The sequence below is a fragment of the Actinomadura sp. K4S16 genome, from assembly GCF_008327685.1.
Taxonomy (GTDB): domain Bacteria; phylum Actinomycetota; class Actinomycetes; order Streptosporangiales; family Streptosporangiaceae; genus Spirillospora.
This window is the reverse complement of record NZ_BDDE01000010.1, coordinates 1-57,671: the sequence shown is the minus strand read 5'-3', so window position 1 is coordinate 57,671 and position 57,671 is coordinate 1. Positions and strand designations below refer to the sequence as shown.

The 57,671-nt window shown below is 69.5% G+C and carries 39 protein-coding genes (1 of these 39 running past the window's edge); 22 read left to right on the top strand and 17 right to left on the bottom strand.

The features are described from left to right. Positions 1–504, top strand: the end of a protein-coding gene (locus tag K4S16_RS01050; RefSeq protein WP_149256914.1) for a GH1 family beta-glucosidase. Its footprint begins 879 nt before the window's first position; only the last 504 of its 1,383 coding nucleotides appear in the window; the start codon falls outside the window, past its left edge; the stop codon is at positions 502–504. After that, positions 501–1,508, top strand: a complete 1,008-nt coding sequence (locus K4S16_RS01045; protein WP_149256913.1) for a LacI family DNA-binding transcriptional regulator — start codon at positions 501–503, stop codon at positions 1,506–1,508. Before K4S16_RS01050 ends, K4S16_RS01045 begins: the two co-directional genes overlap by 4 nt. 66 nt (positions 1,509–1,574) lie before the next feature. On the opposite strand, the gene K4S16_RS01040 is transcribed toward K4S16_RS01045, so the two are convergent. Continuing rightward, complete coding sequence (locus K4S16_RS01040) at positions 1,575–3,581, bottom strand: ABC transporter ATP-binding protein (protein ID WP_200841624.1); 2,007 nt, start codon at positions 3,579–3,581, stop codon at positions 1,575–1,577. A gap of 285 nt (positions 3,582–3,866) precedes the next feature. Here K4S16_RS01040 and K4S16_RS46345 point away from each other — a divergent pair, with 285 nt between their 5' ends. Further along, positions 3,867–4,697 (top strand): MerR family transcriptional regulator, encoded by an 831-nt coding sequence (locus tag K4S16_RS46345; protein WP_268843206.1) that lies wholly within the window; start codon positions 3,867–3,869, stop codon positions 4,695–4,697. Next, entirely contained in the window at positions 4,616–4,822 is a 207-nt protein-coding gene (locus tag K4S16_RS46875; RefSeq protein ID WP_375708319.1) for a redoxin family protein, read from the top strand. Before K4S16_RS46345 ends, K4S16_RS46875 begins: the two co-directional genes overlap by 82 nt. Positions 4,823–5,002: 180 nt before the next feature. Here K4S16_RS46875 and K4S16_RS01030 read toward each other — a convergent pair whose 3' ends face one another. After that, on the bottom strand, positions 5,003–5,614 hold the full coding sequence (locus K4S16_RS01030) for a TetR/AcrR family transcriptional regulator (protein WP_149256912.1): 612 nt from the start codon (positions 5,612–5,614) through the stop codon (positions 5,003–5,005). A 128-nt stretch (positions 5,615–5,742) separates the two neighbouring features. Here K4S16_RS01030 and K4S16_RS01025 point away from each other — a divergent pair, with 128 nt between their 5' ends. Next, positions 5,743–7,182, top strand: a complete 1,440-nt coding sequence (locus K4S16_RS01025; RefSeq protein WP_149256911.1) for an MFS transporter — start codon at positions 5,743–5,745, stop codon at positions 7,180–7,182. Positions 7,183–7,318: 136 nt separating this feature from the next. On the opposite strand, the gene K4S16_RS01020 is transcribed toward K4S16_RS01025, so the two are convergent. From K4S16_RS01020 to K4S16_RS01010, 3 genes are all read right to left on the bottom strand, one after another. After that, the gene (locus K4S16_RS01020; RefSeq protein WP_149256910.1) at positions 7,319–7,744 is read right to left on the bottom strand and encodes a hypothetical protein; all 426 of its coding nucleotides are present in this window, start codon (positions 7,742–7,744) and stop codon (positions 7,319–7,321) included. A gap of 252 nt (positions 7,745–7,996) precedes the next feature. After that, complete coding sequence (locus tag K4S16_RS01015) at positions 7,997–9,025, bottom strand: hypothetical protein (protein WP_149256909.1); 1,029 nt, start codon at positions 9,023–9,025, stop codon at positions 7,997–7,999. An 85-nt stretch (positions 9,026–9,110) separates the two neighbouring features. Beyond that, complete coding sequence (locus K4S16_RS01010) at positions 9,111–9,389, bottom strand: hypothetical protein (protein ID WP_149256908.1); 279 nt, start codon at positions 9,387–9,389, stop codon at positions 9,111–9,113. 68 nt (positions 9,390–9,457) lie between these two features. Between K4S16_RS01010 and K4S16_RS01005 the strand changes: the two genes are divergently transcribed. The 8 genes from K4S16_RS01005 to K4S16_RS00970 all read left to right on the top strand — a co-directional run bounded on the left by K4S16_RS01005 (position 9,458) and on the right by K4S16_RS00970 (position 17,993). Continuing rightward, on the top strand, positions 9,458–10,723 hold the full coding sequence (locus tag K4S16_RS01005; protein ID WP_160160831.1) for an MFS transporter: 1,266 nt from the start codon (positions 9,458–9,460) through the stop codon (positions 10,721–10,723). A 59-nt stretch (positions 10,724–10,782) separates the two neighbouring features. Further along, entirely contained in the window at positions 10,783–11,484 is a 702-nt protein-coding gene (locus K4S16_RS01000) for a TetR/AcrR family transcriptional regulator (RefSeq protein WP_160160830.1), read from the top strand. Between the two features lie 121 nt (positions 11,485–11,605). Beyond that, complete coding sequence (locus K4S16_RS00995) at positions 11,606–13,291, top strand: (2,3-dihydroxybenzoyl)adenylate synthase (RefSeq protein WP_200841622.1); 1,686 nt, start codon at positions 11,606–11,608, stop codon at positions 13,289–13,291. Next, positions 13,288–14,883 carry an FAD-dependent monooxygenase gene (locus tag K4S16_RS00990; RefSeq protein ID WP_149256905.1) on the top strand — a complete coding sequence of 532 codons (1,596 nt, stop codon included), beginning with the start codon at positions 13,288–13,290 and terminating at the stop codon, positions 14,881–14,883. The genes K4S16_RS00995 and K4S16_RS00990 overlap by 4 nt, the downstream gene beginning before the upstream one ends. A 69-nt stretch (positions 14,884–14,952) precedes the next feature. Then, positions 14,953–15,609: a VOC family protein gene (locus tag K4S16_RS00985; RefSeq protein WP_149256904.1), complete on the top strand. Its 657-nt coding sequence runs from the start codon at positions 14,953–14,955 to the stop codon at positions 15,607–15,609. Continuing rightward, positions 15,606–15,911, top strand: coding sequence for a hypothetical protein (locus K4S16_RS00980; protein ID WP_149256903.1), 306 nt, complete (start codon positions 15,606–15,608; stop codon positions 15,909–15,911). Before K4S16_RS00985 ends, K4S16_RS00980 begins: the two co-directional genes overlap by 4 nt. A 46-nt stretch (positions 15,912–15,957) precedes the next feature. Beyond that, the gene (locus K4S16_RS00975; protein ID WP_149256902.1) at positions 15,958–16,752 is read left to right on the top strand and encodes a maleate cis-trans isomerase; all 795 of its coding nucleotides are present in this window, start codon (positions 15,958–15,960) and stop codon (positions 16,750–16,752) included. Beyond that, positions 16,752–17,993 carry an alpha/beta hydrolase gene (locus tag K4S16_RS00970; protein ID WP_149256901.1) on the top strand — a complete coding sequence of 414 codons (1,242 nt, stop codon included), beginning with the start codon at positions 16,752–16,754 and terminating at the stop codon, positions 17,991–17,993. The genes K4S16_RS00975 and K4S16_RS00970 overlap by 1 nt, the downstream gene beginning before the upstream one ends. Before the next feature lie 164 nt (positions 17,994–18,157). On the opposite strand, the gene K4S16_RS00965 is transcribed toward K4S16_RS00970, so the two are convergent. Next, the gene (locus K4S16_RS00965; RefSeq protein WP_149256900.1) at positions 18,158–18,757 is read right to left on the bottom strand and encodes a TetR/AcrR family transcriptional regulator; all 600 of its coding nucleotides are present in this window, start codon (positions 18,755–18,757) and stop codon (positions 18,158–18,160) included. Between the two features lie 112 nt (positions 18,758–18,869). Between K4S16_RS00965 and K4S16_RS00960 the strand changes: the two genes are divergently transcribed. Continuing rightward, complete coding sequence (locus K4S16_RS00960) at positions 18,870–19,511, top strand: DsbA family protein (protein ID WP_160160829.1); 642 nt, start codon at positions 18,870–18,872, stop codon at positions 19,509–19,511. Positions 19,512–19,811: 300 nt separating this feature from the next. After that, positions 19,812–20,711, top strand: a complete 900-nt coding sequence (locus K4S16_RS00955) for a hypothetical protein (protein WP_149256898.1) — start codon at positions 19,812–19,814, stop codon at positions 20,709–20,711. A 57-nt stretch (positions 20,712–20,768) separates the two neighbouring features. Here the strand turns inward: K4S16_RS00955 and K4S16_RS00950 are convergent, their stop codons facing one another. The 3 genes from K4S16_RS00950 to K4S16_RS00940 all read right to left on the bottom strand — a co-directional run bounded on the left by K4S16_RS00950 (position 20,769) and on the right by K4S16_RS00940 (position 26,608). Continuing rightward, a complete protein-coding gene (locus K4S16_RS00950; RefSeq protein ID WP_160160828.1) occupies positions 20,769–21,677 on the bottom strand; it encodes a DUF4231 domain-containing protein in 909 nt (302 codons plus the stop codon). Then, positions 21,674–23,566: a TRAFs-binding domain-containing protein gene (locus K4S16_RS00945; protein ID WP_149256897.1), complete on the bottom strand. Its 1,893-nt coding sequence runs from the start codon at positions 23,564–23,566 to the stop codon at positions 21,674–21,676. The genes K4S16_RS00950 and K4S16_RS00945 overlap by 4 nt, the downstream gene beginning before the upstream one ends. Before the next feature lie 243 nt (positions 23,567–23,809). Further along, a complete protein-coding gene (locus K4S16_RS00940) occupies positions 23,810–26,608 on the bottom strand; it encodes a TIR domain-containing protein (RefSeq protein WP_149256896.1) in 2,799 nt (932 codons plus the stop codon). Positions 26,609–26,812: 204 nt separating this feature from the next. Here K4S16_RS00940 and K4S16_RS00935 point away from each other — a divergent pair, with 204 nt between their 5' ends. Next, the gene (locus K4S16_RS00935; RefSeq protein WP_149256895.1) at positions 26,813–29,848 is read left to right on the top strand and encodes a WD40 repeat domain-containing protein; all 3,036 of its coding nucleotides are present in this window, start codon (positions 26,813–26,815) and stop codon (positions 29,846–29,848) included. A gap of 485 nt (positions 29,849–30,333) precedes the next feature. Here the strand turns inward: K4S16_RS00935 and K4S16_RS00930 are convergent, their stop codons facing one another. The 7 genes from K4S16_RS00930 to K4S16_RS00900 form a co-directional block, all read right to left on the bottom strand. Next, positions 30,334–30,756 carry a hypothetical protein gene (locus K4S16_RS00930; protein ID WP_149256894.1) on the bottom strand — a complete coding sequence of 141 codons (423 nt, stop codon included), beginning with the start codon at positions 30,754–30,756 and terminating at the stop codon, positions 30,334–30,336. 811 nt (positions 30,757–31,567) lie between these two features. Further along, complete coding sequence (locus K4S16_RS00925) at positions 31,568–31,801, bottom strand: hypothetical protein (protein ID WP_200841621.1); 234 nt, start codon at positions 31,799–31,801, stop codon at positions 31,568–31,570. A gap of 354 nt (positions 31,802–32,155) precedes the next feature. Continuing rightward, a complete protein-coding gene (locus tag K4S16_RS00920; RefSeq protein WP_200841620.1) occupies positions 32,156–33,340 on the bottom strand; it encodes a TIGR04053 family radical SAM/SPASM domain-containing protein in 1,185 nt (394 codons plus the stop codon). Then, the gene (locus K4S16_RS00915) at positions 33,337–34,749 is read right to left on the bottom strand and encodes a nitronate monooxygenase (protein ID WP_149256893.1); all 1,413 of its coding nucleotides are present in this window, start codon (positions 34,747–34,749) and stop codon (positions 33,337–33,339) included. The genes K4S16_RS00920 and K4S16_RS00915 overlap by 4 nt, the downstream gene beginning before the upstream one ends. A 122-nt stretch (positions 34,750–34,871) precedes the next feature. Then, positions 34,872–35,843: an Acg family FMN-binding oxidoreductase gene (locus K4S16_RS00910; RefSeq protein ID WP_149256892.1), complete on the bottom strand. Its 972-nt coding sequence runs from the start codon at positions 35,841–35,843 to the stop codon at positions 34,872–34,874. 485 nt (positions 35,844–36,328) lie between these two features. Next, positions 36,329–36,616: a hypothetical protein gene (locus tag K4S16_RS44840; RefSeq protein WP_200841619.1), complete on the bottom strand. Its 288-nt coding sequence runs from the start codon at positions 36,614–36,616 to the stop codon at positions 36,329–36,331. Further along, positions 36,544–37,146: a dihydrofolate reductase family protein gene (locus K4S16_RS00900; RefSeq protein ID WP_149256891.1), complete on the bottom strand. Its 603-nt coding sequence runs from the start codon at positions 37,144–37,146 to the stop codon at positions 36,544–36,546. Before K4S16_RS00900 ends, K4S16_RS44840 begins: the two co-directional genes overlap by 73 nt. A gap of 107 nt (positions 37,147–37,253) precedes the next feature. Between K4S16_RS00900 and K4S16_RS00895 the strand changes: the two genes are divergently transcribed. Next, complete coding sequence (locus K4S16_RS00895) at positions 37,254–40,142, top strand: AAA family ATPase (protein WP_149256890.1); 2,889 nt, start codon at positions 37,254–37,256, stop codon at positions 40,140–40,142. A 289-nt stretch (positions 40,143–40,431) separates the two neighbouring features. Here the strand turns inward: K4S16_RS00895 and K4S16_RS00890 are convergent, their stop codons facing one another. Beyond that, positions 40,432–41,460 (bottom strand): hypothetical protein, encoded by a 1,029-nt coding sequence (locus K4S16_RS00890; protein WP_149256889.1) that lies wholly within the window; start codon positions 41,458–41,460, stop codon positions 40,432–40,434. A 215-nt stretch (positions 41,461–41,675) separates the two neighbouring features. On the opposite strand from K4S16_RS00890, the gene K4S16_RS00885 reads away from it, so the two are divergent. From K4S16_RS00885 to K4S16_RS00865, 5 genes are all read left to right on the top strand, one after another. Beyond that, positions 41,676–42,149 (top strand): tyrosine-type recombinase/integrase, encoded by a 474-nt coding sequence (locus K4S16_RS00885; RefSeq protein WP_149256888.1) that lies wholly within the window; start codon positions 41,676–41,678, stop codon positions 42,147–42,149. Positions 42,150–42,843: 694 nt separating this feature from the next. Then, complete coding sequence (locus K4S16_RS00880; RefSeq protein ID WP_149256887.1) at positions 42,844–45,273, top strand: hypothetical protein; 2,430 nt, start codon at positions 42,844–42,846, stop codon at positions 45,271–45,273. A 99-nt stretch (positions 45,274–45,372) separates the two neighbouring features. Further along, complete coding sequence (locus K4S16_RS00875) at positions 45,373–55,182, top strand: RHS repeat-associated core domain-containing protein (RefSeq protein WP_149256886.1); 9,810 nt, start codon at positions 45,373–45,375, stop codon at positions 55,180–55,182. A 93-nt stretch (positions 55,183–55,275) separates the two neighbouring features. Next, positions 55,276–56,052, top strand: coding sequence for a tetratricopeptide repeat protein (locus tag K4S16_RS00870; protein ID WP_149256885.1), 777 nt, complete (start codon positions 55,276–55,278; stop codon positions 56,050–56,052). A gap of 456 nt (positions 56,053–56,508) precedes the next feature. Continuing rightward, entirely contained in the window at positions 56,509–56,796 is a 288-nt protein-coding gene (locus tag K4S16_RS00865) for a transposase family protein (RefSeq protein WP_149256884.1), read from the top strand. Positions 56,797–57,671: the final 875 nt, after the last annotated feature.

The following is a 57,671-nucleotide window of genomic DNA, read 5'->3' as shown; positions in this document are numbered from 1 at the left end:
ATCGACCTGCTCGGCGTCAACTACTACAACCCCACGTACGTGGCGGCCGCGCCGGGCGCTCCGGCCGACCCGGCCTACCCCGGCAGCGAGGGCGTCGCGTTCCTGCCGGCCCGGGGAGTGACCACCGAGATGGGCTGGCCGATCGAGCCGACCGGGCTGACCGCGCTGCTCACCCGGCTGTCCCGCGACCACCCGCACGTCCCGCTGGTCGTCACCGAGAACGGGGCGGCGTTCCCCGACGAGCCGGACGGCGACCGCGTCGCCGACGCCGACCGGCTGGCCTACCTCAGCGGCCACCTGGCCGCCGCCCACGCGGCCATCGAGGCCGGGGCGGACCTGCGCGGGTACTTCGTCTGGTCGCTGCTGGACAACTTCGAGTGGGCCGAGGGATACCGGCGCCGATTCGGAATCGTCTACGTCGACTACGCTTCTCAGCGCCGCATCGTGAAGGACAGCGCGTTGTGGTTCCGCGACGTGATCCGCAGGAACGGGGTGCGAGATTGAGCCGGCCCACACTGGAGGCGGTGGCCGCGCGCGCCGGCGTGTCCCGGGCCACCGTCTCCCGGGTGGTGAACGGGTCGGCGACCGTCAACCCGCGCATCCGGGAGGTCGTCGAGCAGGCGATCAGCGAGCTGGGCTACGTGCCCAACCCGGCGGCGCGCAGCCTGGTCACCCGGCAGACCAACTCCTACGCCCTGGTGGTGTCCGAGCCGCCCACCCGGGTGTTCTCCGACGACCCGATGTTCTCCACCGTGATCCGCTCGGCGAGCGTCGAGCTGGAGGCCGCCGACAAGCAGGTGGTGCTCATGCTGGCCGGGTCGCCGGGCGGGCACGCGCGGGTCGAGCGGTACGTGGCGGGCGGTCACGTGGACGGCGTCATGCTGATGTCGATGCACGGCGCCGACCCGCTGCCCGCCGCCCTCTCGCGGCTGCGCGTCCCGGTCGTGTCCTACGGCCGGCCCACGGTCCCGGTCGACCTGCCGTACGTCGACAACGACAACGGCGGCGGCGCGGCCGCCGCCGTGCGCCATCTCCTCGACACCGGCCGCCGGCGGATCGCCGCCATCACCGGCCCGCTCGACATGATCGCCGGGCAGGACCGGCTCGCCGGGTACCGCGAGGCCCTGCGCGGCGCCGGGCTCCGGCCGATCATCGCGCTGGGCGACTTCACGCGCGAGTCCGGGGCGGAGGCGATGCGGCAGCTGCTGGACGACGACCCGGAGCTCGACGCGGTGTTCGCCGCCAACGACATGATGGCGATCGGGGCGCTCCGCACGCTGCGCTCCGCCGGCCGGCGGGTTCCGGACGACGTCGCCGTCGTCGGGTTCGACGACATCGAGGCGGCCCGCTACTGCGAACCGCCGCTCACCACCGTCCGCCAGCCGGTGAGCGAGCAGACCGCGGCGATGGTCCACCTCCTGCTGGCCCTGGCCGACGGCCGCCGGCCACCGGACCGGGAACGCTACAAGATCCTCCCCACCGAACTGATCGTCCGCGAGTCCGCCTGACCGCCGACCCGGCACGCCCCACCCGGTACCGGGTGCTCCCCGAGCACCCGGTACAGGACCGGGCCCTCACGGTTGGGCTTCCGGCTGAAGGTGCCGGTTTCCGGTGCTTGTGGCGTGGATGTCGTCCGCGTCCTGCCGGTAGGCCGAGGCTTGCAGCTCGTACAGCTCGTTGTACAGGCCGCCGAGGGCCATCAGCTCGTGGTGGGTGCCCTGTTCGCGGACGCGGCCGCCTTCGAGGACGTAGATCCGGTCGGCGTGCCGGACGCTGGAGAGCCGGTGGGTGATCAGCAGGACGGTCCGGCCGTGCCGGCCGGCGTGCTCGCGGATCTGCTCGAAGAGGTGGTGCTCGGCGCGGGCGTCGAGTGCGGCGGTGGGCTCGTCGCAGATCAGCAGGGGCGCGTCGCGGTAGAAGCCGCGCGCGGACGCCAGCCGCTGCCACTGCCCGCCCGACAGTTCGCACCCGTTGGCGAAGCGCTTGTCCAGCAGGGTGTCCAGACCGAGCGGCAGAGTGCTGATCACCTGGTCGGCGCCGGATGCGGTCGCGGCCTCCTGGACCCTCGGCAGGACGCCCGGGGCGGTGAGGTCGTCGCCCATGGTGATGTTGTCGGCGGCGGTCATCGGCCAGTGCGTGTGGTCCTGGGCGACGACGGCGATGGCGCCGCGCAGGACGTCGGGATCGAGATCGTCGGCGCGGACGTCGTCCCAGCGGACGTGCCCGTGCTGCGGGCTGTAGAGCCCGGCGAGGATCTTGGCCAAGGTCGTCTTGCCCGACCCGTTCTCGCCGACGAGCGCGACGATCTCCCCCCGCCCCAGCCGCACCGAGACCTCGTGCAGGGACGGGACATCGCTGTCGGGGTAGGTGAAGGTGACCTCATCGGCGGCGATCTCCCTGAAGCCCGGCAGCGCCTCCGCATGTCCTGCGGCGTCCGCGCGGGAGGCGCGGCGGGGGCGCCGGACATGCTCCTCCGCGGTCTGGCAGAAGGCCGTGTAGTCGCCGAAGTACAACCCGTCCTCGTAGCAGCGGTTGAGCGCGTACACCAGGTTGATCAAGGATGTCTGGCCGGCGCGGATCGCCAGCACCGCCGTCCCGGCGACCGCCAGCGGCATCATGCCGCGCCACAGCAGCAGCCCCAGCGCCGTGTACATCAGCGCCGTGGCGACGCCCTTCAGGACGTCGCCCCACACCTGCGACATCGTCTGCCGGCGCGCGAGATCCAGCATCACCCGGCGGATGTGGGCGGCCAGGCCGGCGTAGTGGCGCAGCAGGAAGGCCCGGACGGTGAACGAGCGGACCTCGGCGGCGTGGCGCCGCTCGGTCATGAGCTCGGACATGATCCAGCCCCGCCGCCGGGTCTCCACCAGGTCGAGCTGGGTCAGGTAGCCCAGCCTGGCCGCGCGGACCGCCGCCCAGCCCTCGGGCAGCGCGGTCAGCAGCAGCAGCGGCAGCAGCACCGGATGCAGCAGCCCCAGGGCGCCGGCCGCGGCCGCGACGCCGACGGCGGCGGTGAACAGGTTCACGGCGTTGTCCACCATGGAGGGAGCCGAGTCCACGCCCCGCATCCGCGCCCGGTGCAGGTCGTCCTGGAACTCGGCGTCGTCGAACGCCGCCAGCTCGATCGCGGTGGTGAGCTCGTACAGGCGCTCCTCGACGATCTGCTCGACCTGCGGCCGCAGCCGGGCCTGCGCCCACTGCGCCGCCGCCGCGAACCCGGCGCGGACCGTGATCGCCGCCCCCACCAGCAGGAGCTGCGGCGCCGCGGCCCGCACCCGGTCGGGGGTGGGGCCGGCCGCCAGCAGTGCGGTCAGCACACCGGTGGTGGCGAGCAGCCCGAACGCCGTGAACACACCGGCGACCACGTTGAACGCGATCGTCGCGGCGAGGTCCCGCCGGCTCGCCCGCCACCCGAGCCGCAGCACCTGGCCGATCAGCGCCGGCAACCGCCTGGCCATGGTGAGCATCCCGGTATCGGACAGCTCGGCGGCCTTGCGGTACCACTTGTGCTCCGTGAGCGCGGGCCCCATCGGCGCAGGGGCGGCGCGTCCGCGGCGCGGCGCCCGGCTCGGTCGCTTCATCGACTCACCCCCGCCGAGCCGCGGATCGATGATGTCTCGCGATCGTCAGGGCGGGCCACACTGGTCACGGAACCGGCCTCCGGGGAGTGGTGGTGGACGGGCACCACCCTCCGCGCCGTACTCGGCCGCGGGAAGGGCTTCGGCGGTCTCTGGCCCCGCGCCCGGGCGGCACAGTTCTCCGCCCGGCGGGTAAGGGCCGCCGGAAGGCGGGGCGTAGCCGCCGTCCCAGATTCGGCTTGACCTTACCCTCAAGGGCAAGGTTTAGCGTTCTCCGAGGTGAGATGCATGCGGATCAGTGAGCTGGCCCGTCGGGCGGGCGTGACGACCAAGGCGGTGCGCTATTACGAATCGCTGGGACTGCTCACGCCCGAGCGTCTGGCCAACGGCTACCGGGACTACGACGAGCACGACGTCCGGCTCACCCAGGAGATCCGGGCGCTCGGCAGCCTCGGCATCCCCGTCGAGCGGACCAGGCCGTTCCTCGACTGCCTCGCGACCGGCCATCGGCACGCCGACGACTGCCCGGCATCACTGGCCGGGTACCGGGACGCGATCAACGAGCTCACGCGGCGGATCGAGGGGCTCACCGCCCGCCGGGCGGCGCTGGTCGCGCACCTGCAAGAGGCCGCCCACCGCAACAGCCGCGTCTCACCTTCCGACGAAGGAGAGGACCTGATGGCCGACTACACGAGCCTGCCCGCCGACCTGCCCGTCCCCGAGGACGATGGCGCGGCCGCCCATCTGCCCGGCCTCAAGGTGCCGCACCTGGAACTCCAGGACACCGGCGGCGCGGCGATCAGCCTTGACGCGCTCGGAGCGGGCCGGACGGTGGTCTACGTCTACCCGCTCACCGGCCGCCCCGGCACCGACCTGCCCGACGGCTGGGACTCGATCCCCGGGGCGCGCGGCTGCACACCCGAGGCGTGCTCCTTCCGCGACCACTACCAGGACCTCCTCGCCGCCGGCGCGGCCGATGTGTTCGCCTGTCGAGCCAGGACAGCGACTATCAGCGCGAGGTCGTCGAACGGCTCCACCTGCCGTTCCCCATGCTTTCCGACCCCACCCGCAGCCTTGCCCGGGCGCTGGACCTGCCCACCTTCGAGACCAGCGGGCTGACGCTGTACAAACGGCTGACTCTGATCATCCGCGATGGTGTGATCGAGCACGTCTTCTATCCGGTCTTCCCGCCGGGCGAACACGCCGGTCAGGTCCTGACCTGGCTGCGGGCCAACCCTCAGTAGAAACCACCGCTGGCCGGTGAACCCCATCGGGACACCGTCGAGGTCGTGCAGGCCCATCGGATCCGCAGCGGCCCCGCCGCTGCGCCAGCCCCGCACCTCCACCAGCGCGTTCCTCCCGATCCGCCGGCCCGGCGACGGGCAGTTCCTCGCCCGCGAGGGCGCCGCGGCGGCCGGCAACGCCTACTCGGCGCGCAGGGCGCCAAGCAGGGTTCGCACGAGGGCCTCGCCGGCCTCGACCTGGTCGAAGCGTCGCGCGGAGACCTCTTCCATCGCGGCGTGCAGCAGTGCGTAGACGGTGCTGACGAGCCATTCCACGGGCAGGTCGGTGCGGAAACCTCCGGCCTCCCGCCCCTGGACGATCAGCTCCCGGACGTGCGCCATCGGCGGGTCGTGCAGTTGCCGGACCTCCTCGGCCGGAAGCGTCCGCCGTGCGGCGTTGTACAAGCTGCCGAACCGGCCGATGAGCGGCCATGCCAAGCGGATGAGGTGGGCGAAGGCGTCCGCCGGCGGCGACTCGGCGCTTCGCGCGCCTTCGATGACCTCCGTGCTCTGGTCGATCGCCTGCCGAAGGACGGCCCGGAGGACGTCCTCCCTGGACGGGAAGTGCGCGTAAAGGGTGACCCTGCCGACGCCCGCAGCGCGAGCGATGTCGGTCATGCTCGCGTCCGGGTCGCGGACGAACAGGTCCGTCGCCGCCGTGATGATGGCGGCGCTGTTGCGTTCGGCGTCCGCCCGGCGACGGCCGCCGGCCTCCGGCTTCGCCCCCGCGCGACCGCCCGTCCTGGCTCCCATGGCCACCACTCTAACAACAAGTCGAACACCGCCGTTCGCTTTATGCCCCCGGCGGGTATACGTTAACCCGAACACTGCTGTTCGGATTAACGGCGGCGCTCTGGCGCCGCCGGGCTAGGAGGCCCTTCATGGCCCACGGTTCGTCCACCCACCACCACGTCGCGGCTTCCGCTGCACCACCGGATCCACGACGCTGGACGGCGCTCGCGCTGATCAGCGTGGCCCAGTTCATGCTGGTCCTGGACGTCACGGTGGTGAACGTGGCGCTCCCCGACATCGGCGTCGACCTGGCGCTCGGCCGGTCCGGCCTGACGTGGGCGGTCACGGCCTACACGCTGTTCTTCGGAGGCCTGATGCTGCTCGGCGGACGGCTCGCCGACACCTTCGGCGCCCGGCGCATGATGCTGATCGGCCTGTCCGTCTTCACCGCCGCCTCCCTCGCCACCGGCCTCGCCCAGAACGAGGCGCTGCTGCTCGGTGGCCGGATCGCGCAGGGTGTCGGCGCGGCGCTGCTGTCACCGGCGGCGCTGTCCACCGTTGCCACCACCTTCCACGGCGCTGAACGCAACAAGGCCCTCGGCATCTGGGGCGCGCTCGGGGGAGTGGGCTTCGCCGCAGGCGTGCTGCTGGGCGGCGCCCTCACAGCCGGACCGGGCTGGCGATGGGTGTTCTTCGTCAACGTCCCCGTCGGGCTCGTCCTGCTGGGAACACTGCCGATGGTGGTGCGCGGCCACGCCGCCCGTCCCGTCGGGCAGCGGCTCGACCTGCTCGGCGCCGGCACGGTCACCGCCGCCACGGCCGCGTTCATCTACGGAATGATCAACGCTGGTGACGACGGCTGGTCCGCCGCCGGCACCCTCGTCCCGCTGGCCGCCGCCGTCCTGCTGTACGGCGCCTTCGGCTGGATCGAGCGCACGGTGAAGACCCCGCTGATGCACGTGACCATGCTGGCTCGCCGTCCCGTGGCCGCCGGAGCCTTCCTCATGCTCGTCGCCTCCGGACTGCTCATCTCCCTGTTCTTCCTCGGATCGCAGTACCTCCAGCACGCGCGCGACATCAGCGCTCTGGAGACGGGCCTGCTCTTCCTGCCCGCCGCACTCGGGACCGGCGTCGGGGCGCACATCGCCGGACGGCTCGTGGGTTCCATCGGCACTCGCCCCGTTGCCGCGGCGGGCCTGGCCCTGGTCGCCGTCGGCTCCGGCCTCCTGACCGGCCTGTCGGCGGACGGCGGGGTCGGGCTGGAACTGCTTCCGGGGATCGTGATCGCAGCCGCGGGCGTCGGTCCCGTCTTCGTCGCGGCGAGCACCTCCGCCCTGGCTCACGTCGAGCACGCGGAGGCGGGCCTCGCCTCCGGCCTGATCAACACCTTCCACGAGTTGGGCGCGGCGATCGGCGTGGCGGTGGCCTCCACCATCGCCGCGACGGGCCTCGCGAACGTCCCGTCCATCGACGGCTTCACCACCGCGTTCACCGTGTTCGCCATCACCGCGGCGGCCGCCGCCATGATGTCCCTCTGGCTGGTCCCCCCAGGCAAGCCCCAGATGACAGGCACCCCGCACGCCCACTAGGAATTGACCCCGGAAGCTCGCCCGAGTGCTCCGAGCTTCGACACGCCCATGGGGACGCACGACGAAACGGGGATCGGCCTCGCCGATCCCCGTTGCCGTGGGCAGGGGGATCCGGTCGGCCGCACCCCGCGCCGGCTCAGAGCAGTTGCGCACGCACAAAGCCGAGGAGCAGGACGGCGAAACCGCCGATCTCGGCAACGATCAGGGCGATCATGAAAGCGGTGGTGCCGCGGACCCGGTCACGAAACTGGTTGTCGGTGTCACGGCGCCAGCCGTGATAGACGTACGTGCCGATGGCGGCCGTGAAGAACAGCACGATCACTCCGGCGGCCAGCAGGTTCACAGTCGAGGTCCAGCCGCTGAACTGGACGAACGCGGCGACCAGCAGCGTGGCGAACGAGTAGAGCAGAGCGGCACGATGCGCCGTGTCCACGTATGGATGGGCCACGTGCTCCTCGGACCGGGCCATCTGCATGTACTTCCATACGCCCAGCACCAGCGCCCACAGGAATATCAGCCCAGCCGCCAGCATGACGACTTTGGTGTCGGTGCCCAGTTCCATCGTTGTTTCTCCATCATCGGCGGCATTGCGGTGAAGGTCAGAGCCGACGTCGTGTCCGGTGTGCAGTGCAGGGGAGGGCTAGGGCACCGGGCACTCCGTCGTGGCGAAGAGAGGGAAGCCCGCCGCCGACAGAAACTGTACATGTGTGTTCGGTTTCGGAGACGCGCGGGGGCTGGACTGCTTCCGCCGACCGCCTTGAGGAGTCAGGGGGGCGGGAACCTGGGGAGTGCAGCTGACAAGGGCTGCGGATCGTCAGGGCGTTTGCCGCAGACGCGGCGGATGAACGCCATCTGTGGGCGTGTGATCGGCGCCTTCCGCCGTGAGTTCCTCCGGCCTGCCGGCCTCCGCCGGGGGCGGCGGCAGCGGTGGGCGGGATCCGAGTGTCTTTTTCAGGAGGTCGGCGGCTGGAGTCCTATAGGGGGCGAGGGTTTGCAGGATGTCCCGGGTGTTCTCGATCCTGTCCTCGTTGATGGTGAAATGGCCCGCGTCGACCATGGCGTCGTCCCCGTCGTTTCCGGGGATGACCACACCGACGATGCCGCCCTTGTCGGTGACCAGGGCACGGTCGCCGGTCAGGCATCTCTGGTCCAGCGGCGACACCTCCTCCCGGATTACCACGTCCAGTACGATTCCGGCGTCCAGTTGCTCCCGTAGGACCTCGAGCATGGCGTCGTCGATCTCGGAATTCGACAGGACCAGGATCCGGTGCAGCATCAGGCCGCCATCGGTGACCGCGGACCGTTCCGCCGCGAGATAGGTGGTATCGCGTCCGGTCCACCAGTAATCGTTGCCGGTCGCGCTGAGGGCGGTCATCTTCGTCAGTTCGGGCAGGAGTCCGGGACGGAACTCCTGGCGGCGCCCGAGCGAGGACTGGCCGTTGGCCAGGTCGCGCATGTCCTCGGCGAACGCTCGCTGCCGTGCCTCGCGCAGTTTCAGCAGGATCGCGCTGTTGCGGTCGTCGATCCGAGTCCACTGCTCCGCGATCTCCCGGACGAATGCCTGGCACTCGGCGGGTGCGTCGGTCAGCGATTTGGTGATGGCCAGCGCTGCGGAGATCTCGGCGAGCCTGCTCTGGTCGTGGTGGATGCTCTCCTCGCGGCGGAAGAAAGCGTCGATGACCAGGGTGAGAATGACTCCGACGAGAGTGACGAGCAGGGCGAGCCGTCCGGGGACGCCTCCCAATCCGGCCACTACGGTCATTGTTCCGAGCCCGACCGAAAGCAGCCCGCCGAAGACGAGTCGCCCGCGCTGCCACGGAACCGCCGACTTGCGTTCCGCCACGACAATGACTCCTCGCTGCTCAGGTGCTCGTTGAAGGGCTCCGAGTGATCATTTGGGGTGCATCCATTGCCGAGAATGAACCGCGTCAACAGGTCGCATGGCAGCATTTCAGGAACTCTGCTTCTGAGTCTGTGTCGTCTGCCACATTGGCCCCGTTGACCATTAACGCGATCACGGACTGCCGCTGCGCAGCGCCGCACCGGTGGCCGCCGAGGGGCGCCCAGGACCCGCCCGGCCGGATGTGACGCCCGCCCTCGCCGACTTGCCGTGACGGGCTCCTGATCGGCCCGGCGAAGTCGAGTGCCTGGTGCATCGCCGCACGCCAGGGCTGATTTTTCATCAATGTCGAAAGCTTGACAGTCATGTCAGCGCCTTCGTATGTTCTTCGCCACACCCGCTGGAGCGGGTGACCGAAAGAGTGAGGAGGCTCGGATGACGACGCCCGCCCACCCCCGTCCCGTGAGCTCACTGGCCGCCGTCGCGGCCGTGGCGATCGGCTTCGGGGCGATCGTGTTCGACGGCTACGACCTGATCGTCTACGGCTCCGCCGTGCCCGCGCTGCTGGCCCACAAGGAGTGGGCGCTGTCCCCGGCGGAGGTCGGGGCGATCGGGAGCTACGCCCTCGTCGGGGCATTCCTGGGCGCCATAGCGTCCGGGTCCCTGACCGACCTTCTCGGCCGGCGACGGCTCTTCATCGTCTCGCTCGCCTGGTTCTCCCTGATGATGCTGTTCGTCGCCCTCGCCCCCAACCCGTGGTCGCTGGGGCTGTTCCGGTTCCTGGCGGGCCTCGGGTTCGGCGGAATCCCGCCGACGGCCATCGCCCTGGTCATGGAAGTGGCGCCGGAGCGCCGCCGGCACGTGGTCAACGGCCTGATGCTGTGCGGCTTCCCCGCTGGAGGCATCCTCGCCTCGGTCCTCGCGCTCGTGCTCCTGGAGCCCGCCGGGTTCCGCGTGCTGTTCGCCTTCGGTGCGCTGCCCCTTGTCACGCTCGTCCCGCTGGCGATCTGGCTGCTTCCGGAGTCGCCGGACTTCGCGCGCTCGACCCGAGCCGCCGTCCGCCGGGAGCTGCGCGGGCTGCTGACCGGCCGCGCCGCGGTGGCGACCGTCCTGTTCGTCGTGGCGAACTTCTGCGGGATGCTGCTGGTCTTCGGGCTCAACACCTGGCTGCCGCAACTGATGCGCAAGGCCGGCTACGAGTTGTCGTCCGCGCTCCTGTTCCTGCTTCTGCTCAACGTGGGGGCGGTCGTCGGCGGCCTCGTCGGCTCTTCTCTCGCCGACCGCTACGGCAGCCGCTGGGTCGCGGCCACGCTGTTCGTCGTCGCCGTCGTCTCGCTCGGCCTGATCGCCGTGCCGCTGCCGACCGCGGTGCTGTACGCCCTGGCCTTCGTCGCCGGTGCGGCGACGACCGGGAACCAGATCGTCATCTACGGCTACGTGGCCGCGCACTACCCCGCCGGGAACCGGGCGACCGCCCTCGGCGTGAGCAGCGGCGTCGGCCGGCTCGGCTCCGTCACGGGCCCCACGCTCGGGGGCGCCCTGCTCTCGGCCGGCGTGGGCCTCGGCGGAAACGTCGCGGTGTTCGCCGCGGTCGCGGTCGTCGGTGCGGTCGCGTGCGCATTCGTCCCACGCCCCCTCAGTGGGACGGTTCCCGCGAAGGTGCTCGCCTCGCCGACGGCCGGGGACGGGGTGCCCGCGTGACGGCGGCCATGCGGCAGAATGAGTCGCGTCCGCGGACCCTAGACCGAGGCGAGGTGGCGATGGCCCGGCAGCCGACCCGCCGGCGCCTGGTGTCCAACGAATTGCTCGAGCACTCCGCTCGGCTGTTCGCGGAGCAGGGCTTCGCCAACACCAGCCTGCAGGACATCGCCGACGCGATGGGGATCAGCCGCCCGGCGCTCTACCACTACGTCAGCAACAAGGAAGAGCTCCTCGCCGCGCTGGTGCGCGATGTCCTGGAACGCGTCGTGGAGATCCTGGAGCGGATCGGCGGTCGCGAGGACCTCGCTCCGGACGCGCGGGTCGAGGCCGCGCTGCGCGAGATCGCGGTCAACAACGCCCGGAACACCACGCGCTTCCGGCTGCTCGACCGCAGCGAACCGGATCTTCCGGCGGAGATCGCGGAGATGCACCGCCGGACCCGGCACCGGGTGCTGGAGCTGCTGACCGGCCTGATCGAGGACGCCGAGTCGGCCGGAGCCTTCCGCCCGCTTCCGGCCCGGACGGTCGCGCTCGGGATGCTCGGCATGGTCAACTGGATCGCCTGGTGGTACCGGCCCGAGACGGGCGGCGATGCCGAGGCCGTGGCGGACGTCCTCGTCGACGTCGCGATGACCGGCGTCCGCCGGGCGGACGACCGCACCCTCGCCCCGGGCCCGTGGGCGGCGCTCGATCTTCTCAAGGAAGACATCGCCCACCTGGAGAGCGCGATGCGGCGGGCCCTGCCGGCCGAATCCGACTGACCTCCGGCCACGCCACCGCCGTTCGACGAATCCCACCGACGTGGTTTCCGACGTCGGTCGCGCACGCTTGGCGCTGACAGAACTGTCGATTATCCTACGTTTATGTTCAGAGGAGGCAGCCGTGGCCGATGAGGCCGCCCTTCCATCGCCGCACTTCCCGCCCGACCGGACCGATGCCTACGTCCGCGAGGGCCTGTGGCGGCGCGAGCCGCTCGGGGACGTGCTGCGGCGCGCCATGGCCCGCCGTCCCGAGCACCTCGCCCTGGTCACCACCGAGATCAGGTGGACCCACCGCGAGCTCGACGAGCGCAGCGACGCTTTCGCGGCGGGGCTCCTCGCCGCGACCACACTGCGTCCCGGTGACCGGATGATGTTCCAGCTCGGCAACGTCGCCGAGACCGTCGTCGCGTACTACGGCGCCATCAAGGCCGGGATCATCCCCGTCTGCACCCTTCCCCAGCACGGCGAGCGTGAGATCGGTCAGCTCGCGGAGCACACTGGGGCCCGTGGCCACATCGTCCAGGCGGACTTCCGCAACCGGGACCTGGTGGGGCTGGGCGGCCGCCTCGGAAGGGCCGTCCCCGTCCTCGACACACTGATCGTCGCCCGCGGTGAGGCGCCTCCCGGCGCGCTCTCGTTCGACGACGTCCTCGACGCCGGGTCGGCGGCGGACGCCGGTGCGCGGCTGCGCTCGCTGGAGATCGACCCGGACGGGATCGTCGCCTTCCAGCTCTCCGGCGGGACGACGGGCCTGCCGAAGGTGGCTCCCCGGCGGCACGCCGAATACGCCTGCAACTCCAGGTTGTGGGCCGAGGCGCTGGGGCTCGACGAGAACGCCGTGGTCCTGCATCCGCTACCGATCATGCACAACGCCGGCACCGCCGCCGCCCTGCAACCGGCCCACCTCGTGGGCGGCGTCTTCGTGCTCGCGCCGGCCGCTGACGCCGGTCCGGTGCTGGAGCTGATCGCGCGCGAGCGGGTCACCACGATGCCGGTCGTCCCGCCGGCGGTGGCGATCCGGGTGCTGGAGCATCCCGCCGCCCGCGAGCTGGACCTGAGCAGCCTCACCCGGTTCGTCCTCGGCGGGCAGCGTCCCTCCGCGGACCTGGTCGAGCGCCTGGAGACCGAACTCGGCGTTCCGACGCAGCAGATGTTCGGCATGGCCGAGGGGATGTTCCTGTACACGCCGCCGGACTCGCCGGAGTGGGTGCGGCGCGGCACGGTGGGAACGCGCATCTGCTCCGCCGACGAGGTGCGCGTGCTCGACATCGCCTCCGAGGAGGAGGTGCCGGACGGGGAGCTCGGCGAACTCGCCTGCCGCGGGCCGTACACGATCCCCGGCTACCACCGCGCGGCCGCGCACAACTCCTCCGCCTTCACCTCGGACGGCTTCTACCGGACCGGCGACCTGGTCACCCGGCACGTGGTCGGCGGCAGGGACTTCTACTCGATCGACGGCCGCATCAAGGACGTCATCAACCGCGGCGCGGAGAAGATCCACGCCGAGGAGGTCGAGGAACTGCTCGGCCGCCATCCGGCGGTGGACGGCGCGGCCCTGGTGGCGATGCCGGACCGGGTCCTGGGCGAGCGGATCTGCGCGTACGTGGTCCCGAAGGCCGGTACCGAGGCGCCCACCCTCCGCACCGTCAACTCCTTCCTGCTCGACCAGGGCCTCGCGAGGTTCAAGCTGCCGGAGCGCCTCGAGATCGTCGACGCGTTCCCGCTGACCCACGTCGGCAAGGTGTCCAAGAAGGACCTCCGGGCCGACATAGAACGCAAGATCGAGAAGGAGAACGCTCCCACATGAGGCTCGACAGCATCGCGGTCCTCGGCGGCGGCCCCGGCGGCCTCTACGCGGCCCGGTTGTTCAAGCTCGCGAATCCCGGGGCGACCGTCACCGTCCACGAGCAGAGCAGGCCGGAGCGGACCTTCGGGTTCGGCGTCGCCGTCGCCGCGCGGACGCAGCGCAACCTGGAGGCCGCCGATCCGGTGACGCAGGCCGACATCATCGCCGCGGGGCGGCCGCACGACATGCGCATGCTGGTCGGCGGCAGGGCCGCGCGGGTGCACAACGGGGCGCTCATCGGCATCGCCCGGCCGGAACTGCTGGCGATCCTCAGCCGGCACGCCGAAGCCGCGGGTGTCGACATCCGGTACGGGTCCCGGGCGTCCCTCGCGGATCTCGACGCGGAACTGGTGATCGTGGCGGACGGGGTGAGCAGCCAGACCCGCACCGGACTCGCCGCCGAGTTCGGCGCGCACGTCGACGTCGCCGGCGGGCTGTACCTGTGGGCCGGCGCGGACTTCGCGCTCGACACGGCGATCTTCGCTCCGGCGACGACGGCCCACGGGACCTTCGTCACCCACGCCTACCCGTACTCGCCCGACCGCAGCACCTTCCTCATCGAGACCGACGAGGAGACCTGGCGCGCGGCCGGCTTCGACGCCACGTCCGAGGCGACCCCTCCCGAGGAGTCGGACACCGCGGCCCTGGACTACCTCGCCGACACGTTCGCCGAGCACCTCGGCGGGCATCGGCTGATCGGCAACCGGACCCGCTGGCTGCGCTTCCGCACGGTCCACTGCGAGCGGTGGACGCACGGCAACGCCGTGCTCCTCGGCGACGCCGCGCACACCGCGCACTACTCCGTCGGCTCCGGCACCAAGCTCGCGATGGAGGACGCCATCGCCCTGCGGGACGCCGTCACCGGGGCACCGGACCTGCCGACCGCGCTGGCCGCCTACGAGCGGGCCCGCCGCCCGCAGGTGGAGCGGCTGCAGGAACTCGCCCGGCGCAGCAGGCTGTGGTGGGACTCGTTCCCTCACCGCATGCATCTTCCGGTCGACCAGTTGATGGTCGCCTACATGACCCGCACCGGCAACGTCGCGCTCCAGCGCTTCGCCGGGACGAACCCCGAGGTCGTCCGCCGCGGGCTCGCCCAGTTCGCGGGCGTCGACCCGAGCGGTGTCCCCCTCGACGGAGTCGTCGACTGGGTGCTCGCGCGACCGTTCGCGCACGGCGCTCGCCGCTGGGACTCCCGGCTGCTCGACGCCGGCTCCCGCGAGACCCTCTCCGCCGTGCCGGGTGACGGCGGGCCGACCAGCGGCGCCGACCTCGCCCGTATGGAGATCGCCCTCACCGATCCGTGGGACGAGCACGGCGACGCGCTCGTCAAACGGGCGCACGATCTCGTGCAGAAGGGCTGGCAGGGCTGCTGGCTGACCGGACCGCAGGACTGCGGCCACCTTCTGACCAGGCTCGAGATCGGCGAACGACTGCGCAACGAGACCGGTGCGCTCGTGGTGGTCGACGGCCCGCCGTCCTGCACGGACGACCTGGCCGCAGGCATCGCCTCCGGCCGCACGGACCTCGCGTGCGTCACCACGGCACGAACGTGAGACCCGGCGACGACAAGGACGGCGCGACCTGGGACCCGCGCCGCGAACCCGAACAGATGCGGAGTTGAGATGATCAAGGATGAGCACCGGGCGCGGGGCGTCGACCACGCCGCGTTCCCGACCTTCGACCCGGCCGCGACCGTGCGGTTCTACCGGGATGTGCTGAAGTTCCCGGTAGTGCACTCGATCTGCGCGGCGGGCTGGGGACCCGACCGGCACCCCGACTTCATCCACTTCTTCTTCGACATCGGCAACGACGACCGGATCGCCTTCTTCTACTACTTCGGTCACGAACCGGCCGGCGACCCGGATGCCCGCGGCGACGCCTGGGCCCGGCTCCCCGAGGGAACGCCGGAGTTCTTCGCCAACTCCCGGCACCTCGCGATCCACGTCGACTCCGAAGAGGACCTGCTCGAATACCGGCGCCGCCTGGACGAGAGCGAGTGGCCCTGCGAGATGCAGGTCATGCACGAGACGATCGAATCGATCTACACCCACGATCCGAACGGCTACATGATCGAGCTGACCCGGGCGCTGCGTCCGGTCACGCCGCAGGAGGACCTGGACGCCGCGCTCACGGTCGACGCGCTCTGCGAGGTGGCGTCAGGTCCCGAGCCCACGCTGGAGAAGCTGCTCACCCGCAAGGCGGAGCTGATCGTGGAGCGTGCCGAGGCATGGGAGCGCGCCCGGACGCCTGCGCCCGAAACCGAGACGGTATCGCCGTGACCGCCATGTTCGTCCTCGACGTCCCGGAGAACCGCGGCGTGATCGAGGTGGCCGGGCAGGACCCGCTGCTGGCCGTGGACGAGGTCGGCCCCTACTTCCGCATCTCCGCCACGGGGGAGCGCCCCGGCGATTCGGGCGACGAGCCTCTCGGGGCCGGACACAGCAGCACGACCGGCGAGATCGTCATCGACCGGCGCGCGACCGGCTGCCGGCACGCGGTGTGGTACTCGGCCATCGCCGGCCTGCAGGGCGCCCGGATCGTCCAGCACGACAAGAACGCCCTGCGCGTCGTCCCTGGCTGAAGCCGCGGCCGAATCAGTTCGAACGTCTGAGGGGTGAGGAGCAACGATGAGCAGACCGACGGCCGCGGGCCAGAGGGCCCACTACCGGATCGGGCTGGTGGTGCCCAGTTCGAACATCACCGTGGAGACCGAGATGCCGGCGCTGCTCCAGCGGCACCGCGACGCGACGTTCTCCTTCCACTCGACCCGGATGCGGATGCACACGGTGTCGCCGGAGGAGCTCCGCGCGATGAACGCCCAGCGCGGCCGCTGCGTCGATGAGATCGGCGACGCTGGTGTCGACGCGATTCTGTACGCCTGCCTCGTCGCACTGATGGCGCAGGGACACACGGACGGCATCGCCGAGCACATCACGGCCGAACAAGCGGTGCGGGATCAGCTCGCCGAACGCGGCCTCGCCCCGCGGGTCACGTCCAGTGCCGGTGCCCTCGTCCACGCGCTGCGGGCCACCGGCGCGACCCGGGTCGCCGTGGTGATGCCGTACCTCCGGCCGGTCGCGGAACAGGTCGTCGCCTACCTTGAGGCGGAAGGCGTCACGGTCGCCGACTGGCGGGCACTGGAGGTCGGAGACAACACCGAGGTCGGCTGCATCCCGGGCGACAGGGTGCTCGGCGCGGCGCGCTCGCTGGATCTGAGCCGAGCGGACGCACTGATCATCTCGGCGTGCGTGCAGATGCCATCGCTGCCGCTCGTCCAGGCCGCCGAGGACGAGTTCGGGCTTCCCGTGCTCTCCGCCGCGACCGCGGGCGCGTTCACCCTGCTCGAGGAACTGGGTCTCCCGGTCGACCTGCCGGGCGCGGGGCGGCTGCTCAATCGCGACGCGACGCTGGGTGCCGTCTGATGGCCGCCGCGACCAGGAAGAATCCGGGTCTCAACGTCGACTGGCATCCGGCCTCCCTGCCCACGGGCACCGGCATCCTCCAACGGACCGCCGTGACGGCCGACGGCAACGCGGCGAAGGGCACGCTGTACACGCCGACGGGTCGCGAGCCGCGTGAAACGACCGTCGTCGTACTGATGCACCCGCGGGTGGACTTCTCCCGCCATTACCTGATCCCGGCGCTGATCGAGGCCGGTCACGCGGTGTTCGCCCAGCAGGCCCGGGACGCGGGCAACGACCTGCGCCTGATCCATGAGCAGACGTTGCTGGATCTGGCCGCCGGCCTGGCATGGCTCCACGGCGTGGGCTTCCGGCGAACGGTCGGGCTCGGCAACTCCGGGGGCGGCGGACTCCTGACCTACTACGTTCAGCAGTCGCTGCGTGCGCCGGAGAACCGGGTCGCCAGGACCCCGGCCGGACGGCCCAGCGCGCTCGACAAGGCGGTCCTGCCCGAACTAGACGCGTTGGCCTACCTCGCCCCGCATCCAGGACAGGGCCCTCTCCTCGCGCGGTGCATCGACCCGTCGGTCACCGACGAGGAGGACGCGTTCTCCGTCGACCCCGCGCTCGATCCCTTCGCCGAGGAGAACGGGTACCGGCCGGCCCCGGAGAGCTCGGCCTACACCCCGGAGTTCGTGACCCGCTACCGCGCGGCCCAGTTGGCGCGGATCGCCCGGATCGACGAGAAGGCACGGGCATGCGTCGCGGACGCCGCGGCCGCCCGCGCGGCGGTCAAGCGCGGGGACGGAACCGCCGAGGACCGCAGACGCGCGGGCACCGCACGGCTGATCACGGTGTGGCGCACGGACGCCGACCTGCGCGCGATGGATCAGAGCCTGGACAAGTCCGACCGCGCCTACGGTTCGGTCTACGGCGCCGACCCGGAAAAGACGAACTACGGCATCACCGGGTTCGGTCGGCTCGCCACCCCTGACGCATGGCTGTCGACCTGGTCCGCGCTGTCGTCCAACGCGACGATCGAGAAGGCCGGTCTGGAGATGGTCCTGCCGACCCTGCTCGTCACCTACACCGCCGACAACTGCGTCTTCCCGAGCGACTTCGAAGGCATCGTCGCGGCCATCGGCAGCTCGGACAAGCATGTCGCCGGCATCGCCGCGGACCACTACGGCAACCCCGTCGGCGGCGGTGCGCGGGACGGCGCGGTCGCGCTCCTGGACCCGTGGATCCGTGAGCTGAGCTGATGGTCACCGGTGGTTCGCGCTGTGCGTGATGAGGAACGAGTCCGGCGCGCCGACCGACCGTTCCTGCCGCATCAGCGACTCGCCATGGAGACCGCGCTGTGCACCGCCGTCCTCAGATGGAGGTGGTTTCGGCAGCGCAGGGGCGGCGGGAACCGGTGGGCCTGCTACCGGGTGGCTTTGTCGGCCGATGGGGCGAGCCCGGTGAACGCGAGGTCGACTATGGCGTTGATGTGGTCGGTGTCGGCTATGCGCGGGGTGAGCAGCCGGCGGTAGTAGGCGGCGCCGTAGAGCAGCTCGGTGACGAGGACCGGGTCGGCGTCGGAGCGGATCTGGCCTTCGCGCTGCGCCGTCCTTATGCGTTCGGCGGCGGCGCCCGCCAGGTGACCGATGAAGTTGTCCCAAAGGGCCCGATGGAGGTCGGGGTCGTGTTGGGCTTCGCCGATCAGTGCGCGGTAATGCGGAAAGACGTCCGGGTCTCCGAGGATGCGAGAGGCCGCCGCCATCTGTGCCTTGATGTCGGCGATGAAGTCACCGGTATCGGGGAAGGTCGCGTCCATCTTCCATGTGGACAGCAGGCCGTCCAGCAGCACGGCGGCCTTGGACGGCCACCAGCGGTAGATGGTGTTCTTGCCGACGCCGGCGCGGGCGGCGATGCCCTCGATGCTGAGTTTCCGGTACCCGACCTCCTGGCACAGGTCCATCGCGGCCTTGATGACGGCGTTGGCGGCCTCTTCACTTCGGCGCTCGGGACGTCTGGGTGACATGCGGACAGCATAGCCCTCAGGCGGCACGGAACGTTCCGTATTGACGAGAGTCCCGCCGCCGGGCATGCTGAGGCGACACGGAACGATCCGTGCCGTCTCAGAAGGACGACCCATGAAAGTTGAGTTCACCCACGACATCGCCTGCGTGTGGTCGGCGCTCGGCTACGCCCGCTTCCAGCGGGCCGCCGAGGAGCACCGGGCGGGTGGCGGCGAACTGGAAGTCGTCTTCAGGCCGTACCAGACGTCGGGCTCGTCAGCGGGAACGTCGCCGGGCTCCGGCCCTATCCAACTCGTCCCCGCCGTACGGGTCGAGCAGATCGCACGGGCAGCGGCGGTCGACGGCCTGGTGGTGGACCTCGACCGGATCGTGCCCGCCCACACCGCCCACGCGCACCGGCTCATCGCGCTGGCGGCCGCGCAGGGCGTCGCCGAGGACATGGCCGCGCGCCTTTACCGCGCCTACTTCAGTGACGGTATGGACATCGGTGACGCGAACGTGCTGCGAGGCTTGGCGTCCGCGATCGGCGTCAGATGGAACGGTGAGAGCGAGGGCGAGCGGCCCCGCGCGGAACCTGTGCGGTCCGCTCGCGCGACTGGCCCGCGAGTGCCGGTCTTCCGGTTTCCGGACGGGACCGTCCTCGTCGGAGCCGTGTCACTCGCCGCGCTGCGGAGCGAGCTGAGGCAGGCCGACCAAACGCATCGACGCGGTCGGCCATCTCCCGACCGCACGCCGACCGCAGAACCAGCGCTCTGACCGACGCCGCACACAGAGGCGCGAAGGCCAACCATGCTCTTGATATGAGCCTGTCCGATGGATCATCCGAGCTCTGGGCCACCTGCCGCGCCGTGGGCGGCCTTCAGGCCGGAGATCGCATCACTGGGAGAAGAACCAGGCGTGGGGCTACCTCGGCGGCAGGCCGGGGGGTGACGGCGTATCCGTACTGTCGGGCGAGCATATTGATCATTATTCGAACGCGACGCGTGGCGGGAAGGGGAGCGGGTTCCAGAACCTGGCCGTATTTCCCAACGAATACGGTCCGCCTCAGGCAGGACTGTGCGGGCGGACAAGCAGGCAGCGCCTGGAAAACGGCTGGCAGCCCCGATAGAAGAGGTCTCACCACAAGCACTCGGGGTCAATATCCGCCAGGCCGTCCGCCGCGGCGCCCTCACCCTCGTCCCCGACCTGATTGCCGCCATCGGCAGTTACATCGATGTCGCCGACCAGCGCGTCCGCTCGTATCGGGACCAAGCCGCTGGCGAAGTCCTACACGCCGCAACCCACCGTCAGCAGAGTTCATACACGCGACACCAGGTGATGGATTACGCCTCACGGCGCCCAAACCGTATCCCCACCGGGCAAGCGTGGTCGTGCCGTTGGCCGTACAGTTTGAAGCCGGGCAAAAAGCCCGGCGGCACCGGAAGTGGGTACGCCGTGATCGTCGTGTACGGAGGGCGCCGTCCGTCGGAGTCCCAGGGGCAACTGCCGGCCGACTGCCTGCCCGCTGTCGAGGAACGCCTCGACGGCCTACTCGCCGACCTGCAGCCTCGGCTCGCCGTCGGCTCGGCCGCCGCCGGCACCGACCTCCTCGCCGCCGCGTCCGCCCTGAGGGCCGGGGCCGCTGTCGAACTTCTCGTCACCTCCGACACCGACGAATTCGTCGCCGCGTCCGTGGCGGACAAGGGAGCCGAATGGACGGATCGTTACCACGTCCTCACCGCCGCGCCGCGAAGCGAAGTGATCGAGCAACCCGGCCTCGGCACCGACGACGACGGGTTCGGAGAAATGGTGCGCCGCATCCTCGCCCATGCCGAGGAGGCTCGGCGCGATGGAGAGGGACTCACCGTCGTGATCGTCAGTGCGGGCCGCCGGCCGGGGCGTGACCACAGCGAGGACATGGCGGACATCGCCGCCCGCCGCGGCCACCGCGTCGTCCGCGTCGACCCTCGGGGCTAGAGCCACCCCAGATCGCGTCCCCGCATCAGGGCCTGCGTCCGATTCATCGGCCTCGGATCAGCCGGGGTCGGTGGAGCGGCTGGCGCGCCACATCGTGTGCTCGCGGCTGATGGCCTCCTCGGCGTCGGAGACCTCGGCGGCCCACACCGCTTCCTCCTGGACGTCGCTCAGCCGGGAGTGTGTGATGGCCAGCTCGTTCGCCGCGAAGGCGTAGGCGCGTTCGAGGGAGGCGTGCTGCTTGACCGCCAGCCACGCGGCGGCGGAGCCGACGAGAGCGGCGCAGATGCCGGCGAGGTCTACGGAGAACACGTCGAACGCGCGCAGGACGGCGGTGAGGATCCCCGAACCCTCGGCGGTGACCAGAACGATGCGCCAGAGGCCGGCTCGCCGCCTGTTGTACTCGGACTTGCTCGCGTACCAATTGCGCTGATCTTCGATGCGCCCGGCCAGGTAGGCCTCCCTGCGCTCGTGGAAGGGCCGGGACCGCATGGCCTGGAGCTGCTCGCTCACGGCGGCTTCGGTGGTGGCGGCGATGCTCGTGCTCGGCGCGTCGTGGAGGAGTTCGGCGAGCTGGTCGCGGTAGTAGGCGCGGACGTCCTCCTCGGCGCTCGCGGCGCCGATTCTGAAGGGGGAGGCCCCGACCGCGTAGCGCCATGCCAGGGTCTTCGCCGACTCGGCGACCGCCCGGCCGTCGTACCACTGCGCTTCAGGCCGCCGGAACGCCAGGTAGAGCTCCAAGCAGGCGACCGCGGCGAAGGCCACCGCTCCGGCGATCGCCATCACGTCCACGGGGCCGCCCCCGATCCGGAGGCTGAACGCAGCGGAGACCGCGGCGACGACCGCGAGGACGAGGCGGGTCTTGGTGGCGCGGAGGAAGGCCCTCTGGCCCTGGAGCGACAGGCGGTCGGCGGACCGGTAGAGGGCGGGGAACGCGCTGTCGGGCAGCGCGGGCGGGTGAGCGGTCAAGCGTCGGCCTCCGGGACGAGTGCGAGCAGTCGGTCGATCACCTCGGGCGGGTCGCCCGCCCTGCGGAAGAACTCGAGTTGGCGGCGCATGGACTTGCGCTGCTCGCCGTTGGCGCCGCGGGCGGCCGCCGCGTAGTGCCCGATCGCTTCGGTGAGGAGGTCCTGTTCTGGTTCCTCTGCGAGGAGGTGGCGGTGCAGCGCGAGTTCGCCGAGCGTCGCCCGGAGCCAGCCGCTGTCCGGCGCCTCCGAGCTGTTCTTCACGGCGAACCGGACGACGGGAACGATCTCCTTGACCTCCTCGAGATCCTCCGCGCTGCCGAAGTGCTGCCCGCGCAGGCGTAACAGGGCGATCAGGTTGATGCCGGGGTAGTAGTTCGCCGGATCGGCCATCAGGCCTTTCCGGTAGGCGCTGATCGCCTTCTCCATGTGGGATTCCATGGACCCGCCCGCCTGCAGGGTCTGCTTGGCGGCGCTGCCCAGGAGGCTGAGCGTTTCCGCGGACTGCGGGTACCGCTCGTCGAGCGTGGTGAGCAGCTTCACGGCCCGCAGCAGGTTCTGCAGACGTTCGGCCTCGTCGGCGGCAACGCGATGGATCAGCGTGAGCGCGAATCGCTGCTGCAGGATGATGTCCGTGAGATCCGTGTCCGCGCTCGCCAGCGGCTCGAGCGAAGCGGCTGCCTTCTCGTAGTTGCCGAGAGTGAGGTAGGCGAGGCCTACCTGCCGGTGCAAGGTGCGTCGACTCGCGTCCGGAAGGTCTGTCTCCTCGATGCGGTCGGACACCGCGGCCAGCCGGTCCTCGGCACGTAGGTCGGACGCGATCGAGATCTCCTCGACGAGATCCGCCATGGCCTCCGCGGACGCCACTTCGCGCTCCTCTGCCCTCTTGGGCAGGACGACCTCGCGCAGTCCTGGTAAGGCCACGAAGACCGGGCTGGTCAGGTCGCCCGGGCGTGACCTGGCCAGAGCTTCGCGCACGGTGCGGATGCCCATGATCGCGTCCCGCTCCGGAACCTCGCGAAGCCTGCGGCGGTACCGGTGCACCGGCATGTGATCGACGTCGAACGGGGGGAGAGTGCCCTCCGGGGCGACGAGCAGGCTGCCATGGGGACGCCAGGCGTGCCGGACGCCCAGCTCCCACAGCACGTTGGCATTGAGCGTCGCGAGATCCGCCACGAACAGGTCGGAGGTCGCGATCTCTCTCAGCATCGTGAGGTCGATGGACTCCCGGCCGAGTTCGTATCCAGCGCGGAAAGGTCGGTATCCGCGGTCGACGAGGGCCGGCACGATAATGCGAAACCATGTCTCATCGGACTCGTAGCCCTTCATGGGCGGCGCGGCCTCTGTCCTGCTCCCGTAAGGCATGGCAACGAAGGCGACCGGGAGCCTGTGCTTCGCCACGGTCGGATCCAGGCGCAGCACGAGATGGCCGTTCAGCTCGGCGAGCTTGGCCAGAAGCGCGGCGGGATCATTTTCGTCATCATTCGCGGATCCCACGTCGAGGACCACTAATTCTTCCTCTTCGTCGAGGGAGTCGTGGGCCTTCTTCAGTATCGGACGTGCGAGGAGGGTGGGCTCCGCGTCGTCCGAGAAGGCGGCCGATATCCGGACGACCTCGGTTCGCCTGGCGGTAGCGAGGTCGTAAAAGGGCTTCGGCACGTCCTTCGGGCCGGCCGGTCCGCTCCCGGCGGCCGGCGTGAGCAACTGGACGGGGACGTCGGCACGGACGGCCGCTTCTGCCGGCAGCGGATCGGCACCCGCGAGGGCCGGGCCGATGGCAAGGCGGGGATGCAGCCCACGGAAGATGAGTTGCAGGGAGTCCAGCGCATGCTGCCTGGCCCCGGGGGGAAACGCGGCTTGAGCGATGTGACGGGCAGTGAATGCGATGATCATTATAACGAGTTCCGTCGTCGCCCTTCTCGTTCCACAATGTAACCACCGGTCTCCCTTAACCGACACCAGGTGGCCGCCATCGGTCGAGAGCGGGTATGGGCGGTTTCTCGTGTTCCGGGAGGCGGGTGGTGCACGGATCCACGAGCAAACGAGATCAGTCTCGGAGCGCGCCTGGGCGGCCGGCGGCCGTGTCGGGAGAGCCGCCGTCCGGTCTGAGGGCCGATCACACCGCCCTGCGAAGCTTCATGGGCACAGCTCCCTGAAGGGCAACCCGGATGCATATTGCCGCCATTCCTTCTTAGTGAGGGAACGACCGGCGCGGGCGCACAGTTGGGCCTCTTGGTCGACTGTGTCGCGCACGTCCCAGATCGTCGGAACGCCCTTTCGGTCGATCGTCGTGAGCCGGCGGCCGTCGGAACTGAACTGCAGGTCGCCGGCGGGGGCGGACGCCGTGGGCAGCGGCGCACCGATGAGGCTCTGGCTGGCGGCGTCCCACAGCCAGGCGGCGCCGTCGATGCCGGCGGCCACCAAGGTTCGGCCGTCCGGGCTGAACCTGACCGTATAGACGTGCGCGACCGGCCCCGTCAGTTCCGCGTTCACCGAACGATGCTGATCGGTGCTCCACAGACGCACCTTCCCGTCCTGCCCGCCGGCGGCAAGCATCCTGCCGGTCGCGTCGAAGGCAACGGAGTAGGCGCGCTGCACATGACCGGCGAAGGGCTTGCCCACGATTTCTCGCGTGCGCGGATCCCACAGCCGGACGGTGGAATCGTCGCTGCTGAGAGCAAGGACGCGGCCGTCCGGGCTGTACGCGACGCCGGTGATGACACCGAAGTCCCCGTTGATCGACGCTGGGCCGGTGGGTCTTCGCGCACCGACGTCCCAGATGAGAAGCGAACCGTCTCGAACGGCGACGGCGAGGTACCTCCCACCGGGGCTGAACGCGGCGTCCACGATGACGGGGACGTCCCGGTCGAACACCGTTCCGCGCAGGGCGAAGGTCCGGGCGTCCCACAACTGGAGCGCGCCCCCGCTCGCGATGGCCAGAACGCCGCCGTCCGGACTGGTCAGCGCGAAACCGGGAGCCTTGCGAGTGGCGGTGCGCACCGAGCCCAGTAGCCGGCCCGACGCCACGTCCCGCGTTTGCACGGTCCCCCTGCTGTCGCTCGTGACCAGCACCCGCGCATGGTCGACAAACGAGATCGCGCGGTGGCCGTGCGCCATGTACGGCTGCGCCAATGGACGGTGGAGCGAAGCGTCCCAGAGGCGGACGGTGCCATCGCCGCAGACGGTAGCCAGAAGCCGCCCGTCCGGAGAGACGGCCACCGCGCGGATGTCCCGGCTGTGTCCGGCAAGCGGTGACTCGACCGGACGTCGCGTCGCCACGTCCCACAGTTGCGCGGTGCCGTCGGCGCTCGCGCTCGCCATCGTTCGGCCGTTGGGGCTGAACACCACACCGGTGACCCCCTTCTTGTGAGCGGCCACACCCCCCAGCAGGCGCTGGGTCGAGGCATCCCACAACTGGACGGTGCCGTCGGCGCTCCCCGTGGCGACGATCGTGCCATTGGGCGAAACAGCGGCGGAGGAGTACCCACTCCCTGGGAGCCCGCGCGGCCCGCCGCCGGCTGAGGTGTCCGAAATACGGGCCCTGGTGTCCTGGTCCACGGTGACCAGGACACGCCCGTTGGCGCTGACAGCCATGGTGTGGGGACCCGACGGGTGAAAGCTTCCGGTAGCCGCCCTGTGCGCCGGGTACTCGGCGATCTGCTCGCGGTCGTTCACGGACCACTTCCGGACAGTGCCGCCGCTGGTGCTGAACAAGGTTTCGCCGTCGGCGTCGAACGCGAGACCGCTCACCATCGTGCCGTCAAGCCGAGGGAAGGTGCTCACCAGCCGCCGCTCATGCCAGGACCACAGCCGGATGCGTCCGTCGGCGTCACCTGTGGCCAGAGTCCGGCCGTCCGGGCTGAACGCCACGGAATCGATCTGGGTGTCCTCGCGCAGCGGCCTCTCGAGCTGGCGGTGGCTGCGCACGTCCCACAAACGGACCGTCATGTCGATGCCGCTGGAGGCGAAGACCCGCCCGTCCGTGCTGAAAGCACCCGACCACAGTGAGTTGGGAAGGCCCTTCAGAGCGCCTTTCAGCATGTCGGCCGGCAACACGCCCACGCCGCGCCGGTCCATCGCGCGGATCATTCCCGCGCGGGAGCCGTCGGATGGAGCCGTCCGCCAGGCGGCCACACTGAGCAGTTGTGACAGTTCGGGGTTGTGATCGGCGATCTGGTCGGCACGCTCGGTCAGTTCCTGGGCCGTCTTGAGGCGCGCCTGCGCGTCGGCCCGCCGCCTTTCCTCGTCGACGTTCGCGAGCGCGACGACGGTGACGGCGAGCAGGCACACGATGACGGCGACGGCTGCCAGGACGAGCCTGAAAGCCCGGCGTCGGGCGCGCAGGTCCGCGCTGTGGAGTTCCTCTTTGGGCCTGCCGTGCAGAGGGGCAGCGAGGTCGGCGACGCACTCGAGCAGCTGCGGCGCCCGCCATGTCGTCGGCGTGCCGGCCGCACGGATGCCTCGAAGGTCCAGGTACCGGGGCTCGCCGGTGTACTTCTCCTGCAGGAAAGGGCTCAGGCAGTTCGTTCGGTCAGCGGCGAAGCGTGACGAATCCGCGTCCCACGCAATCCCGCCCGCGGTGACGACGATCAGCACGCGCTCGATTCCATGGGTTTCCAGGAAGTTCTTCAGCTCCCAGTCCACCCATGGCGATGCGGCGGATTCCGGGCCGGCCAGCAGAATGAAGAAGCGGGATCTGTCGAGAGCAGGACGGATCTCGGCCCTCATGTTCGCGGTCGCCGACATCGACGTGTCGTCGAGGAATACGTGCAGGGCGCGCCGTCCGTACCACGGTGCGGTGAAGCGGTGCAGGCCTTGCTTGAGCAGCAGAGCGAGCCATTGATCGGCTTCTTGGTTGTAGGAGAGGAAGGCGTCGTAGTCGTAACGGCGCGGCGCGCCGGATGTCCCGGTAATGTTCTCGCGATAGAACGTCATCTGGTCCTGCAGTCGGCGTCGTCGTTCTTCCGGCCAGCATCGTCAACCGACGGTATGCCCACTGACAGGTGTCCGTGCGACCTCTCGGCGTCACGCGACCGGTAGTGGCCTGACGTTCGGCGGCTCGGCATTCTGTCGCGGAAACTTCCGCGTGGCTGGGCGCGGTGCGAATGCGGCCATGTGTGGCCAAGATCCAGGTCCGTTATGTCCAAGTCCGGCTGGCTAGCCTATTCACAGTCAGAGCTTGCGGTGATGCGCTTGTCTTCTGCGGTGAACGTCATGCGCGGGCGGCATCGGTATGGAGGCCTGTGCATGACGCTTCATGAGAGACCGGCACGTCACTCCGAGAAAGTCGGATTCGACGCCTTTATCTCGTACGCACGGGGGGACGAGGCGATCGCCGCCGAGTTCCAGCGTGCTCTCGCGCGTTTCGCGAAATCCTGGTACCGGCTGCGGGCATTGCGGATCTTTCGTGATCGTGCCGTGCTCACGACCGGGCCGCGGCTGCGCGAGACCCTGCACGATGGTCTGCGCCTGAGCCGTTCGCTCATCCTGCTCGCGTCGCCCGCGGCGGCGGCGTCCGAGTGGGTCGACGAGGAGGTCAGGTTCTGGCGGACGGCGAAGCCGTCGGGGACGGTCTTCCTCCTCGTCGTCGAGGGCCGGATCGGGTGGGATCCGGTGCGCGGCGACTTCGCCCCCGGCCGGACCGATTGCCTTCCTCCCGCCGCCTACGGTCTGTTCCGTGAGGAGCCCTCGTGGGGCGACCTGCGCGGTATCGGTATCGAGGAACTTCGCGCCTCGCCCCGTTTCGTCGATGCGGTCGTCGACGTAGCCGCGCCGCTGCACGGCCGTAGCAAGGACGAGATGTTCGGCGAGGACGTGCGGCAGCATCGCCGGGTCCGCCAGATCGTCACCGGAACGGTGGCCGTCCTCGCCGTCATCACCGCCTTCGCGGTCACGGCCGCCATAGTCGCCGTGCATCAGCGGAACACGGCGGAGCGCCGTGCGGCCATCGCCGAATCGCGGGAACTGGCCATGCGCGCGACCAACACCTACTCTTCGGACCCCCATGCGGGATCGGAACTAGCTGTGCGAGCGGTGCGGCGCTACAAGACCGCCGAGGCCGTGGAGGCATTGCGGACCGGGCTGGGCCTGAACCATCAGCGCGCCGCCCTGCGCAGTGCCAGGGGGGCGATGTCGGCCGTCGCGATCTCGTCGGACGGATCCGAGGTCGCGGCCGGCTCAGAAGGCGGCGAGGTGCGCCTCTGGCGGCCGGGAGAGCGCGGTCAGGGCAGGCGGTTGCTCACCAGGCCTTCGGCCGTCACGGCACTGGGCTTCGCACCGGTCGGCCGGCGACTCGTGATCGGCGACGGCGGCGGAGTGGTCCTGGTCGACGTCCGGACCGGCGCCGCGATCGAGCTCCGCGGACACACTGCCGGGCCGGTGCGGACCGCGGAGTTCAACCCGGACGGATCCCGGGTCCTGACGACCTCCGATGACGAGACCGCCCGGCTCTGGGACGGCCGTACGGGGCGTCTTCTCGGGAGCTTCCGGGACAGTGCCGCCTATCTGGACGCGCCCCACTTCAGCCGCCGACGCGGCCTGTTCGTCACCCGCACCGATGACCAGGCGGTCGTTCGCACGGTGCGGTCTGGAACGCAGGTGGCCGCCCTCGACCACGGTGCGGCGGTGGCGGCGGCCACCTTCAGCCCTGACGGAACACGCCTGGTGACCGGCGGTTTCGACGACACGGCCAAGCTCTGGGACGTGCGGAGCGGACGGCGGATCGCCTCGCTCGCCGGTCACCGTGAGGCGGTGCGGAGCGTGGCCTTCAGCCCCGACGGCTCCCTGGTCGCCACGGCCGCGCACGCCACGCGGGTGGATTCCGATTTCACCGCTCGCGTGTGGGCGGCCGATGACGGACGTCCGGTGGCGACACTGCGGGGGCACACCGCTGCGATCCGGCGAGTGACCTTCCTTGACGGCGTCCGGGTGCTCACCGCCTCCTACGACGGCACGGCCCGGATCTGGGAGGCGCGCACCGGTGAGCAGAGGGAGAGTCTCATCGGCCACGGCCAGACCCTCTGGGACGCTGTGTCGGATTCGGCGGGCCGCACCGTGGCGACGGCGGGCCAGGACGGGACCGTCCGCGTCTGGGACGCCGGGGCGGGCGAGCCGCAACTGACGGTGCCGCTCCTCAACGCCTCCGACGCCGGTGTGCTCGGCGGTGGCCTGCTCGCAGTCGTCGCGGACCGAGAGGCGCGCATCGTCCGGCTGAGCGATGGGCGCACGGTGTCGTCATTGAGGCTGCCCGGAACGCATGGGCCGCTGCTGCGCGTCGCTCCTGACGGGAGACGCGTCGGCATCGACGCCAACGGCTTCGTCACGTCCTACGACCGGGGCACGGGCCGCTGGGGACCGAGCATCACCGCCGAGGAGAACTTCTACAGCCTCGATGCGTGCAACCGCGATGTCAGCAGAACTCTGGTGTTGCGTCCCCGGCCTGCGGCACCGCAGATACGCGGACTGACGGGCCGACGCACGGCGGTGACCCTGCGGATGCCACTCACCACGTGGGTGACGTCCGTGGCCTTCAGTCCCGACGACCGCTACCTGGCACTGGCGACCACCGACGGGGTCTTGAGGGTCTTCGACACCGGCACCGGCGCCGAACTGCGGCGGCTGACCCTGGCGGACAAGGCCTTCACCATGGTGTTCAGCCCCGACTCCGCAGCGCTCGCCGTCGGCGGCGGCTCCGACCTCGAGAACAACTCGCGGAACACCGACGGCCGCCTCTACGACGTCCCCAGCGGGCGGCTCCGGGCGACGTTCAAAGGCCATACTCAGGCCATCCGCGCCATGTCGTTCAGCCCGGACGGCAGGGCCCTCGTGACCGCCGCCCAGGACGACACCGCCCGAATCTGGGACGCGCGCACCGGCCGGGAGTTGCATGAGCTGCGCGGCCACACCGGCGAGGTCTGGGCGGCGGAGTTCAGCCCGAATGGTGAGTTCGTCGTCACCGCGGGAGGGGATCGCACCGCGCGGGTCTGGCGTGTCTCGACCGGGCAGCCTGTCGCTGTTCTCCGAGGCCCCGGCGACAGCGTCGGGTCTGTGCATTTCGACGGCGGCGGCACGCGGGTCGTCGCTACGAGCAGCGACGGCGTACGGGTCTTTGCCAGCGATCTGTTCGGTGACGCCGATGCCCTGCTCGCCGCAGCGCGGAGACAGGGGATCGAATGAGCGACCGGGCCTTGCGAGGGCGGGCCCCGGTCACCTGATCATTCCCGGCGGCCGCATGCCGGGTAGCCGGCCTCTGCCCCCGTTGCGCCCACGGGCGCATCGTCGCCAGCGGCACACGACTGCGCCGCTGGGCTGGATGGCGCCCTACTGACGACGAACTGACACCCATGGCTCAACTGTGCAGCCTTCAGAAGCGTCAGGCCTACCGACCTGGCCGACGCTGCCACGACATACCGGCTGGGCGGGCGGCAGACTCTGACCGGGCGGGAGGCGGTCAAATGGCGGGCAGATCCACGTCCACTTTCCGGACTGGGACTCCAGCGAACAGAACGCGCCGACCCATCTGGCTCCGCTCCTGCACTAGGCCGAGGCCGAAGGACTGATCACGGGACGGCGCTGGACGACCTGGCTGAGAGCGAGGCAATCCACAGTTGGTGGCCCGGTGAGTACGAGGCCGAGACCGCCGCATTCGGCGGCCAGGACCGCTAAGCCACGCCGCTGCCCCAGCGGCAGTTGGCGCGGTTGTCGCCCCAGTACTCGCAGACCTTGACGAAGACGGATTTCCCGTCGGCGAAGTAGTTGGTCGCCCAAGAACGGCATTGGCCGTCGTGGGATGGATCCTGGAAGTAGTACCAGACGACGGCGTCGGGATCGAGCGGGTCGTTGCCCTCGACGTACGCCTCGATTCCCCGGCCGTCGGTCAGGTTGTCGCACACGGTGATCTTCTCGTACGAGGGGTATCCCGAAAGATCCGCATCGAAGAACACCGCGCCGCTGTGGGTTTCCGTGTACAGCCAGCCGACGTTCTCCGGGTCCGCGGCGGCCGCCGGCGATGCGGCTCCGAAAACCAGTCCCGCCACGGCCGCCGCCAGGCACAATGGACGCGCGAATCGCGATACAGAGCGCATGCGGAAATCTCCGATCCGGTCACTTCGGCCACGACCGACGTGACCGGATCGCATGCTATTGAACAAGATCGACTTCTGTCCACGGCCGCCAGGCGAGGGCGCTGGGCCGGAGCTGAAAGACCACGGTCACCAGGTGGTGTTTGCCTGGTGTGTGGAGCCAGACCTTGAAGAAGCGCCGAGGTCCTGCCCGGAAATCTTTCGGCGAGCACTTCGTAGTCCTCGGTGGTGCCGTTGCCGTACTTCCTGTTCGTCGGCCAAATGCGGGTCAGGCGTCATGACCCGCTAGTCACCGACCTTGTGCTGGAGCATCTGCAGCGCCGCGCTCCCGCGGAGGCAGATCGAGCGGTGGAACATCTGATCGCGGCCCGGGTCGGCGGTCATGACGTATCAGAACGCGGTCCGTCCCGGCGGCATGGGCGGCGGGTCGGCGTAGATCTGCTCGAACGCGGACTGCGCGGATTGGCCGCCGTGCTTCTCCGTCCGGTACTTCTCCGTCCAGAGCGTGTAGCCCTCGTTCAGCCAGACGTCCTTCTCGCGGGCGGGGGTGACGCTGCGTCTCGGCCCAGCGCGTCGGCGAGCCGCGCATCCACACCGCGTTGTGCATCGGACGCACCAGACCGATCGCCGCGATGCTTGCCGACACCGCCGAAAGCGACGTGCGCTCCAACATCATGGGCCGGTCACCTGCGCAGACCTCGTCTTCGGCAAGCGCAGGGAACCGCTCGTCGAGGCGGACGCGGGCGGCGAGCTGCGGATGGCCTCCTTCGGGATCGTCGGATCCCGGGGCACCCGCACCGCAGGCTCGCAGAGGTCATGAAGCCTGCTCCAGGACGTATTCGGCGACCTGGGCGTGGGTGGCGTACCAGACGCCCTGCTGCGCGTCGATGTGCTCCAGCAGTTCGCGTAGTACGGCCATGCGGGAGCGGTGGCCGATGACGTGCGGGTGCATGGTGAGCTGGAACAGCCCGCCCTCCTCGAGCGCGGCGTCGAACTCGTCGCGCCAGATCCCCGCCACGTCCCGCGGCGGCGGGCACGCCCGGAGCATGCTCGCAGCCCCGGCTGCTGTCGTCCCGCGCTCAGGCCGGTCGGGGTCGGACGTGACGATCTTTTTGTGTACGTCCGGGCGAGTAGACCTACCGGCGATGTGGCTGGTGCGGCGGATTCCGTCCTGGCGCGACCGGCTGCGTCTGATGGACGGCATCCTGCTGCGGTGCTTCGCGCAACACCATGCACCGCTCGGCCCTGGGGGAGATCGCCCGCTACGGCGTGGTGCGTCCCCATGGGCAGTGCGCGTCGGCCGTCCGCGGGAGGACCTCCTCGCCCCAATGCGGGAAATCGGCCCCCGCGCACAGCCGGTCGGCAGACCCTCGTCCCCGGTGGTCAGCGCTGTCCGCTCCTATCAAGCGATCGTCTTCAGTCCGTAGGAGGCGAGGTCGTCCTGGTAGGGGAATGAGCCGGGCCTATAGGCGCACCAGGGCTCCTCCGCGTACGGGTCGCCCGAGGTGGCCAGAGCGCGTGAGCGCGAGCCGCCGCAGATCGTCCTGAACTCGCAGGCGCCGCAGCGTCCGGTCAGGTTGCCGGGGTCGCGCAGGCCGGTGAACAGGGGAGAGGTCCGGTAGATCTCGGTCAGCCGGTCGTGGCGGACGTTGCCCGCCGGGGTGGGCAGGAAGCCGCTGGGGTGCACGGTGCCCCGGTGGGAGACGAAGACGAACCCGCGCGCGGAGTTGACGTCCATGGGTGGGCGGCGTGCCCGCCGCAGGGGGAGATCGAGTTCGGTCAGCCGCTCCAGAAGGGTCTGGTAGAGCGTCCCCAGGCCGAGAACGGCCACGTGGTCGGCACCGTGCCGCCCAAGGACCTCCCGCTGGACGGCGACGCGGCGGAAGTGGTGCGCCTCGGTGGTGCGGGCGGGGACGAAGGCGCCGGCGTCGTAGACGAAGTTGAGGACGTCTTCGACCTGGTGCGGGTCGAGCCCGGGCAGCAGCTTTCCCCGTCCGGTCGGGACGAGCAGGAACGCGCTCCAGGTAAGCGCTCCCATCTGCTGGACGATGCGGACGATCTCCGGCAGGTCGGTCAGGTTGTGCCCGGTGACGGTGGTGTTGATCTGCACTTTGAGGCCGAGGTCGAGGGCGGCCTGCCAGGCGTCCAGTGTCCAGCGGTAGACGCCGGGTGTGGCGCGGAAGGCATCGTGGATGCGCGCGTCCGAGCCGTCCAGGCTGAGAGAGATGGCTCGCGCGCCGGCCTCCCTCAGCCCGGTGAGATCGTCCTTGGTGAGCGTGGGTGTGCCGGACGGCGAGACCGCGACCGGCAGGCCGAGGCGGGTGCCGTGCCGGACGAGTTCGTACAGGTCCGGTCGCTGGAACGGGTCGCCGCCGGTGATGACGAACAGCGGCGGCGGGGACCCGAACTCGGCCACCTGGGCCATCAGGCCGCAGGCCTCGACGGTGGTGAGTTCGCCCGGATCGCGGTCGGGGCGGGCCTCGGCGCGGCAGTGCCGGCAGGCCAGCGGGCACGCCTGGGTGGCCTCCCAGATCACGATGAACGGCCGGTCGGCGGGATCTCGACGAGGGGTGCGGATCTGTTTCATGAGCTCAGCAGGTAGTCGACGGCGTCGGCGGCGGCGTAGTCGGCGCCGACCTTGTGAACGAGTCCGGGCAGGAATCCGAGATCCTGGCCGAGCGTCAGGAGGGGCGGTTCGACGTAGCCGTCCGGCCGGTGCTGTGCGAGGCCGACGTCGGCGACGAGCGCGTTGCACAGGCAGCGACGGCCGACGGTGTCTTCGAGTGTCCCGCCCTTGCGGACGTGAGTGTCAACGGGTTCGGCGGGGCATCGGTAGCCGACCGCGCCGTTCTGTTTCAGATAAGGGGTCCGCAGGTAGCTCAGGTCGCACAACCTGGGCCGCTTCTCGTAGACGTCGTCGTCGGTGAGGGTTCCCGGCAGCGTGGCGACCTTGAACGGGAACCCGGTCGGGGAGGCGTAGGGATCGTTGCGGATCCGGAGCGTGCCGTTCAGAGCCTCCTGGACCAGTCGTCGCCGCAGTGCGGGGTCGAGGCCGGAATCTCGGCTCAGCGCGAAGATGCTGCCGGCCTGGATGCCCGCGGCCCCGGCCGAGCGGGCCTCCGCCAGCGTGCCGGGCCGTGCGTATCCTCCGGCCACCCAGAACGGCAGGCCGAGCGCGCCGACCTTTTCGAGATCGATCCGGTCACGCCGCCCGTAGATCGGCTCGCCGTCGTCGTCCTGGCGCATCCGTCCGCGAGGCGGCGCGCTGTGTCCGCCCGCGATCGCCGTCTCCAGGACGAACCCGTCCGGCCGGGTGGCCGGCGTCCGGTGCAGGTACATCGCGAGGACGGACGAAGAGACGATGGCGAGCAGGCGTGGCCGAGCCCGCGCGGGGCCGGCCAGTGACCCCGGATCGAAGGTGAGGGTGCGGCCGTCGTCGGCGCTGGCGACGCTGATCGTCAGGTGGCCGGGGAAGCCGGCGGCCAGGGCGTCCAGGAGCGCGGGGATCTCGCTGGGGATGCCCGCCCCCATCAGGACGTAGTCCACTCCGGCCAGCATCGCCCCGTAAGCGGCGGCGGGGGTGGCGAGCTGGATCTTCTCCAGGTAGTTGACTCCGATCGGGCCGTCATGTCCCTGCTTGGCCAGCCAGACCTCGGCGAAGTTCCCGGCGACGGTCAGTTCGTCGCGGATCCTGTTCGGGTTCAGGCCGAGTTTCGGTACGGGCCGGAAACGCTGACCCGGCTCGATCCCACCCGGAACGTAGTAGCGCCGCAGGATCCGCTCGGTCACGTCCGGCAGCGGGAAGGAGGCGAGCGCCCGGCGCAGGTGGCCGCCCTCGTCTCCGGCCTGGAGCCCGCGTGCCAGCAGGGCGTCCAGTGCCACTCCGGAGACCACGCCGAGCTGACCCGTCCGGGCCACGGCGCGTGCCAGCCGCCATCCCGACACGCCCGCGCCCATGCCGCCCTGGATGATGAGAGGGGAAGGACGCTCAGACATCACGGTCCCGAGCCGTCCGGTGCTCGGTGCGGAACACCTCGGTGAATTCGTCCACGACGGTCATGGTCCGCCTTTCTGGATCGTGAGTTTCGGGTCGTGCGGGTCTTCGGGTGCCGTGGCGGTCAGATGCGGGTCAGGACTTCGGGGAACGGCCGGCGCGGCGTGCCGGGGACCGGCGGCCCGTACCCGAACCGGATGATCGCCTGGATGTGGCCATGCGATGCCGGGGCCGTGGCGGTGGACGCCCCAACGCGCATGTCCAGGGGCTGGGACAGCAACGAGGCCGACACCCCGTGCCGCTCGGCGGTCAGCAGAACCCGCTGCAACGCCTGCCCGGCCCGCAGCCAGTCCGCCGGGCCATCGCCCTTCGTGAGCAGCACGCCGAGCTGCGGCCGGGCGGTGAAGTGCTCGGCCTTCCGCCCGGGCACCGGCCCGGCCAGGCCGAAGTCCCGCATGGGGACACCGCGCCCGCTCGGGCGCGGCCCGAAGGCGTACCGGGGGACGCCGTCCCCGCAGGCGCGGTCCGGCGTCCACCGGGCCAGCTCGGCGACATACTCGTCAGCGGAGGCAAGCCGCTCGTCCGCGGCGGCGACGAGGCTGAGCAGGTATGCCGTGGTCTGCGGGCCCGGCAGGGCCAGCGCCGCTCCCTCGGTCCGCACGGCGGACATCAGTTCCCGGCGGACCGGCTGCGGCACCAGGCGCTTGCTGAACGGGTGCCGGTTGGTGCGCCGATGCGGAATCGCCGCGTACAGTTCCGCCTGCTCCAGCGAGGGCATGGGCGCGTCCACGGCCCGGACGGACGCCAGCAGCGTCGCCCGGCCTAGAGCCTCCGGGAAGAACTCGATCTGCGGCCGGTGGCCGGTCATGCGGATCGCCAGCCGCAGATTCAGCAGGGCGGCCCCGCAACTGATGTGCAGGGCCTGGCCGCGCGGGTCGATCACGGTCAACCTGCGGTCGAGGTCGGCGTGCAGTTCCATGGCCGCCGCGCCGTTGAGCCGGAAGCGCCACGGTTGGGTGTTGTGCACCGACGGAGCCGCGATCGCCGCCGTCACCAGGCGCCGGACCCCCGCGTGCGTCGCAAAGGGGTGAGGCATGGGCCCTCCTCCACATGCTGCCGCTGTCAGCGCCACACTTCCGGTCATTCGACAGGGCGTCCCAGGGACGAAGGTCCCACCGTGCGGGGACCAAAGCCCGCACGCCGAGGTCATCACCGCCGCGGGCCCGCGGAGCCTCTGGCGGACGGCAGCGCCGCACCGTGTCCGGTGAACAGGACGCCCAGACCACCGGCAGCAGGGTGACCTGCCACGCCTGATAGGCCGACATCAACGACGCCCGCAGCATCTCGCCGGTGAAGGTGGTCCGCTGGAGGTCGGCCGGCTTCTCGTCGTCGCTGCCATCCGCCCTCACCGCCTCCGGCACGGCGCCGATCTGCGCACAGGTGCGGCCCGCGGTCGTTCCGACGAGATTCTTCTCGCAGGGCCGCCCTCTGGAGCAGAGGCCCTGACGCGCCGGTGAGCCCACCCGGCGGCACCTGACCCGTCCTACGCGAGGTGCGGGCCGGGTGCCGCCGGGTCCGTCGTCAGCGGGGGTTGGCGGAGCGCCAGGCGACGTAGTCGGCGACCGCCCTGGCGACGTCGAACCCCGGCGTGGAACCGGTGTCGCCTGTGAGCCGGGCGATGGCGAGGTAGGGGTCCTCGCGGGGGCCGTTCCGCCGTCCGGGCCGCAGGTCGAGCCGCGGACCGGGCGGGAACGCCTCCAGGGCGCCCGCGAACTCGCCGCTGCGTTCGAGGCGGTTCAGCGCTCGGCCCGGTCGTAGCGGAGGCAGATCGCGCCGCTCTCGGTGACCTGGCTGGAGGCCAGCGTCCACGACGCGGACAGGCCGTCGGGGAACAGCCGCGCGCCGCCGCCGACGAGTTCGGGGCACAGCGTGATGCTCAGCCGATCCACCTCCCCTGCCTGAAGGAGGCTGCGGATGACGCTGGAGCTGGCCAGGACGATGATGTCGCCGCCCTCCTGCTCGCGCAGTTGCTTGACCGCCGTGACGGGGTCGGTGCCGGCGATCCGCGCGTTGTCCCAGGCGGCCTCCGTGAGCGTGGTGGAGAAGACGACCTTCTCGACCTGGTTGAGCCAGCGGGAGAACTCCCGGTCCCGCGGGTCGGCGCTCTCGTCGTCGGCGACGGCGGGCCAGAACCCGGCGAAGCCCTCGAAGTTCTTGCGGCCGAGCAGGGCGGTGGTGGCCGTGCCGGTGACCGTCACCATGTGGTCGCGGGACGCGGACGACATGGCGTGGGGGACGATCCAGCTCATGTCGTACTCGCCGCCGGGGCCGTTCACGCGGCCGTCCAGGGACAGCGTGATGTTGGCGGTGACGGTGCGGCGGGCGTTCTGTCCGGTCATCGAACGGTTCCTTTCGGTCGGGGGCGATACCCCTTCACAGTGGCGGCATCGATGGCAGGCTGTCGTCGTCAGAGTTGGTGACATCCGGTCCGGGCTTGGAGGGGGCGATGACCGGTTCTGTCGTCAGCCCCGTGCTGGTCGGACGGGACGACGAGATCGCCGTGCTGCGGGCGGCCTACGAGCGGTCCCGGGCGGGCCGCCCCTCGACGGTCCTGGTCGGCGGGGAAGCGGGCATCGGCAAGTCGCGGCTGGTCGCCACGGCGATGGGGGAGTTGCCCGGTGTTCCGCTGGTGTTGTCCGGCGGATGCCTGGAACTCGGCTCGGAGGGCGCCCCGTACGTACCGTTCGTCGCCGTACTGCGCGATCTGGTGCGCCGCCTCGGCCGCGACCGGGTGGCGGCGCTGCTTCCGCCGGGCGGGACCGCGCTCGGCGACCTGCTGCCCGACCTGGGCCCGGCGCCCGCGCGGTACGGACCGGCCAGGCTGCTGGAGGAGATGCTGACGCTGCTGGCCCGGGCGGCGGAGGCACGGCCCGTCGTCGTGCTGGTCGAGGACCTCCACTGGGCGGACGCGTCGAGCCGGGAGCTCTTCGCCTACCTGGCCCGCAACCTGACGGGCGCCGCGGTGCTGCTGCTCGGCACCGTCCGAACCGGCGAACTGGCCGCCCGGCACCCGAACTCGCGGATGCTGGCCGAGCTGGGCCGCGGCGGCGCGGTGTCGCGCATCGACCTCGGCCCGCTGGAGCACCGGCACGTCACCGCGCTCCTGGCGGCCGTGGACGGGCGGCCGCCCGACCCGGCGCGCAGCGTCCGGGTCTACCGGCGCAGCGGCGGGAACCCGCTGTTCGTCGAGGCGCTGAGCGCCGCGGGCGAGACGCCGCCGGGCGACCTGCGTACGCTCCTGCTCACCCGGGTCACCGACCTGCCGGACCTGGCCCGCGAGGCGCTGGAGGCCCTGGCGGTGGCGGGGGCCGAACTGGACGACGAACTCGTCCGCGCGGTCGCCGGCGGTCCCGCCCGCGAGCTCGGGGACGCCCTCGGCGACCTGACCGCGCGGGAGTTGGTGGTGGCGCGGGAGAACGGGTACGCGATCCGCCACGACCTCCTCCGCGAGGCGGTGTACGACGCGTTACCGCCGCCCCGGCGGCGGCGCATGCACGCCCGTTACGCCGCCGCTCTCGCCGACCGCGCCGCGTCCGCCGATCCTGCCGCGAGCGCCACCGCCCTGGCCCAGCACTGGACGGCGGCGGGCGAGTTCGAGAGGGCGCTGCCCGCCGCATGGCGCGCGGCCGGCCGCGCCGGCGGCCAGAACGCCTACGACGAGCAGCTCCACCAGCTGGAACTCGTCCTGGACCACTGGCCGAAGGTGCCAGAGCCGGTCGAGACCATCGGCGTCGACCGGACGGTCGTGCTGGAAAGCGCGGCCACGGCGGCGTTCAACGCGGGCAGGTCGGCCGCCGGCGTGGCGTACGGCACCGCGGCGCTGGACGAGGTGGACCCGGCGGTGGAACCGGAGCGGGCGGCCCGGCTGCTCGGCCTGCGCGGCCGGTTGCAGAGCCGCATCGACGGCGGGGGACGCGACGACCTTCGCCGGGCGGTCGCGCTGGCGCCGCCCGAGGCGTCGCAGGACTTGCGCGCACGGCTGCTGTCGGCCCTGGCGTTCGTGGAGTTCATGGCGCTCGACCTCGACGACTGCCAGGGGCACGCCGCGCAGGCCCTGGACATCGCCGACCGCATCGGCGACGACGCCCTGCGCGCGCCCGCCCTGCTGGTGCTGGGCGCGCTCCACGGCACGCGCGGCGACCTGGACTCCGCGGCCGACGCCTTCGCCGAGGCCCGCCGCGCCGCCGATGCGGCCGGTGACGCGCACACATTCCTGACCACGTTCCAGTGGGAGTCGACCTTCCTGAGCGACAGCGGGCGGTACGAAGAGGCCGTCGAACTCGCCCGCACCGGAGAGTCGGCCGCCGAACGGCTCGGCCAGGCCCGGTCCCGCGGCAGCATGCTCGCCCACGCCCGCTGTGTCCCCTTGCTGTTCCTGGGGCGCTGGGATGAAGCCCTGCGCGTCGTCGACGAGGCCCTCGCCCTGGCGCCGCCCCCGCTCTACGCGGCGTTCCTGCGCCTGATCGCCGCCGACATCGCGCTGCGGCGCGGTCAGACCGAGCCGGCCGGGACGCTCCTGCGCCAGATCACCGAGTTCGCCGTGCACACCGTCGGCGCGGCGGAGGCGAAGTCCTGGCTGACCCTGCTGCGCATCGCCCGCGCGCTCGACGAGGACGACCCCGACGCGGCGGACCACATCGTGGGCGAGCACCTGGTGACGGCGCCCGACGCCTGGCCGCCGCAGGAGACGGCACGGCTCGCGGTGCTCGGCGCACGCGCGCAGCGGGCCCGGCGCGCGGCCGCGCCGCGGAACCGGCGGGTCCAGGCCGAGACCGCGGACCGGCTCGCGGACCTCGCCCGCATGCTCGGCTCGGTGCGCACCACCACACCGGTGATCGATGCCGTCCGCCTCACCTTCCGCGCGCTGACGGAGAGCGGCGAACTGGCCGCCTGGGACGAGGCGGCCGCGGCCTGGCGCGACCTCGGCAACCGCCACGAGACCGCCGTGGTGCTGGCGGAGGCCGCGGCCGTCGCGCTCGCGTCGAACAACCGGCCGGGCGCCCGGTCCCGATTGCGCGAGGCACGCGCCCTCGCCGCCGACCTGGGCGCCGCGCCGCTGCGGGCGCGCATCGACGACCTCGCGGCCCGCGGCCGCCTCACCGCCGCCGAGAGCGGCACGTCCGACCGCGCCTTCGGCCTGACCCCTCGCGAACTCGACGTCCTGCGCCTCCTAGCGGGCGGACGGACGAACCATCAGATCGCCACGGAGCTCTTCATCTCCGCCAACACCGTCGCCACCCACGTGACCAGGATCCTCACCAAGCTCGGCGCCGCGTCCCGCACCCAGGCAGCCGCCAAGGCCCGCGAGTCCGGCCTCCTGGAAGGCCCGCCCTGATGAGGAGCGTTAAGCGAAGGACGCGTTCGCCGTTCCGCGCGGGAATCCGCGTCGGCCAGGCGATATCGCCTCCCGGGCCGACGGGCGTCCGGGCGCCGCCTGCCGAGGACGTCCACCGCAATCATGAACCCGCCCACCCCATGCGCTCACGGCGCGCAGCCTGCCCTCAACCCGACCTTCGAGTGCGCACGACGCACCGGCTAGTTGTACTGCCCTGAGAGGTTGGCGACGCGGGCGGTTGGGGCGCCCAGCGCGGTGTGTCCTCGGTGATGGCCCCACTCAGGGGCCGTTAGGAGCCGTTGAGGGCCGCCGGGTCGTCCTCTCCTTGCCTTCCGACTCCCCAGATGCCGCCGGGCACGGCGGCCAGGTCGTACACCGCGGTCCCGGCCGGGATCGTCACGGGCTCCCATTGGCCGCCGCTGTAGCGGTACGGGGGCTTCTCCGGCGGCGCGGACGCCTCCGGCGCGACCCAGGGGTTCCCGGACGCGTCCACGGTCAGGTCGCCGAGGTCGGGGTACCCCGCCGGGGGCGCGATGTAGCTCCATGCGGTGCCGTTCCAGTGCGCCAAACGCTTGGCCGTGATCCCCCAGACGTCGTTCGCGGTGACCGGGACGACCTTGCGGAACCAGTCGTTGACCTCGGGCAGCGGGACGTTCTTCCAGACCGCGCCGTCGAAGTGCGCGGCGGCGGGCACCTGCTGCAGGCCGTCCTTGTAGCCGACCGCCCATGCGTCGGACGCGGTGAGCGCCTGGAGGTCGGCGACGTAGTCGATCCCGGGCACGTCGACGGCGGTCCAGGTGTCGCCGGTGCGCTTGAACAGCCCGTTCCCGCCCAGCTCCCAGGCGCTGGTGAAGCTGCCCGCCGGGCCGGTGGCGAGCATGGTGATGTACCTGGCCGGAGCCGCGACCTTTTGGAACGCCGAGCCGTCGAAGCGTGCCACGTAGGTGCTCGAACCCCCGCCGGCGCCGAGTCCGCCGGCGATCCAGGTCTCGCCCGCGCCCGAGGCGATTCGCGCGATCTCGCCCTGGCCCGTCCAGCCGTTGAGCGGATACTCCTGCCACGACGAGCCCGCCCAGCGCCGCACGACCGGGTTCCCGTCGTTGTACACGGGGCACAGATCACCCCAGCGCAGGCAGTACTTGCCCTGCACGCCGCCGACCCAGACCCCGCCCGCGCCGTCGGCGGTGACGTCGTAGAGCCGCGCCGTCGGCCACAGGAAGGGCAGGGAGACCGTACGCAACTCGGGGGCGGCCGCGAGGGCGGGTGCGGGAAGAGACGCGATGACGACGGCGATGGCGGTCGCAACGGCACGTTTCATGCGAGCACTATCCAACGAACTCCAAAAAAACACTAGTGTCTACTGGTGCTGATGGCCCATTCGGATGTGGACAAGGCAGCGGCGCGCTCGCTGACCTGCGGGCCGCCGACGTCGACGAGTAGATCGACGGGCTCTCCAGCACGCTCTCGCCCCGGAGCCAGAGGCTGGTGCACGCAATCTTCAAGTGCGCGCTCCGACAGGAGCAGACGCGCGACATGGTCATGCCGAACGTGGCCGATCTGGTCAAAACACCCAAGGGTACGACCGGCCGAGCCGGGTCCTCACCCTCGAACAAGCCCAGGCCGGTGCTGGAAGCGCCTCAGCCACCGCGACTGCACGCCTACGTCGACATCACACGCGCCAGGCCTCCGAACGACTCAAAGCGGGGGGCGTGGCACGACAGCGGGCTGGTGTTCTGCTTGACGACCGGAAAGCCGCTGGACGCCGCGAGCGTGCGGCGGGAGCCTCCGGCGAATCACCAAGAAGGCGGGGATCGGGAGACCTGGTCGCCGCGCGAACTGCGTCACTCGTTCATATCGATCACGAGTGACGGCGGAGTGCCCATCGAGGCGATCGCCGACCTGTGCGGGCATTCCTCTCCAGCGGTCACCGGGAAGGTCTACCGGCACCAGCTCAAGCCGTCGATCACCCGGGCCGATGCGGTGTTCGGTCCGGGCAAGTCGGCGTAGGCCGGATGGTGGTGGCTCCCCTTTTGGCTCCCCATCGACCTTCAAGATCGAAAAAGGGTTCCGGAATGATCTCCGAAGCCCTTCTGACCTGGTCCTTCTCTGTCGGGACAGCGGGATTTGAACCCACGGCCCTTGACCCCCAGGCACAGAAGACCAGTCGATCAAGGTCGATGGAAGTCGATCGGGGGTCCTCTCACCTGCGAAAACGGTCGGGGGAGTCGTGGCGGGTCCAGAGGAGTCCGACCACGGTGGCTCCCGATCGGCTCCCTGCGGCCCCATGCTCGGAGGGGCAGTAGGGGCTCCGATGCGAGCCAAGGAAGCGCTTGACGGTGATAGGGGTGGGTCATTCGTCATTGCACTTGGCCAACACTTCGATCCCTTTATTCTGTAGGTCCGTAAATATACTTTGTGATAGCCGAAACCCTCCTGTCGTAATGCCCGACGTTCGTCGGCGACTCCAGGTTGACACTTTTCTTGTGATCAAATTTATGCAGATAGTGATGGCCGTTGAGTTGCGCGGCTCGGTGACGGTGTGGGAGTGGTCCTGCTGCCAGCGCGATCACGCCGGTGCTCGCCGATCCGCCTGTCGATTAGAGCGAGCTGGGGCATGCCCGCAGGCCGGGCTCTGGCCACCTCCGGCCTGTGATCTTGTCAGAGTGCACTGCCTGGACGATCTTGTTGGCGAAGCATCTACGTGACGGCGCGGATCCTGTTTCGCGGTCACCTGACGAAAGGCCAGGGCTTGCAGGGCATCGGCGTTCGCGTCCGTTTCGCTGTCTTAATTGCTGCCGTACTGAGTATGGTCACCCTGATTTCCTCGATCGATCTGACGCCGGCTTCGGCGGCGAAGAGGAATCTCCCGCTGGAGAGCCAAACCGTTCCCGATGCACCCGTTGGGGCTGGTCAGTGGTACAAGGTGCGTGGCCAACTGGTGAACGGAAGTGACATCGCCGCAGGTGCAACCTTGACCGTGAAGGTCGCGGGGGTGGCGGGACTCCCGTCTTCCGGAGTCGCTGCCGTGGCGATCAATATAGCGGCGAAGGGTACGAGCGGTGACGGTACCGGGCAACTGATCGCCTACCCGTCGGGTGTAACGATCCAAGACAACACCGCAATCCGGTTCCGAAAGTCGATCTATAATCAGAATCTGCTGTTCCTGAAAGTCGGAGCCGACGGCAGCATCAAGCTGAAGAACGACTCGTCCAATGTGGTACGGGTCTATGCCGACGCGCACGGGTATACGACGGCATTGCCAGGGTCTACGCCTGGGTACACTCTCGTACCGCTCAAGCCGGCGCGTATCGGTCAGGTAAGCGTGCCTGCCAATGGCTACGCCCTGGTTTCTCCGCTCGGAAAGGCCGGTGTCCCATCGGGAGGAGTTTCGGATGTGCTCTTCACGATGTCAGGCAAAAGCAGCGCCACGGGAAAACTCACCGTCTACGAATCCGGCGGAACCCTGCCGGGTGACACCAATCTGGACTACGGTCTGAGCCTGCTGGTTCAGAACCAGGTGATCGGTCACCTGGGCGCTGACGGCAAGTTCAAGATCCAGAACACGGGCACCAGTGCAATCACGGTCTCTCTGGACGCCGCGGGCTACCTCGCCAAACCCTCGGCGGCGGTCACAGGATCGGCGACATTGCCCATCACGCCCTATCGGCTCGTCAACGATGTGACGGTCCCTGCGGGAGGCACACATACTGTGGCACCCCTCGGAGTCGGCGGCGTCCCGGCGTCCGGAGTTTCGGGTGTCTACCTGAACATCACCAATGTTTACAATCAGGGGAGTGGCGTAATCCGGGTCTACCCGTCCGGCACTGCTGCGTCGGAGACCCACACAGTGACCTTCCAGGAGGCGATGGCGTACAGCGGCGCCCTGCCGGCCAAGGTCGGCGCCGATGGCAAGGTCACGGTTCTCAATGCGAGCTCCTCAGCGGTGCGTCTGTGGGTCGATCAGTTCGCATACTTCAAATTGCCTGCTACGGGGTGTACCGGTGCCGCAGCGCCGGCTACGTCGGCGGTGAAGGCGGCGGCGGACCCGGAGCCGTACCACCCGACGACGGTGGTGCAGGCATCGCCTTCAGCTGTGGGGTCGCTAGGTCTGTTGGAGCTCGCCTACTCCGACGGCATCGGGCGGCTGATGCACGGGCAGGCCGATCCGAGTGCGCTGGGATCGATCCAGTGGACGCCAATCCATGGGCAGGAGGGCTACTACGGGCAACCGGCCCTGGGAGAGCAGGCTGACGGGCGGCTCAACGTCTTGGCGCACAACCTCAGCGGTGATGTCTGGTCGCGGACGCAGGTGACAAAGGAGCCTGCGGCCTGGGGCGACTGGATCGATGTGCACAAGCCGATGGGTTCCACTGTCACGTCCGCGCGGCAGGATGACACACTGGTCGCCTTCGCGGTCGATGGCTCCGGTTCCTTGTGGGCCCTGCCACAGTACGGCCCGAACGACCCCTATCAGGACTGGATCGACCTGGGGGTCTCCGGTGTTTCGACCGCCACCGCGCCGATCGCGGTTCCGGTGGCGGACGGTCTGCGGCTCTTCTTCCTGGACGCCGCCGGCGCGTGGCACACGGCCCTGTACGCGCGCGGCACCGTCTCGGGATGTGCCTCCTTGAGCGAACCGGGCTTCTCGGGAAACGCGTCTGTGGTCACCTATCCGGGCAGCCGGTTGCGGATCTTCGTCCGTGGCACCGACGGGCACATCTTGACCAAGATGCAGGATGGGTCCGGGAGCTTCCCGCAGACCTGGGAGCAGGTCGGTGACCTGGTGGCGGCGGGTTCGCCGTCCGCGGTGCTGAGCCCGGGAAGCGGCAAGACCGAAGTGGTCGTGCGCGGTACCGACGACCGCATCCACAGCACCGGTGAGACGATCCAGGGCTCCGGCCAATGGCGCGCATGGGTCGAGGCGCAGCCGGACTACGACACCTCGGTCCCGGCGACGGATCCGACGGCATTCGCCTACTCCGCGACGAACGGGCCCACATGGTCGTTCGTGTTCCGCACCGCCAACCAGGAATCGCGGTTCTACAAGCCGGACGGCGAGACCACCGCCCTGGCCAAGACGTCTCCGACCTTCCAAGGTCGCGCGCTGCCCAAACCTCCGGCGGCCCGCTGATTCACCGCGGGGCCGTCCACCAAGGACGGCCCCGCACCCCGACGATTCTCGATCGCGACCACGGGCGCGTCCTGGACGCGCCGTGCCCGGGAGTGGAACATGGTGCGGCCGAACCGGCTGATCAGAGGTGGACGCGGGCGGCGGGGCGGGCGGCATTCGGCGCTGTTCCGGGCCGTCGCGGTGGTCCTCGTCCTGATGCTCGTCGCGACCTTGGACAGCAGTGGGATCAGCGCGCTGTCGGCATGGCGCGACCTTCCGGATCCGCACGGTCCCAAGCAGGCATGGGGCTCGGCGAAGGGGCGCGGCGGAGACATCTCCGTGGCCGGGCGCAACCGGACGCAGCCCAGGTCTCTGCGGTCTCGCTACCCGCTGAACACCTTGAAGAAGCCGACCAGGCCGCCGCGGAACAGTGCGAGCGTGGTGGCGCCGCTGGCACCCGACCCCGAGAAGGTGTCGGGCTATGACGCGAAGACGAGCCGGGAGCTCCCCGAGCGCCGCGACGCGCACGCCCGCACCTACGTCAACACCGACGGCACCGAGTCCACCGAGGTCTCGCCGCGGCCGATCAACTACCGGCGTCCGGACGGCTCGTGGGCGCCGATCGACACGCGGGTCCTCCCGGTCGGTGCGGCGTCCAAGTCCGGCGGCGCACCGCCAGCACAGGGCTGGCGAAACGCCGCCGACTCGATCGATGTCAGGCTCGCGCCCGCGGCCGATGCCGCCACGGTGGTGCGGTTGGGACTGGGCGGGGGACAGGAGATCGGTTACTCGCTGCAGGGTGCCGCCGCCGTGGCGGGCCGTGCGGGAGAGCGCGGAGTCACCTACCCGGGGGTCCGACCGGATACCGACCTGAAGCTCGACATCGGCTCCGGCTCGGTGAAGGAGACTCTGGTACTCCGGTCGAGCAAAGCGCCCGGCACCTTCGTCTTCCCTCTGTCGCTCAAGGGACTGTCGGCGCGCGTCGAAAACGGCCAGGTCCTGTTCACCGATGCGACCGGACGGACGAAAGCCGTGGTTCCCGCCGGCTCCATGACCGATTCGGCGGCAAAGCCGGCAACGTCAAGCAAGGTGTCCTACAGCCTGGTCACAACGGGCGGGGTTCCCGCTCTGAAAGTGACCGCCGACCCGCAATGGCTGTCCGATCCCGCACGGGTCTTCCCCGTCGACCTCGACCCCAGTGTCGAGATCAGCGGCGGAACCACGAGCCTGACCGTCGACAGCGACGGCCAGACCGGCGGCGGCCAGGTACTGACGATCGGTGCGCATTCGGCGGCCTATCTCGGCTTTCCCGGACTGAGCGACAAACTGAAGTACCACAAGATCTTCGGTGCGACGCTGTGGATGCTCAACTACGACTCGGCGACCTGCCGGTCCCGTCCCGTCAGCGTCCGGCCGGTCACCGAGGCCTGGGCGGGCCAGTCCGGACTGAAGTATCCGGGCCCCTCGGTAGGCGCTGCGCTGGCGCGCGAGTCGTTCTCCTACGGCCACATCGAGTTGGGCGCAACCAAGTCCAAATGCCCGTTCAAACCCGTGACCTTCAATCTGGGCAAGGGCGGCCGCGACCTGATCCAGCGGTGGGTGAACGGCACGCAGCCGAACTACGGGCTTTCGGTACGCGACGAATCGTCCGACGACCTCGGTGCCAAGAGGTTCACAGGCCATGACACCGTGAACCCGCCCCGCCTGATCGTGACGCACAGCCCCTACAACGCGTCCTACGCGATCACGGATCCGGTGCCGAACCCGCCGGTCACCCAGGCGCAGAGCGGCAAGGTCAAGGTCACGGTCACCAACACCGGCTCCGAGACGTGGACGCCCAGCACCTATTACCTCGGCTACCGGGTGTACGACGACAAGGGCAAGCTCGTCACGCAGCAGCGTTCCGCGAGCCTGCCCGGCAACGTGGCGCGGGGCGGCAAGGCGACCCTGGACGCCGTCATCAAGCCGTTGCCACCCGGCACCTACTCCATCGACTTCACGATGGTCCACACGGGCGGTCCGGTCTTCACCGACGAGCAGGTCCCGCCGATCCGGTTGCGCATCAGGATCATCGACATCGCGCCCGTGCTGCAGGAACTGTATCCGCTGAACGGATACCAGGCCCCGACCCTGAACCCGCAACTGTGGGCGACGGCGGTCGACCTGGACGCGCCGCCCGGATCGTCGCTCAGCTACAAGTACGAGATCTGCGAAAAGGCAGCCGACGACAACCCGATCAACTGCTTCGATTCCGGCTACGTCCCCACCTACGCCTGGACGGTCCCGGACGGGAAGCTCTCCTGGAACAAGACGTACCTGTGGCGGGTGTTCGTCAAGGACGCCGGCAACGAGGTGCCATCACCACGGGTGATGCTGCAGACCGTCGTTCCGCAGCCTGAGATCACCGCGCAGATGGCGCAGGGACAGGAGCACGAGTTCGAACCGTCCTCCGGCAACTACTCCACCTCGGTGACCGACGCCAGCGTCACCACGGTCGGTCCGGAGCTCAGCGTCGAACGCACCTACAACAGCCTCGACCCGCGCCGCGCCTCGCCGTTCGGAGCAGGCTGGACGACCCGGTTCGACATGCGGCTGACCGAGGACGGGGACGGCTCGGGCAACGTCGTCATCGACTACCCGGACGGCCAGCAGGTCCGCTTCGGCAAGAACCCGGACGGGACGTACGCTCCGCCGCTGGGACGACAGGCCACCCTCACGGTCGAGCCGGGCAAATGGAAGTTGACCGACAAGGCCGGCACCGTCTTCGAATTCGTCAACGGCCGCCTCACCTCCATCACCGACGCGGCCAAGCGCGCCGTCACGCTCACCTACGATCCGAACACGGGCAAACTGGCGCGCGCCACCGCCACCGGCAACCGGACGCTCACCTTCACCTGGTCGGGTGCCCATGTCACGTCCGTCAGCACCGCCCCCGTCGACGGCAAGGCGTTGACGTGGAACTACACCTACACCGGGGATCTGCTCACCAAGGTCTGCGGGCCCGCGTCGCGCTGCACGACCTATGACTACACGCCCGGCTCGCACTACCGCACCACCGTGCTGGACGATCGCCCCGACTCCTACTGGCGGCTCGGCGAGAAGGAGGGGGTCGGCGCCTCCAGCCAGGTGGCGGTCAACCTCGGCAAGGACGGCGGAACCTACAAGAACGTCACCCTCCAGGACGCCGGAGCCCTCGCCGGCACCGACAACACCGCCGCCGCGTTCAACGGGTCGTCCTCCCAACTGGACCTGCCGGCAGGGACGGTCAAGAAGAGCAGGGACCTGGCCGTCGAGGTCTGGTTCAAGAACAAGTCGACCGGCTCAGGCGGCCCGCTGATCGGCTACCAGGACAAACCCCTGGCAGAGACCTCCACCGTCGGCGTCCCGGCCCTCTACACCGGCACCGACGGGAAGCTGCACGGCCAGTTCTGGAGCGGCGGGACGATCTCGCCGATGTCCTCCACCAAGATCGTCAACGACGGCAAGTGGCACCACGCGGTGCTTTCGGCGATGGGCTCCACTCAGACGCTCTACGTTGACGGGCAGCAGGTCGCCACCCTCACCGGCCAGACACCGAACCACCTGGCCCTCACCCAGAACCAGATCGGCGCCGCGTTCGCGTCCACGCCCGCGTCCTGGCCCGGATGGGGCAGCACCCAGCGCCGCTTCTACAACGGCACCATCGACGAAGCCGCGATCTACCACCACCCCCTGGGCCCGGCGCAGGTCGCCGCGCACTACGCGAACGGCCTCACCGCCGCCGACCAGCTCTCCAAGGTCATGCTGCCCAGCGGCAAGACCGCGGCCGAGATCGACTACGACACCGACCAGGACCGGGTCGGGGAGTACACCGACGGCAACGGCGGCACCTGGAAGATCAAGACCCCGACCGTCTACGGCGGCGCCACCGACCTGCGCCGCGCGGTCGAGGTCCGCGACCCCGCCGACCGCCCCTACCTGTACGAGACCGACGCGCTGACCGGACAGATGATCCGCGTCGGCATCCCGATGGGCCTGGACGTCCGGGACGAGGACAAGCCGCAACCCGCCACGCCCACGGCGACCCCGTCCCCGACCCCCACCTACGTGTGCACCACGCCCGACCCCGGCGACCCCGCCTTCTGCACCGACCTGCCCGGCAACACCGGCGGCGTCCCCGACTGGATGGGCACCACGCTCGCCGGAATGGGCATCCGGACGTTCGAGTACGACGACCAGGGCCACCCGACGACCATCACCAACGAGAACGGCGACTCGGTCAAGCTCACGTACGACGCCCGCGGCAACATTCTCACCCGCACCACCTGCCGGACCAAGGACGTCTGCTACACCGCCCGCTACACATTCCCCACGGTCACCAACCCGTCCGACCCCCGCAACGACCTGCCGATCGAGTACCGAGACGGCCGCTCCACCAGCGCCACCGACAACCGGTACAAGACCAGCTACACCTACACCACCACGGGCGATCTCCAGGTACAGACCAATCCGCAGGGCGGCGGACAGGTCAAATACACCTTCACCACCGGAATCGAATCCGCGGTCGGCGGCGGGACCATGCCGAGCGCCCTCGTCCTGACCGAGACCGACCCGCGCGGAGCCGTCACCCGCTACGCCTACACCAGCGCGGGAGACCTGGCCCAAGTGACGGACCCGTCGGGACTCGTCACCAAGTACACCTACGACGCCATCGGACGCCTGAAGTCGGACACCGAGATCTCCGACAGCGTCCCGGCCGGTGCCGCCACCTACTACGGCTACGACGACTGGTCCAACCTGACCAGCGTCACCGAACCCGCCACCACCAACGCCGTCACCGGCGCGGCGCAACAGCAGCGCACCGACTACACCTACGACACCGACGGCAACCTGACCAGGACCCAGGTCTCCAACGCCGCGGGCAGCGACGAACCACGCGTCACCACCTACGACTACGACGACCACAACCTCATCGAACGCGTCACCGACGCCCACGACCACGAAACCGGCTACGACCACGACCGGTTCGGCAACCTCACCGCCCTCGTGGACGCCGCCGGCAACCGCTTCGAGTACGCCTACACCGCCCGCAACATGCTCGCCGAAGTCCGGCTCCGCGACTTCGACGGCGACCCCGAAGGCGCCCCGGACCTGGGCGACCACCTCGTCGTCGAGGCCCGCGCCTACGACTACGCCGGACGCCTGGCCGCCACCACCGACGCCATGGGCCGCCGCACCGAGTACACCTACTACGGCGACGACCTGCCCAAGTCGACCATCCTGAAGAACTTCCGCAACCCGGACGGCACCAAGCGCGACTTCGTCCTGTCGAGCTACGAGTACGACGGGGCCGGGAACGCCACCAAACTCGTCACCGGCAACGGAAAGAACACCGTCCAGAACGTCTACGACAACGTCGGACGTGTGGAGAGCTCCACGCTCGACCCCGGCGGAATCGCCCGGCGCATCGCCTACCAGTACGACGCCGGCGGCAACATCACCCAGGAGACCAGTACCGGCGCCCCGTCCAACGTGCCGTGGTCGACCCCGGTCAGCAACGAGACGACCACCTACGCCTACGACACCCCAGGCCGCGTCAAGAGCCAGACCGTCAGCGACGGCAGCACCGCGCACATCACGTCCTTCACCTACGACCAGCGGGACCTGCTCACCTCGGTGACCGACCCCCGCGGCAACGCGGACGGCGCAGACAAGCCCGCCTTCACCACCACATACCGCTACGACGAGATCGGACGACAGACCGCCGTCACGTCCCCGCCCGTCGCAGCCGAGTCCGGCGGCAACGCCCCGTCCACCACCAGGCCCGAGACCACGACGGGCTTCGACGCCTTCGACGAACCCACCGAGTCCAAGGACCCGCTCGGCAACATCACCCGCACCGAGTACGACCGCCTCGGGCAACCGGTCAAGGAGATCGCGCCGCCCTACACCCCGCCGGGGTCAACGGTCCCGCTGACACCCACCACCACGACGTACTACGACCCCCTCGGCCAAGTCGAAAAGGTCGTGGACCCCCGCCAGAACGAAACCCGCTACACCTACGACCGCCTAGGACGCGTCCACACGCTCGACGAGCCAGGCGAGACCAACGACGACCGGTCGAAAACGCAATACACCTACACCCGCACCGGCGAAATCCTCTCCACCACCGACCCCAGCGGCGCCCGCACCGAAGCCACCTACGACGACCTTGGCCGCGCCTCCACCGCCACCGAACTCGAACGGAACCCCACACCGGCCGCCTACACCACCCACTACACCTACGACGACTCGGGAAACCTCCTCACCACAACCTCCCCGACCGGCGCCAAGAGCACCGCCACCTACGACAGCGCGAACCAGCTCACCAAGGCGACAGACGCGGCGGGCACATCCACCCAGTTCGGCTACGACGGCCTCGGACGGCAGATCCGCACGAGCGACGGCCTCGGCCGCACCGAAAGGCTCGGATACGACACTTTCGGGCGCCTCGCCAGGAGCAGCGACCTCAAGCCCGACGGCACAGAGGCCCGCCACACCTCCTACGAGTACGACCTCGCCGGCAACCTCACCGGCCTCACCGACCCGCTGAACCACACCAGAACGCTCGACTACGACGCCCTCAACCGACTGGTCAAGCAGACCGAACCGGTCACCGACACCAAGTCGATCACCACGACCTTCGGCTACGACGCAGCCGGAAACCGCACCCGCTTCACCGACGGCCGCGGCAACGCCACCGTCTACACCGTCAACTCGCTCGGCCTTCCCGAGTCCATCATCGAGCCGTCCACCAGCGCGCACCCGGAACCGGTACAGCGCACCTGGACCAGCGCCTACGACGCCGCCGGCAACCCGGTCAAGACCACCGCCCCCGGCGGGGTCGTCCGCGAACGCGCCTTCGACGCCGCCGGACGCCTCCGCACCGAGTCCGGCTCCGGAACCACCGCGCCGACCAGCGGGCGGACCCTCGACTACGACCCGGCCGGAAGACTCACCAAGGTCAACGCCGCCTCCGGCACCGACACCTACGGCTACGACGACCGCGGCCTGCTCACCTCCGCCGAAGGCCCCTCAGGAACAGCGTCCTGGACCTACAACGGCGACGGCCAGCCGACGGTACGTTCCGACGCCGCCGGTACCGCGAACTTCGGCTACCTGAACGGACGCCTGAAGACCGTCCAAGACGGCCTCACCGGCACCGTCCAGACCCTCGGCTACAACGCCGCCGGACAACCCGACCAGATCGACTACGGCGCGGGACGAATCCGAGCCGCCGACTACGACGACCTCGGAAGAATCACCGGCGACACCCTCAAAAACGACCAAGGCTCCATCGTCGCCTCGGTCTCCTACACCTACGACGACAACGACCAGACCACCAGCAAGACCACCGCCGGCACCGCCGGAGCCGCCGAGCAGACCTACGGCTACGACCAAGCAGGCCGCCTCACCTCCTGGAGCCACGGCGGCGACACGACCCACTACGAATGGGACGACTCCGGCAACCGCACCAAGGCCGGCGACGTCGAGGCGACCTTCGACCAACGCAATCGCCGCCTCACCAACGGCTCGACCACCTACACCTATACGCCTCGGGGGACCCTCGCCACTGAATCCACCTCAGGCGGGCCGACGACCACGTACGACTTCGACGCCTTCGACCGCCTCACCACCTCCGGCGGCACCACCTACACCTACGACGGCCTCGACCGCCCCGCCACACGCAACGACACCCCCTTCACCTACGCGGGCCTGGGAACCGACCCCGTCGCCGACGGCGGCAAACGCTACGCCCGCGGCCCGTCCGACGAACCCATAGCGACGACACAGGGCCTGAGCACCCGCATCACCCTGTCCGACAAGCACGACGACGTCTTCGGCACGTTCGACCCGAGCAAGCCGCTCACCACCCTCACCGACTCGGTCGCCTACGACCCCTTCGGCAACACCACCGCGACCACCGGTACAAGACCGGGCATCGGCTACCAGGGCGACTGGACCGACCCCGAGACCGGCCAGATCAACATGGGCGCCCGCTGGTACGACCCGTCCAGCGGCTCTTTCACCACCCGCGACACTGCGACACTGGATCCGGCAGACGGCGCTATCAACGCGAATCGCTACACCTACGCCAACGGCGACCCGTTGAACACCATCGATCCGACCGGGCATTGGGGCATCCCGCTCGGAGGCCTCGGGCGCCGCATCGCCAGGACCGTTAAGAAGATCGCCAGAATCTTCCGTCCCGGCCCTGAAACGGTGATCCTTAGGCCGGACCGGGGAAAGCCGAATGAAAACTGGTGCGCGAACCGTTGTGCCGGACCTCCAAACGACATATCCGGATGGAGCGGAGGCGGTGGAAGCGGCGGTGGCGGTGGCGGCAGACCAGGGGGAAGAGGCTACAGCCCCTCCTATGCGGGTCCCAGCCGAGCAGAGTTGGAAGCGGCACGTCGTCGGGCCCAGAAAGCCCGCACCGACAAGGCAAAGCGCCGCGCAAGCCGCAAAGCCCAGCGCAATGCGATCCCGGTTCCTCAGAAGCTTCGTGGTCCTGACTATGCCGTACCTGGTGACCGTAGCGGCGCCCTCCCGGGGCGGGCCCCCGGTAGAACTTCCGGGACCAAGAACGTAGTCAATGACAACACCGCCAAACAACGTAACATGCGTCGCCAAGCCATTGCCGTAAGCGGCGATCCTGTCGCGAACCAGGGGCCGGCGGCCCTGATTCCGGTTGAAGGAATGGGTGCGCCGTTCGTCCCAGGGAGCGGTACCGGTGGGGCAAGTGGCTCGGCTGGATCCGGATCTAGCCGCCGGAGTGCTGGAGGGAATGGCGCGTTCTCCTGGACCGGGGCGCTGCGACAGGCCAACGAGTTCATGGCGGGCTTGCTGACGGGCGTCATGGAATTGACACCTCTCGGCCCCATCCTGATGATTCCGGGCGTGAAGGAGTCCCTTGCCGGAGCAGCAGGATTCGATGCGAAATCCGGCTCGTTCAAGGCGGGCGGTTATGTCGTGGAGGCGGTCAGCCTCCTCGCCGGCGGCGGGGGCGGAGCGGCCAGGGTCGCTGGTGAAAAGGGCGTGGTCGAGGGCGGAGGCTTCCTTCTCAAGGGCGTTCGGGCGTGCACCGGGAACAGCTTCGTCGCCGGAACCGGTGTCCTGATGGCCGACGGCAGCCGCAAACCGATCGAAGATGTCAAGACCGGCGACAAGGTTGAGGCCACCGACCCAGAAACGGGCAAGAGCAAGCCCAAGCGCGTCACGGGCATAATCCGAGGCCACGGCGAAAAAATCCTGGTCAAGATCACCGTCGACAGCAACGGCAAGCGCGGTGTCGAGACCGGCACCGTAACGGCCACCGAGGGCCACCCCTTCTGGGTCAGGAACGATCACAAGTGGATCGTGGCCGCCGACCTCAAGCCAGGCATGTGGCTCCGCACCAGTGCTGGCACCCACGTCCAGATCACCGCGACCAAAACGTGGAACGAGCACAAAAAGGTATACAACCTCAGCGTCGAGACCGACCACACATACTATGTGGAGGCTGGTGACACACCGGTTCTCGTCCACAACGCAGCGAAGCCGAAGCTATGCTTTCCAGAGTTCGACGAGGGAAAGACAGCTGCGCATGCTGGCGGCGTATTCACACTGAGTGGGTATGCCGATGACGTGCCGACTGGCTTCGTGCGACCTAGTCTTGAGGAGATTGCGAAGGTTCAAGAATCCATCGGCAAGGCTCGTGTCCCATTCTTCATGGACAATAGTGCTGGCGATGGTGCCTATTATTTGTCACATGCTGAGAAGCAGGCGGCTGTCTTGCGTCCAGGAGCTGAAGTGACGGTTACGCGGCGAATGTGCGACGATTGCTTCCAGTTTTTCACTGACTTGGCTCGGGCCACTAAAAAGCAACACACTGTGATTGATCCAAGTGGACCCTATTTGTTTAAGCCATAGCGACCAGAAGATCTGATACACTGGCCACCCCGATGCTGTCGGGGTGGCCAGTGCATCTATGTGATAGTCGCATCACTGCAGGAGCGTAGTATTGTGAATAAAGATATAGTCGCCCTTTGTGAAGAGATTCTTGTGCGCGTCAAGAGTGGGGATCAAGTCGCGCGAAAAAGAATGTCCGAAATATTTCCGGACTTGCAGAAAATGGCAGATTCTGGACGTGCGGATGCACAGGCGTTGGTAGGGGGATTGGCGCTTGAATATATTAGAGATCTAGATGCCGCAGCCTACTATTTTCGGCTAGCGGCAGAGGCGGCGAACCCTGCCGGTCAGCGAGGGCTTGGGCATATGATGGCAAACGGAATGGGGATGAAACGGGATATTGAAGGCGCGGTTAAATTGTTCGATGCCGCCGCCAATGCCGGTGACTCTATTGCGGCCTTCAATCTGGGGAGCATCTTGCTGAAAGGGATCGGTGTCGCTCCTGATGAGATCAGAGCAATAACACTGTTGAAGGATGCTTCAACGGCCGGCGTTCCCGCCGCTGCCGCTCTTCTGGCTGATTGGTATGCAGACCATGAAGAGTACGAAAAAGCGAAGCTATTCTATCTTGATGCGGCAGCGGGGGGCATGACCAATGCCATGCTGACTCTCGGTGAATGGTATGCCGAAGGGATTGGTGGCGAGGTCGACAGGATTGAGGCCGTGCGGTGGTTGCTGAAGCCAATCGACTTCGGTGATGGCGATGGTGTACATGACGCGATTCAGATCGCTCGGGCAATGACAGACGCTGAGATTCGCGAGGCTGCAACGAGAGCTGGGCGTGAGGCAGATGCAGATGCGCTTATTAATACGGTAAGGAGTTCAGGCTGACTTTGAGGTTGCGGTGATGCGGCTGACAGGAATCGGGTGTATTTGTTGGCCTGCTACGAGCCCCTGGTTGAGGAGTGCGGCTTCACCGACAGCTATCAGCGGGTGAAGCTGTACCTGTAGGAGGCCCAGCCGCGGATCGCCGGGGAGCTAGGGTTAGCTCCCCGGGAGCTGGTGGGGCCTGCACCGCCGGTTCGAGGCGGTGTCGGCCGCCCAGGCCCAAGTCGACCGGGGGAGTGGGCGGCGTCTTGGCGCATATGGGCGTGCCGAAGGTCTACTCGTTCCACATGGTGCTGTTGTAGTCGCGGGACTCGTTCTGCTGCTTCACCACCAGCCAGGGCCTGGGCACCTTCTGGGCGTGTCATCGGCGGGCGTTCGAACAATTTGGCGGGTGTCCGGCGCGATCCTTTATGCCCGGACCAAGACCGTGGTGCGCCGGCACGTCGCAGCGGCAGGGTGGTGCCGCTGAATCCCGAGGCGGTCGCGTTCGCCGGTCACTACGACTTCACCATCGACGTCCTGGCCGCCTACCGTCCGACCGGCAAGGGCTGTGTCGAGCGGCAGGTCACCATCGTCCGCGACCATGTAGTGGCCGGCGGGTCGTTCTCCTGCCTGGACGAACTGGACAAGGTTCCTGACGTGGGTGCCGCGGCGGCGCCGCACCGTCCACCGCACCCACGGTGCGGTGATCGAGGTCCGAGCCCCCGCGACCACGCCGCGCTGCGGCTGGCTCCGGTCCACTGGTGAGCGACCGGCATCTGCGGCACGTTCACAAGGTCTTCCAGGTTGCCTTGAGAGGCCAATCTCTATTCCGTCCCGCCCCCAAGATGTTCCCCCGGCAGCTGGTGGAGGTTCGGGCGTCGGCGGCCACCGTCAGCCTGCACGCCACCATCCCCGATGAGACCGGGAGGCCGCCTGGCCCGTCGGCTGGAAGGACGCAGCGCGGTGGGCATCGACCGGCCCTGATCTTATGGGTGCTACACGCCGGGTTGGAGTTGCCGAAGTCTCCTGCTGCCCCGCCAGCGCGCTGTTGCCCGGCCCGCACGAGGAGGCCACCTATGGTGTTCTGTCCCGGACCGTTGGGAGTGCTGGTGGCTGGCGGGCTCGCGATTCGTCGGCGAATGGACGATCAACAGCGCCCTGTCCTGCAGCCCGATGTGCAACGGCCGCGCCGGGCCGCGGTCCCCACCCGCCACGGTGCGCGCCGAGGAACGAATTGCCAGCTTCGCCCGCCGATACGGTGAACTTTTGCGAAGCAGTCGGGGACGCCGAGCGGCACGGTCGCGACCTGCGCACCCCCTCCGTCTCGGCCAGCTGTCGTGTTCGGTACCCAGTACCGGGAGGTATCGCGGTTCGTCAGGGTGCCCTGTTCCGCCACAGCATCCACCCGGCCCGCACGGGCGCCAGGCCCGCGACCGTTACCCCCGCCCGACTGGACGAATGCGCCATGCGGCTGCTGATCGCGCTGCGGCTGGTGTGCGGGGGCTAGGTCACGCTGGGCCGTCACCTGAAGATGCAGCAACCTCGGCGATTTCAATGCCGCTCCGGGATGCAGAGTCGATCGCAGTTGGATTCAGGGCCCCGACTTGGACCGCGCGACGATTCTGTGGAGCACTGAGCCT

Excerpts from the sequence above, each read along its gene's own strand:
- K4S16_RS00920 (WP_200841620.1), bottom strand. The coding sequence starts at position 33,340 with ATGAAACAGATCCGCACCCCTCGTCGAGATCCCGCCGACCGGCCGTTC.
- K4S16_RS00885 (WP_149256888.1), top strand. The coding sequence starts at position 41,676 with ATGGTCATGCCGAACGTGGCCGATCTGGTCAAAACACCCAAGGGTACG.
- K4S16_RS00900 (WP_149256891.1), bottom strand. The coding sequence starts at position 37,146 with ATGACCGGACAGAACGCCCGCCGCACCGTCACCGCCAACATCACGCTG.
- K4S16_RS00890 (WP_149256889.1), bottom strand. The coding sequence starts at position 41,460 with ATGAAACGTGCCGTTGCGACCGCCATCGCCGTCGTCATCGCGTCTCTT.
- K4S16_RS00960 (WP_160160829.1), top strand. The coding sequence starts at position 18,870 with ATGAAAGTTGAGTTCACCCACGACATCGCCTGCGTGTGGTCGGCGCTC.
- K4S16_RS00965 (WP_149256900.1), bottom strand. The coding sequence starts at position 18,757 with ATGTCACCCAGACGTCCCGAGCGCCGAAGTGAAGAGGCCGCCAACGCC.
- K4S16_RS01000 (WP_160160830.1), top strand. The coding sequence starts at position 10,783 with ATGGCCCGGCAGCCGACCCGCCGGCGCCTGGTGTCCAACGAATTGCTC.
- K4S16_RS01025 (WP_149256911.1), top strand. The coding sequence starts at position 5,743 with ATGGCCCACGGTTCGTCCACCCACCACCACGTCGCGGCTTCCGCTGCA.
- K4S16_RS01030 (WP_149256912.1), bottom strand. The coding sequence starts at position 5,614 with ATGGGAGCCAGGACGGGCGGTCGCGCGGGGGCGAAGCCGGAGGCCGGC.
- K4S16_RS01005 (WP_160160831.1), top strand. The coding sequence starts at position 9,458 with ATGACGACGCCCGCCCACCCCCGTCCCGTGAGCTCACTGGCCGCCGTC.
- K4S16_RS00875 (WP_149256886.1), top strand. The coding sequence starts at position 45,373 with ATGGTGCGGCCGAACCGGCTGATCAGAGGTGGACGCGGGCGGCGGGGC.
- K4S16_RS00895 (WP_149256890.1), top strand. The coding sequence starts at position 37,254 with ATGACCGGTTCTGTCGTCAGCCCCGTGCTGGTCGGACGGGACGACGAG.
- K4S16_RS00915 (WP_149256893.1), bottom strand. The coding sequence starts at position 34,749 with ATGTCTGAGCGTCCTTCCCCTCTCATCATCCAGGGCGGCATGGGCGCG.
- K4S16_RS00925 (WP_200841621.1), bottom strand. The coding sequence starts at position 31,801 with ATGCTCCGGGCGTGCCCGCCGCCGCGGGACGTGGCGGGGATCTGGCGC.
- K4S16_RS00940 (WP_149256896.1), bottom strand. The coding sequence starts at position 26,608 with ATGACGTTCTATCGCGAGAACATTACCGGGACATCCGGCGCGCCGCGC.
- K4S16_RS01020 (WP_149256910.1), bottom strand. The coding sequence starts at position 7,744 with ATGGAACTGGGCACCGACACCAAAGTCGTCATGCTGGCGGCTGGGCTG.
- K4S16_RS00990 (WP_149256905.1), top strand. The coding sequence starts at position 13,288 with ATGAGGCTCGACAGCATCGCGGTCCTCGGCGGCGGCCCCGGCGGCCTC.
- K4S16_RS46345 (WP_268843206.1), top strand. The coding sequence starts at position 3,867 with ATGCGGATCAGTGAGCTGGCCCGTCGGGCGGGCGTGACGACCAAGGCG.
- K4S16_RS00970 (WP_149256901.1), top strand. The coding sequence starts at position 16,752 with ATGGCCGCCGCGACCAGGAAGAATCCGGGTCTCAACGTCGACTGGCAT.
- K4S16_RS00935 (WP_149256895.1), top strand. The coding sequence starts at position 26,813 with ATGTCCAAGTCCGGCTGGCTAGCCTATTCACAGTCAGAGCTTGCGGTG.
- K4S16_RS01040 (WP_200841624.1), bottom strand. The coding sequence starts at position 3,581 with ATGAAGCGACCGAGCCGGGCGCCGCGCCGCGGACGCGCCGCCCCTGCG.
- K4S16_RS00945 (WP_149256897.1), bottom strand. The coding sequence starts at position 23,566 with ATGATCATCGCATTCACTGCCCGTCACATCGCTCAAGCCGCGTTTCCC.
- K4S16_RS01010 (WP_149256908.1), bottom strand. The coding sequence starts at position 9,389 with ATGACTGTCAAGCTTTCGACATTGATGAAAAATCAGCCCTGGCGTGCG.
- K4S16_RS00910 (WP_149256892.1), bottom strand. The coding sequence starts at position 35,843 with ATGCCTCACCCCTTTGCGACGCACGCGGGGGTCCGGCGCCTGGTGACG.
- K4S16_RS00975 (WP_149256902.1), top strand. The coding sequence starts at position 15,958 with ATGAGCAGACCGACGGCCGCGGGCCAGAGGGCCCACTACCGGATCGGG.
- K4S16_RS00985 (WP_149256904.1), top strand. The coding sequence starts at position 14,953 with ATGATCAAGGATGAGCACCGGGCGCGGGGCGTCGACCACGCCGCGTTC.
- K4S16_RS00930 (WP_149256894.1), bottom strand. The coding sequence starts at position 30,756 with ATGCGCTCTGTATCGCGATTCGCGCGTCCATTGTGCCTGGCGGCGGCC.